We start from the raw sequence: 55,187 nt of genomic DNA on the forward strand, positions 1-55,187 counted from the left end.
GCCACCAGCCGGGAGCCCCTGGGCCTCACCGGCGAGGCGGTGTGGCCGGTGAGGCCGCTCGCCCTGCCGCCGCCGGACGCCGACGCCGAGCAGGCCCTTTCGTACGCGGCCGTCCGGCTGCTGGGCGACCGTGCGGCGGCGGCCCGTTCCGGCTTCACGGTCACCGACGGGACGGCCCCGGCCGTGATCCGGATCTGCCGGGCGCTGGACGGGATGCCGCTGGCCATCGAGCTGGCGGCGGCCCGGCTGCGCACGATGGGCCCGGAGCAGCTGGCCGCCCGGCTGGACGACCGGTTCCGGCTGCTGACCGGCGGCGCGCGCACGGCACCGCGCCAGCACCAGACCCTGCGGGCGGTCGTCGACTGGAGCTGGGAGCTGCTGACGGACGCGGAGCGCGCGCTGCTGCGGCGGCTCGCCGCCTTCCCCGGCGGCGCCACGGTGGAGGCCGCCGAGGGGGTGTGCGCGGGCGGGCCCGTGGCGGAGTACGAGGTCCTGGACCTCATCACCTCCCTCGCCGACAAGCCCCTGCTGGTGACGGCGGACGACGGGCGCTACCGGATGCTGGAGACGATCCGGGCATACGCGCTGGAGCGGCTGGAGGAGGCCGGCGAGCGGGAGGCGGTGCGCCGGGCGCACGCCGCGTACTTCACGGAGCTGGCGCGGACGGCGGACCCGTACCTGCGGCGGGCCGAGCAGCTGCGGTGGCGCGCGCGGCTCGCCGAGGAGCACGACAACCTGGGGGCGGCCCTGCGCGGGGCCATCGCCGCCGGTGACGCCGGGGCGGCCGTACGGCTGGTGGCGGCGGCCGGATGGTACTGGTGGCTCGGCGGCCGGAAGGCAGAGGGCGCCGAACTGGCCCTGCAGGCCCTGGCGTTGCCGCACCCGGACGGGGAGCAGGGCGAGGCGGAGCGCGCCCTGGCCTGCGCGCTGGCCGTGCTGTTCACGACGGCCGGCCTCGGCGACGACCTGCAGTCGGCGCAGCTGCTGCGCGAGGGGCTGCTGCTCGCCGAGCGCTCGGGGAGCCGGCATCCGGTGGTCCGCTTCCTGGACCCGCTGGGGCGGCTGCTGCGCGGCAACGGCGACGGCGACTCCCCGCAGCCGGACGCCTGGGCGGGACTGCTGACGGACGAGGACCCCTGGGTAGGGGCGCACGCCCGGCTGGGCGGAGCCAGGACCCTGCTCGGGGCGGGCGGCCCGCCGGAGGAGGCGGAGGCCGCGATCGAGGAGGCACTGGCCGGGTTCCGCGGGCTCGGGGAACGCTGGGGGATCTCCTTCGCGCTGACCGTGCTCGCCGATCTCGTCGGCCGGCGCGGGGACTTCGGGGCGGCGCTCGGCCACTACGAGGAGGCCGTCGCGGTGATCGGCGAGATCGGGGTCGTCGAGGACCGGCTGCACGCGCGGATCAGACAGGCCCACCTGCACTGGCTGGCCGGGGACCCGGGGGCCAGTGCGGCGGCCATGGCGGAGGCGGAGCGGGACGCCGGGGCCGCGGGCTGGCCGGAGGCGCTGGCCACCGTGGCGCACGGCCGGGCGGACCTGCTGCGGTGGCGGGGCGAGCCGGCGCGGGCCCGGGAGGATCTGGAGCGGGCCCGCGAGCTGGTCCGGGACGTCTCCGTCCACCCTGTCTTCCACGCGGTGCTGTACGACACCCTCGGCTATCTGGAGGCCGCGCGCGGCGCGTGGGAGGCGGCCCGGGCCCACCGGGCCGAGGCGCTGGAACTGGCGGTGGCCTGCCTGCACGCCCCGACGGTGGCCCAGGTGCTGGTGGGCGTCGCGCACCACGCGGTGGAACTGGACCGGGCCCCGGAGGCGGCGCGGCTGCTGGGCGCGGCCCTGGCTGTGCGCGGCGGGCCGGACCACGCGCGCCCCGACGCGGCGCGCGTGGAGAGCGCGGCGCGCGCCGCGCTCGGCGGGAAGTACGAGGAGTACTTCGCCGAGGCGGCGCGTACTGGTGGCGCCGGCGAGGCCATGGAGGCCGTACGGAAGCTGGCGCGGCTCACGCTGGACGGCTGAACGCCGGACACCCCCTAGCCCTGCTTGAGGTCCTTCAGGGCGGTGTTCAGCTCCAGGACGTTGACGCGGGGCTCGCCCATGAAGCCGAGCGTGCGGCCCTGGGTGTGCTCGTCGACGAGCCTGCGCACCTCGGCGACCGGCAGGCCGTTGAGCGAGGCGACGCGGTGGACCTGGAGGTCGGCGTAGGCCGGGGAGATGTGCGGGTCGAGGCCGGAACCGGAGGAGGTGACGGAGTCCGCCGGGATCCGCGCGGCCTCCGGGGTGTAGCCGGGGACGGTGTTCTCCTCCAGCACCTTCGTCTTGGCCTCCTCGACCGCCTTGACCAGGTCGGGGTTGTCGGCGGCCTTGTTGGAGGCGCCCGAGAGCAGCAGCTTGTACTGGGTGTTGACGCTGTTCTCGCCGAGCCCGGCCGAGGGACGGGGCTGGAACCAGTGGAGGTCTCCCCCGTAGCTCTGCCCGATGAGGGCGGAGCCGACGACCCGGCCGCTCTTGTCCTTGATCTCGGAACCGTTGGCCTTGTCGCCGAAGGCGGCCTGGGCGATGCCGGTGACGGCCAGGGGGTAGAGGACGCCGCACAGGACGGTCAGCACGAGCAGGGCGCGCAGACCGGCGCCGAGGAGGCGGGCGGTGTTCGTGACGGAGTTGTTCATGGCGGGGTCACCCAATGCCGGGGATGAGGGAGATGAGCAGGTCGATGAGCTTGATGCCGATGAACGGGGCGATCAGGCCGCCGAGTCCGTAGAGGGCGAGGTTGCGCCGGAGCATCTTGTCGGCGCTGGTGGGCCGGTACCGGACGCCCTTGAGGGCGAGCGGCACCAGGGCGATGATCACGAGTGCGTTGAAGATGACGGCCGACAGGATCGCGGACTGCGGGGAGTGCAGGCCCATGATGTTGAGCTTGTCGAGACCCGGGTAGACCACGGCGAACATGGCCGGGATGATCGCGAAGTACTTGGCGACGTCGTTGGCGATGGAGAAGGTCGTCAGGGCGCCGCGCGTGATCAGCAGCTGCTTGCCGATCTCGACGATCTCGATGAGCTTGGTGGGGTTGGAGTCCAGGTCCACCATGTTCCCGGCCTCCTTGGCGGCCGAGGTGCCGGTGTTCATCGCCACGCCCACGTCCGCCTGCGCGAGCGCCGGGGCGTCGTTTGTACCGTCGCCGGTCATCGCGACGAGCTTGCCGCCCGCCTGCTCCCGCTTGATGAGGGCCATCTTGTCCTCGGGGGTGGCCTCCGCGAGGAAGTCGTCCACGCCCGCCTCTTCTGCGATGGCCCGGGCGGTGAGCGGGTTGTCACCCGTGATCATGACCGTCTTGATGCCCATGCGGCGCAGCTCGTCGAAGCGTTCGCGCATGCCCTCCTTGACGACGTCCTTGAGGTGGATGACACCGAGGACCCGGGCACCCTTCTCGTCCTCGACGGCGACGAGCAGCGGGGTGCCGCCGGCGGCGGAGATGGCGTCGGTGAGCAGCTGGGCGTCGGCGGCGACCCGCCCGCCCCGCTCCTCGACCCAGGCGACCACGGAACCGGCGGCCCCCTTGCGGACCTTGCGGCCGTCCACGTCCACGCCCGACATACGGGTCTGCGCGGTGAAGGCGATCCACTCGGCGTGCGCCAGCTCGCCCTGGTGGCGCTCGCGCAGGCCGTACGAGTCCTTCGCGAGGACCACGACGGAGCGGCCTTCGGGGGTCTCGTCGGCGAGCGAGGACAGCTGGGCGGCGTCGGCGAGTTCGGCCGCCGTCGTGCCCTTGACCGGGACGAACTCGGAGGCCTGGCGGTTGCCGAGGGTGATGGTGCCGGTCTTGTCGAGCAGCAGCGTCGACACGTCGCCGGCGGCCTCGACCGCGCGCCCGGACATGGCCAGCACGTTGCGCTGGACCAGGCGGTCCATGCCCGCGATGCCGATCGCGGAGAGCAGCGCGCCGATGGTGGTCGGGATCAGGCAGACCAGCAGCGCGGCCAGGACGATCATCGACTGCTTGGCGTGCGCGTAGATCGCGAACGGCTGGAGGGTGACGACGGCGAGCAGGAAGACGATGGTCAGCGAGGCCAGCAGGATGTTGAGGGCGATCTCGTTGGGGGTCTTCTGCCGCGCGGCGCCCTCGACCAGGTTGATCATGCGGTCGATGAAGGTCTCGCCGGGCTTCGTCGTGATCTTGATGACGATCCGGTCCGAGAGGACCTTGGTGCCGCCGGTGACGGCGGATCGGTCGCCGCCCGACTCCCGGATGACCGGGGCGGATTCACCGGTGATGGCGGACTCGTCGACGGACGCGACGCCTTCGACGACGTCACCGTCGCCGGGGATGATGTCGCCGGCCTCGCAGACGACCAGGTCGCCGATACGGAGCTCCGTGCCGGGCACCCGCTCCTCCGCCGGGCCGTTCAGCCGCCGGGCGACGGTGTCGGTCTTGGCCTTGCGCAGGGTGTCGGCCTGGGCCTTGCCGCGGCCCTCGGCCACGGCCTCCGCGAGGTTCGCGAAGATCGTGGTCAGCCACAGCCAGGCGGTGATCGCCCAGCCGAACCAGTCCGTCGGGTCGGCCATCGCCAGCAGGGTGGTCAGTACGGAACCGACCTCCACCACGAACATCACCGGGGACTTGACCATCACCCGGGGGTCGAGCTTGCGGACCGCGTCCGGGAAGGACCTGACCAGCTGCTTCGGGTCGAAGAGTCCGCCGCCGACCCGGCCCTGGCCGGGCTCCTCGTGGCCGGTCGGAGCGTCCTGGTGGGGCGCACGGGTGGGGGTGATGGTGCTCATGAGGCGAGCCCTTCGGCAAGCGGACCCAGCGCGAGGGCCGGGAAGTAGGTGAGACCGGTGACGATGATGATCGTGCCGACGAGCAGGCCGGTGAACAGCGGCTTCTCGGTGCGCAGGGTTCCCGCCGTGACGGGCACCGGCTGCTGCCCGGCCAGCGAGCCCGCCAGGGCGAGGACGAAGACCATGGGCAGGAAGCGGCCGAGGAGCATCGCCAGGCCGGTGGTCGTGTTGAACCACTGGGTGTCGGCGTTCAGGCCCGCGAAGGCGGAGCCGTTGTTGTTGCCGGCGGAGGTGTAGGCGTAGAGGACCTCCGAGAAGCCGTGCGCGCCGCCGTTCGCCATCGAGTGGACGGGGGTCGGCAGGGCCATCGCCACGGCCGTGAAGCCGAGGACCACCGCCGGGGTGATGAGGATGTAGCAGGCGGCGAGCTTGATCTCGCGGGTGCCGATCTTCTTGCCCAGGTACTCGGGGGTGCGGCCGACCATCAGGCCCGCGATGAACACCGCGATGATCGCCATGATCAGCATGCCGTAGAGGCCGGAGCCGACACCGCCGGGCGCGATCTCGCCCAGCTGCATGCCCAGCAGCTGGATACCGCCGCCCAGGCCCGTGTACGAGGAGTGGAAGGAGTTCACCGAGCCGGTCGAGGTCAGCGTCGTCGCGACCGAGAAGATCGCGGAGGCGCCGATGCCGAAGCGGGTCTCCTTGCCCTCCATCGCACCGCCCGCGGCCTGGAGCGCCGGGCCGTGGTGCGCGAACTCGGTCCACATCATCAGCGCGGTGAAGCCGAGCCAGATGGTGGCCATCGTCGCGAGGATCGCGTAGCCCTGCCTGACCGAGCCGGTCATCCGGCCGAAGGTGCGGGTCAGGGCGAAGGGGATCAGCAGGATCAGGAAGATCTCGAAGAGGTTCGAGAAGGGCGTCGGGTTCTCGAAGGGGTGCGCGGAGTTGGCGTTGAAGTAACCGCCACCGTTCGTGCCGAGCTCCTTGATGACCTCCTGCGAGGCCACCGCGCCGCCGTTCCACTGCTGGGTCCCGCCCGTGCTGTGCCCATTCAAAAACTGACCGACCTCGTGGATGCCGGAGAAGTTCTGGATGACCCCGCAGGCCACCAGGACCACCGCGCCGACCACCGCGAGGGGGATCAGGACGCGGAAGGTGCCGCGCACCAAGTCGGCCCAGAAGTTGCCGAGTTCGCCCGTACGGGCGCGCGCGAAGCCCCGTACGAGGGCCACCGCGACGGCCATGCCGACCGCCGCCGAGAGGAAGTTCTGCACGGCCAGGCCGCCGGTCTGCACGACGTGGCCCATGGCCTGTTCACCGGCGTACGACTGCCAGTTGGTGTTCGCCACGAACGACGCGGCGGTGTTGAAGGCCTGGTCCGGCTTGATCGAGGCGAAGCCGAGCGAGCCGGGCAGACTGCCCTGCAGGCGCAGGAGCAGGTAGAGGAAGAGGACGCTCACGGTCGAGAAGGCCAGGACCGAGCGCAGGTAGGCGGGCCAGCGCATCTCGGCGTCGGGGTTGGCGCCGATCGCCTTGTAGATCCACTTCTCGGGCTCGTAGTGCTTCTCCGAGGAGTAGACGCGGGCCATGTACTCGCCCAGCGGGCGGTAGGCGAGGGCCAGCGCGGCGACGAGCGCGAGCAGCTGGAGCACCCCGGCAAGAACGGGACTCATCGGGGCTCAGAACCTCTCCGGGTACACGAGGGCCAGGACGAGATAGCCCAGGAGGGAGACGGCGACCAGCAGACCGACGATGTTCTCGGCGTTCACAGCTTGGTCACCCCCTTGGCGACGAAGGCCACCAGCGCGAAGACCGCGATCGTGGTGACGACGAAGGCCAGATCGGCCATCGTGAGCTCCCGGAGGTGCGAGGGACGTGTTTCGGACACCTCCGAGTGGAACGCCCTTTTTCCCCGTCCACAGCCTCCCTTGACGACCCCCATACGCCCGGGATCCCGCCCTTGACGCATCCCTAACGCGGCAGCCCGTCGAGGAATCGCTGGGGTACGCACGGCTTCGTCCGGGTATATCCCCTGGGACAGCGCGACGACGCATCCCGGGCCGCGCCCCTGCCCCCCGGGGTGGCACCGTCGGAGGAGCGCAGGCCATGCACCGCACAGAGCTCACAGACGTCGCGACCCATGAGGCCAGGACCCTGTCCGTGTCCCTGTTCCGGAGGCTGGCCGAGCTGGAGGAGGGCAGCGCGGAGTACTCCTACGTCCGCAACACCCTCGTCGAGCTCAACCTCAGCCTGGTGAAGTACGCCGCCCGCCGCTTCCGTGGCCGCAGCGAGCCGATGGAGGACATCGTCCAGGTCGGCACGATCGGCCTGATCAAGGCCATCAACCGCTTCGATCCGGAGCGCGGGGTGGAATTCACCTCGTTCGCGATCCCGACGATCACCGGCGAGATCAAGCGGTTCTTCCGGGACACCAGCTGGGCCGTCAAGGTCCCGCGGCGGCTCCAGGAGCTGCGGATCGACACGGCGAAGGCGCACGACGTCCTGGAGCAGGAACTCGGCCGGGAGCCCACGGACGACGAGCTCTCCTTGCACCTGGAGGTCACGCCCGAGGAGCTGTCGGAGGGGCGGAAGGCGGCGTGCGCGTACTCCGCGCGCTCCCTGGACGCGCCGGCGCAGGAGGACGGCGGCGACCGGGAGACCTATGCCGAGCGGCCCTCGCTCGGCGAGGAGGAAGAGGCGTACGACCGCATCGAGTGCCTGGAGTCGCTCAAGCCGATGCTGGACGGGCTGAGCGAGCGGGAGCGGACGCTGCTCTCGCTGCGGTTCGGGCAGGAGCTGACACAGACCGAGATCGGCGACCGGCTGGGCCTGTCCCAGATGCACGTGTCCCGCCTGCTGAGCCGCACGCTGGCGCGGCTGCGCACCGGTCTGCTCACCGACGAGGCGGACGGCTCGGGGGACCCTGCGGAGCCGGCGGCCCGGGCGGGCCAGGCGGGCCAGGCGGGCCAGGCGGAGCCGACGGCGGCTGCGGATGCCGGGCCGGCACCTCCAGCCAGACCGTCTTGCCGGGCAGGCCGTCCCCGGAAGGCGTCGACCCCCAGCTCCGCGCGAGCCGTTCCAGCACGATCAGCCCGTGCCCTCCCGGCAGCGCGCGGTCGCCGGGCCCCCGTCGGCGCGGGTGCTCCGGACTCCCGTCGCTGACCTCGACGCGCAGCCGCTCGGGGGTGTGCCGCAGAACCAGTTCGCGGGGGCCGCCCGCGTGCAGGCAGGCGTTGGTCACCACCTCGGAGACCAGCAGCAGTACGTCGTCCACGGCCTCGGGCCACCCGGCCCGGCCCGCCCACTGCCAGTCCGCGAGTGCCCGCCGGGTGAAGTCCCGGCACCGGCCCACGACCCCGGTCGTGGCACCGCCGAGGACCAGCCGCCGCGTCTGCTCGGTCACAGGGCCTCCCGCCTCCTCCCGCCGAAGAGGCCCATCCTAGGGCGCCGACCGCCACTCAACCCTTTCTGAAGTTTCACATCTCGGAAATCAGTTTCCACCATGCGATAATTTAAGATCCAATCCGCTCGACAGCACCCCAGGACCCCAGGAGGAGAGCAATGGCCGAGAGCCGCGTCGCCCTGATCACCGGTTCCTCTTCCGGAATCGGTGCCGCCATCGCCCGCAGACTGAGCGCCGAGGGCATCCGCGTCGTGATCAACTCGGCCCGCAGCGAAAGCGCGGGGAGGGCGCTGGCCGCCGACCTGCCGGGAGCGGTGTACGTCCAGGGGGACGTCGCCGACGCGGCGGACGCGCGACGGATCGTGCGGAGCGCCGTCGACGTCCACGGCCGGCTGGACATCCTGGTGAACAACGCGGGCGTCACCCGCTTCATCCCGCTGGACGACCTGGAGGCCGCCGACGCCGAGGCCTGGCGCGAGATCCTCGACGTCAACGTCGTCGGCGCCTGGCAGATGATCACCGCCGCCGCGCCCCACCTGCGGAAGTCCGGCGAGGCCTCGATCGTCAACATCTCCTCGGTCTCCGCCACCCGCGCGCTGGGCAGCTCCATCCCGTACGCCGTCAGCAAGGCCGCGCTCAACCACATGACCCGCCTGCTCGCCTCCCAGCTCGGCCCGGCCGTCCGCGTCAACGCCGTGGCGCCCGGGCTCATCGACACCCCGTGGTACGAGGACGCCGAGCAGGTCTGGGAGAGCTCCCGTGACTGGATCACCGAGAACACCCCGCTGCGCCGCGTCGGCACCCCCGAGGACGTCGCCGAGGCCACCCTTTACCTGGTCAACGCCGCGTACACGACCGGCGACGTCCTGACCGTCGACGGCGGGCGCCACATCGTCTGAGTCCGGCATGCGGGATGCGCCCCGAAGGCACCCCCGGATCCACATCCCGGACAACTACCCTCGACGCATGAATGCAGAGTCCGACGCCCTCGCCGCGGCAAAAAGCGCCGTGAAAGAAGCCGACCGGAAGCACGTCTTCCACTCCTGGTCGGCGCAGGAGCTCATCGACCCGCTCGCCGTGGCCGGGGCCGAGGGCTCGTACTTCTGGGACTACGAGGGCAACCGCTACCTCGACTTCTCCAGCGCGCTCGTCTACACCAACATCGGCTACCAGCACCCCAAGGTCGCCGCGGCCATCGCCGAGCAGGCCGTCAAGCTGTGTACGGTCGCGCCCGGCTTCGCCGTGGACGCCCGCTCCGAGGCGGCCCGGCTGATCGCCGAGCGCACCCCCGGCGACCTGGACAAGATCTTCTTCACCAACGCCGGGGCCGAGGCCGTCGAGAACGCCGTACGGATGGCCCGGCTGCACACCGGCCGGCCCAAGGTGCTGTCCGCGTACCGCTCCTACCACGGCGCCACCTCCACCGCGATCAACCTGACCGGTGACGCCCGCCGCTTCGGCAACGACTCGGCGACCGCCGGCGTCGTGCACTTCTGGGGGCCCTTCGCCTACCGCTCGCCCTTCTACGCGGCGACGCCGGCCGAGGAGTGCGAGCGCGCCCTGCGCCACCTCGAGGACACCATCGTCTTCGAGGGCCCGCAGTCCATCGCCGCGATCATCCTGGAGACCGTCGGCGGCGCCCCGGGCGTGCTCGTGCACCCGGACGGCTACCTCGCCGGCGTGCGCGCGCTCTGCGACCGCTACGGCATCGTCTTCATCCTCGACGAGGTCATGGTCGGCTTCGGGCGCACCGGCACCTGGTTCGCCTCCGAGAACTGGGACGTCACCCCCGACCTGCTCTGCTTCGCCAAGGGCGTGACCAGCGGATACGTGCCGCTCGGCGGGGTCGCCATCTCCGCCGCCATCGCCGAGACCTTCGCCCGCCGCCCCTACCCGGGCGGGCTGACGTACTCCGGGCACGTGCTGGCCTGCGCGGCCGCCGTCGCCACGATCAGCGTCATGGAGGAGGAGGGCATCGTCGAGCAGTCCGCCCGCACCGGCGCCGAGCTGCTGGGCCCCGGGCTGCGCGCGCTCGCCGAGCGGCACCCCTCGATCGGGGAGGTCCGGGGTCTGGGCACCTTCTGGGCCCTGGAACTCGTACGGGACCGCGAGACGCGCGAGCCGCTGGTTCCGTACAACGCCGCCGGGGCGGACAACGCGCCGATGGCCGCCTTCGGCGCCGCCTGCAAGAAGGGCGGGCTGTGGCCGCTGCTCGCCGGGAACCGCATCCACGTCGCGCCCCCCTGCAACATCGCGGCCGACGACGTCGCCAAGGGGCTGGAGATCCTCGACGAGGCCCTCTCGGTGGCGGACGCGCACATGGCCTGACCTGTGCAGATGGAGGGTCGCCCAAGCCGTGGGTGCCTGTCTTGGATGTTCCGCGCCATTACGAACACCACGTGAACATGCTGAAATCCGACAGAGCACCTACGGACCGGGATGCACGTCAGTCCCGGGGCGGTCCTCCGTGACCGAACGGCGGGGAGCGGGCCGACCGCTGGACGCCGGGCGTACGGGATCCAGCCAGTCGGACTCCGTGTACCCGAAGGAAGACAGCCATGAGCAAGCACGTCCTGGCGCAGAACCAGTACGGCAAGGCCGAGAACCGGATCGTCAAGGTCACCCGCAAGGGCAACGACGGTTCGTGGCACGAGATCCGCGACCTCAACGTCTCGGTCGCTCTCCGCGGTGAGTTCCGCGACGTCCACCTCACCGGCGACAACACCAACTGCCTGCCGACCGACACCACCAAGAACACGGTGTACGCCTTCGGCAAGGAGCACGGCATCGCCTCCCCCGAGGCCTTCGGCATCCTGCTCGCCAAGCACTTCGTCTCCTCGCAGCAGCCGATCCGCGAAGCGCAGATCCGCATCGAGGAGTACGCCTGGGAGCGCATCCCGGTCCCGACGCGCAAGGAGCAGCACTCCTTCGTCCGCAAGGGCCAGGAGGTGCGCACCGCGCAGATCACCTACAGCGAGACGACCGGCCTCCAGGTCATCTCGGGTCTGAAGGACCTGACCGTGATGAACTCGACGAACTCCGAGTTCCACGGCTACATCAAGGACAAGTACACGACCCTCCAGGAGGCGTACGACCGCATCCTGGCGACCAAGGTCACCGCGCGCTGGGCGCACTCGGCGCTGGCCGCCGACGACGCCGACTACGACTGGGACCAGTCGTACAAGAAGGTCCGCAAGAACATGCTGGAGGCCTTCGCGGAGACGTACTCGTACTCCCTCCAGCAGACCCTGAACCAGATGGCCGAGCGGGTGCTCGACAACTGCCCCAAGGTCAACGAGGTACGCCTCAACCTCCCCAACAAGCACCACTTCCTCGTCGACCTGGAGCCCTTCGGCCTCAAGAACGACAACGAGGTCTACTTCGCGGCGGACCGCATGTACGGCCTGATCGAGGGCACCATCCACCGTGACGGCGTGCAGCCGGTGATCGCGACCTCCGACTGGATCGTCGCGTAACACCCCGCCGCCGCAACCCGGTTCGGCCCGGACCGCGTCGCGGGGTCCGGGCCGTTCTGCTGCTTACTCCCGCTGCCCCACGAGCAGGTTCCAACGGCCCGAGCGCCCGGTGAGGGTGGTGACCGACTCCGGCCTGACGTCGAGGCGCCAGAAGGCCGCCGCGGGCAGTTCCAGCGCGTGCACCACGGCCGCCCGTACGACGGCCTGCTCGACCTCGGCCCGGTGGGTGGCCGCCGCCAGCCCGTCCAGTTCCGCCCCGACGCGGGCGATCAGCGCCTCCACCGACTCCCCGCCGGGCGGCGCGTAGCGCGGATCCGTCAACCAGGCGTGCACGGCGGCCGGATCGGCCCCGGCGACCTCGTCCAGGGTCCGGCCCGCCCACTCCCCCGCGTCCAGGCCGCGGAAGCCCTCGTATCCCGGGCACGGCTCCCCGTGGCCGAAGCGGGCGGCGCGGTTTTCCGCGTCCAACGGGAGTCTCACGAGTCGGACTCGTACCGAGGAGGTCTTCATAAGGGGAGCGTAAGCGCGGTACGGTCTCGGACGACATAACTACATGACGACGGTACGACGGAAGCATCGGTGAGAATCCGGCACGGTCGCGCCACTGTGAACCCTCCCGGAAGGGGGAGGCAAGTCAGACCCGCCACCGTCGTCGCGAGCACCACTGACCGGGACGCGTGTTCCCTCTGGAGGTTCCTGCCATGGCCCACTCCGCCGTGCCCGCTTCGGCCCCTGCCGTCGCACCGATTTCGCTCTCCGCGCTCGCCCCCTGGGCGGCCTTCGTCGCCGTCCTCATGCTCGTCCTGCTGTACTTCGTCGGCATCGAACAGGGTGCCACCGCGGTCTTCCAGGGCGAGAACGTCCACGAGTGGCTGCACGACGGCCGCCACCTCCTCGGCTTCCCCTGCCACTGAGCCCGTACCTGTCTCGGCAAGGGATCCACAACGTGAACACTCTCTCCCCACGCGTCCTGCTGGTGCGGGGCATGCTCGCCGGCCTGCTGGCCGGCGTGGCCGCCTTCCTCGTCGCGTACCTCCTCGGTGAGTCCAAGGTGGACGCGGCGATCGCCATCGAGGAGGCCGGCCACATCGCGGCCGGCCACGACCACGGCGCAGAGGACGCCCCGGTCAGCCGGGCCCTCCAGGCCACGGCCGGCCTCGGCACGGGCGTCCTGCTGTACGGGGTCGCGCTCGGCGGCATCGCCGCGCTCGTCTTCTGCTTCGCCCTGGGCCGCATCGGCCGCTTCGGCCCGCGGGCCACGGCCGCGCTGGTCACCGGGGGTCTGTTCGTCACCGTCACGCTGGTGCCGTTCTTCAAGTACCCCGCCAATCCGCCGGCCGTCGGAGACCCCGACACGGCCGCCCGGCGGACCGCCCTCTACCTCCTGATGATCGCTCTGAGCGCGCTGCTCGCGGCGGGCGCGCTGATCCTGGGCCGCAGGCTGGCCCCGAAGCTCGGCAACTGGAACGCGTCGATCGCCGGCGGTGCGTTCTTCGTCCTGGCCGTCGGGATCGCGTACGCGGTCCTGCCCGGCATCAACGAGGTCCCGGAGGACTTCCCGGCCGCGCTGATCTGGTCGTTCCGCCTCGCGTCCCTGGCCATCCAGGCCGCGCTGTGGACGACTTTCGGCCTCGCCTTCGGTCATCTAGCCGAACGCGCCCTTGTGCCGGCCGCCGCGCCCAAGGAGGCTGTTCAGCCGACCAGTTGATGAAGAGGGGGCCGGTGGTACATGCCCACGGCGATACGGGAATGGCGCGGCTGGACGGGCGCGGCCCCGTTCTGGCTGAGCTCGTTCCTGCTGCTCCTGGCCCCCTTCACCGCGATCACGCTGTTCGGCCAGATCGGCGTGATCGCGGCCTTCGCCGCCCTCGGCGGCCTGGCCCGGCACCTCTGGTCCGGCGACTACGGCCACCCGGCCGTCCACCTCGCCGCCGCCCTGATGGGCGCGACGGCGGCGGCCCTGATCGCGGTGTGACGCCGGCGACCGACCTCCGCATCTCACCCGTTCGGGCGTAGCCGTCCCCACCCCCGGTCCGTGCCGGGCGGACCGCTGTCAGCTGCGAAGACGGCCGGATTATGTGACGACACGCCCGTGACGCTTCGTCAGTCCTGCGTGTTTCACGGAGTGCGGGCGGGCAGAGGAGGTGTCCACTGCTCACATGACCCGGCCGCACGAGCCGGACAGGAGGGAATCCCATGCCTCGCGCCTCGGGGGAAGCGCCCAGCGGTGTCTGGGGGAAGGTGGCCGCCGTCGTGACGGTGGTTCTGCTGGCCACCGGCATCGGTGCGCTGCTCCGTACCGAGGGGGCCAAGCCCGTGGCCTCGGCCACGGACGACGCGCTGCCCTCGCGGGCACTGGGGCTGTCCGACCACCGCCGTCTCGTGCGGCAGCTGGAGGAGTCCGGCGAGCACCGCCCCGGGCAGGGCGCCCGCTCGCCCAGGACGGCCGCCGGTCCGCTGCGCGGGGTCACGCAGCCGCTCCGGGCCGCGCCGCCGTTGCGGTTGCGCATCCCGAGCCTGGGCATCGACGTACCGCTGGCGGCCGGCGGCCACGAGGAGGCCTCCTGGGACGCGGGCAGTCCGGCGCCGGGCACGGCCGGCACCGCCGTGATCAGCGGATCAGGGCTGCAGCTGGCCGGGCTCCAGCGGGGCCGGACCATCGAGGTCCCGCGCGCGGACAGCCGTACCGCCGTGTTCACCGTCATCCGGATCTCACCCGGCGAGGCCACGGGCCGCGAGGACCGGGCCGGGCGGGCCCAACTGCGGCTGATCGGCGGCGAAACCGCCGTGCTCGCCCGGCTGACGGGACAGCGGCGCGGTCGCTGAGCCGTCAGTCCTGGGGGGTGTCTTCGTCCCCCGGTCGGGGGCTTCTCGTGGTCCGTGCGGGAGTCGCCCGGCGAAGCGGGGCACACCCCTCGCATGAGCGGGAGGCATCGCGCACGGACGGCACTGACCAGGGCCCTGACGGTGGCCTGCGTCGTGCTGCTCTGCGTGTTCGGTGCCGGTCCGGCGGCCGCGACGGCCGCCGAGTCCCGGCCCTCCTCCACCGCGCCCGCCGAACCGACCGAGGGGCAGAACGACCCCGGCCCCGCCGATCCCGAGGTACGGGCCGCCGTACGGACGGTCCTGCGCGGGGTACTGCCGGGCACGCGGCGGACACCGCTCCCGGTGTTTCACGTGAAACAGGCGGCCCCGGTGGAGCGCACGCCCCCGTGGGAGACGGCCGAACCGCCGCTGTCCCTGCGGACGGTGCGGAGTGTGGTCCTGCGCTGCTGAGAAGGCCGAGCAGCGCAGACCCCCCACACCCCCCTCGATCACCGTGAGGTTCCGCCATGCCCATCGACCCGTACGCCGCCCTGAACGCCATGCTCCGCGCCGAGGCCGCCCGCTTCACCCCGCCGGTCCGCCAGGCCGATCCGGCGGAGGCCGCCGAGTCCGAGAGCGAGCCACAGAAGACCGCGAGCCAGACCGCGAGCCCGGCTCCCGCGGACTCGGCCGCGTAACCGGAGCGCTCCGGACGTGAAAGGCACCGGTTCCCGCGCCCCTCGGCAACGGAGAGTGGTCATGTGAGGTTCGACCACGGGGCTCGGGAACCGGCGCCACCGCCAGTCTCCGCCGGGCGGCCACCCGGCCGCCTCAGGCAGAGGTACCGACTCGGCCCGGCCGAAAGTACGGCCGGGCCGGGGCGAAGGTCCGGGCTCGGGGGCGCCGCCTCAGTCCTCGCGGGTGTAGTAGCGGTAGAACGCCACCCCGCCGACGCCGAGAGCCACGAAGAAGCCGATCACGGTCGCCTTGAGCACGGACGAGTTGGTGAGGCTGTGCAGGTAGCCGACGGCGACGCCGGCGAAGACGCCGTAGGCCGTGGCGTGCAGCTCCCGCTTCATCCGCGGGCCGATGCGGGCCAGGGCGAACATGCAGGCGGCGAACAGCGCGCCGCACAGGATCCCGTAGAAGACGTTCCCGGCGTCGACGGGGCCCATCTGGCGCTTGATGAAGGCGGCCCAGACCCCGTAGACGAGTCCCATCAGCAGGGGCCTGGTGTAGGCGCTCCTGCTCAGGTGGGTCATGTCCGCCATCTGCCGGTGCTGCCGCCGCGGGGCGGTGGGTGCCGCATGTGCCATGACGGGCTCCTCTCTCCCATCATCCAGGGCACACCCGCCACCTCCGGGCGGCAAGTGGATCACCCGCGTACGGCAACCGCGTCAATCTCGAAGAGCATGTCGGGCAGGGCGAGGGCGGCCACGCCGATCAGGGTCTGCGCGGGCAGCTCGGTGCCCCAGGTGGCGTGCAGCTGCTTGAGGAGGACCTCCAGCTTCCGCCGGTCGTGGCCGACGATGTACGTGCCGATCCGGACGACGTCGGAGGGCCCGAGGCCGACGGCCGCGAGCGCGGTGCGGAGGTTGGCGAAGGCCTGCTCGACCTGCTCGGCGAAGTCCTCGGAGACGACGTGGCCGCTCTCGTCGGAGCCGTACTGGCCGGCTATGAAGACCTGCTCCCCGGGGGCGGAGACGATGTGGCTGTAGCCGTAGTCGGTCGGCGTGTGGAGTCCTGCCGGATTGATGATGCTGCGCGTCATGCCGAGCTCCCTGGTTCCGTGTCCGTACGTGGGGTCTAGCGGGTGGCGAGCCAGGCGCGGAGCCGTTCCGGGGCCTCGGGGGCCTGCCGTTCGGCCTGCTGCCGGATCTCGTCGAGGTTCTGTTCCGCGAGGGCCCTGCGCCAGGCCAGTTCGGCCCGGCCCATGGCGTGCGCGATGGCGCACTCGGGACCCCCGGTGGTCTTCGGCCCTGCGCCCGGGCCCTGTTGCCGGATCTCCGCGCACCGGAAGGCCTCCTCGGGCCCCTCGACGGCGGCGACCACGTCCATGAGCGAGATGTCGGTGAGCGGGCGGGCCAGCCGGAAGCCGCCGCGCGGGCCCGGGGTGGAGGTGACGATGCCCTCCCGGGCCAAGGCCTGGAGCTGCTTGTTGAGGTAGGCCGGGGGCAGTTCGTGCCACGCGGCCAGCCGGGCCGCCGACACGGCCCGCTCCGGTCCGATCCAGGCCAGGTTGACGCAGCTGTGCAGCGCCCACTCGACGCCCTCGCTCATCTTCATAACCTGGATATTAAATGTCCAGAATCAGGAAGGCAAGGCCGACACACCACCCGTCACCCTCCCCCGCCACCCGCCCGCACCAACACCGCTGGCGCGGGGCCCCGCCCCGGCATTCCCTGGTGACGTGCGCACCATCCTGTCGGCGGTACTCATCGCGCTCGTGGCCCTGCTGGTGCCCGCGAGCGCCGTCGCGTACTGGGCCGACCGCGAGCTGGGCGACGCCGACCGCTACACCGCCGCCATGTCCCCCCTCGCCAGCAACCCGGCCGTCCAGGGCGTCGTCGTCACCCAGGTCGGCCGCGCCCTCTCCGACCAGATCGACGCCGGTCCCTTCCAGATCGGGGTGGACGCCCTGCTCGACGAGGCCCTGCACTCCTTCGCCGGCACCCCCGCCTACCGCACCGCCTGGGACGCGGCCAACCGCGCCGCCCACGCCGCCTTCCTCGACGCGCTCACCACCGGCCACGGCGACGCCCTCACCATCGACCTCGCCCCCGTCATCGACCAGGTCAAGGGGGAACTCGTGGCCGACGGCGTGCCCTTCGCCGATCGCATCCCGGTGACCCACTTCTCCGTCAAGGTCATGGAGTACGACAACCTCGGCGCGCTCCGGGAGGGGTTCCGCATGCTCCAGGTCGCCGGTATCTGGCTCCCCGTACTGACCGTGCTCCTGGCTGCGGCGGCCATCGCGGTCGCCGTCCACCGGCGGCGCGCCGTCATGGCCACGGGGCTGGGACTCGCGATCGGGGCCGGACTGCTGTGGATCGCCGTGGACGTGTGCCGCCGGCTCGCCCTCGACGATCTGCCCGCCGACATCGACCGGCGGGCCGCCGGGGCCGTCTACGACGCCCTCACCTCGTTCCTGCGCACCACCGCCTGGGTGGTGCTGGCCATCGGGCTCGCCGCCGCGCTCGGCGCCTGGCTGATGGGCCGACTGCGCCGCACCCCATAAGCTCGGAAGGTACCAACGCACGCAGAACGACGCAGAAGAGCCCAGAAGAACCGATTCGCAAACGGCGGCACGGAAGCGGAATGAGCACCGAACAGATACCGTCCGGGCGAACCAGGCACCATCCACTGGCGCCACCCGCCTGGCTGCTCCAGGGACTGCGGCCGAGCACCGCGCCGATCCCCTGGGCCGCCGCGATGCGCGCGGCGGTGGCACTGGCCGCGCCCCTCGCCATCGGATTCGCCCTGGACGAGCCGGAGTACGGCGCGCTCTTCTCCATGGGCACCCTCTCCGGGGTCATCGGCGACACCGCCGACGCCTACCGGATGCGGATCCTGAACATCGCCGTCCCCCAGCTCTTCGGCGCCGTCGGTGTCGCGCTGGGCACCCTCGTCTTCGGGCACGGCTGGCTCGCCGTCGGCGCCCTCACCCTCATCGCCCTCGTCTCCGGGATGATCTCCTCCATCGGCACGGTCGCCTCCGCGTCCGGGCTGGTGTTCCTCCTCAACGCCGTGGTCGGCGCCGGACTCCCGCTGCCCCGCCCCTGGTGGACGGCCCCCCTGCTGCTGACCGCGGGCGGGCTGTTCGTACTCGTCCTCACCCTGCTCGGCTGGCCGCTGCGCGGCCGCCGGCCCGAGCGCGCCGCCGTCGCCGCCACCTACCGGGCCCTGGCCGACGCCCTGGAGGCCGCCGGGCGACCCGCGGCCACCGCCGGCTACGAGGAGCGCCGGCTCCAGGTCACCCAGGCCCTGAACCACGCCTACGACCTCGTGCTCGGCCGCCGGGCCCGGGTGCACGGCCGCAGCCCCTCCCTGGTGCGGATGCTGGCCCAGCTCAACGTGGTGATCCCGCTCGTGGAGGCCGCGCCCGCCGCGCACCTTCGCGGCCGGCCGCTGGCACCGGAGATCCCGGCGGCCGTACGGGACCTGGCGGTCGCCGTCGAGGAGGGCCGCACCGGCACCCCCGTCCTGGACCTGCCCGCACCGCAGACCCCGGCCGAGCGGGCCGTCGACTCGGCCCTGCGGCACGCGGCGACCATCGTGCACCTCGCCGAACCCGACCCGTACAACGTCGACGACCGGCTCGGCCGGCCCGCCGCCCTGCGGGTCCGCGCCCGGCGCGCGGTGCGGGACATGATGATGTCCGGGGCCTCCTGGCGGTACGGGCTGCGCCTCGCCCTGTGCATCGGCCTGGCCCAGTCCCTCGTCTCCCTCATCGAGGTCGAACGGTCCTACTGGGTCGCGCTGACCGTCACCTTCGTCCTCAAGCCGGACTTCGGCTCGGTGTTCTCCCGGGCCGTACTGCGCGCGCTCGGCACCGCGGCCGGGCTGGTCATCGCCGCCGCGGTGCTGTCCGAGGTCCCGCGCGGCTGGTGGGACGTACCGGTGATGATGGTCCTGGCGGCCCTGATCCCCGCCTTCTCCGCCAAGGGTTACGCCTTCCAGACCGCGGCGATCACCCCGGTCATCCTGCTCCTCTCGGACCTGCTCAACCACCAGGGCTTCGACCTGATCCGCCCCCGGCTGCTGGACAGCCTCATCGGCTGCGCGATCACCCTGGTCGCGGGCTACCTGCTGTGGCCCGAGAGCTGGCACACACGGATCGGGGACCGGCTCGCGGACACCGTGGACGACGCCGCCCGGTACGTGGAGCGGGCTTTCGCCCCGGTCGCGGACGAAGCCGCGCTGCGGGCCGCCCGCCAGTCCCGTCTCCAGGCCCGGCGCCGCATCTATCGCGACCTCTCGGGGGTCCGCAGCGAGTTCCAACGGGCGCTGACCGAACCCCCGCCGACCGGCACCCGCGCCGCCGCGTGGTGGCCGCTGGTGGTCGCCGTCGAGCGGATCGTGGACGCGACCACCGCCGCCCGCGTCCGCGTCAACCACGGCGCGCCCCCGCCCTCTCCTGCGGAGGTCGCCGCCCTCACGGCCCAGCTCCACACCCTCGCGACGGCGGTCCGCACCAACACCACCCCCGCCGGCGCCCCGGTGCCTCCCTCCTCCCCGACCTCGGAGGTCCTCTCCCCCCTCCACCAGGAGGTAGCAGCAGCCCAAGCCTTGACCCACCCAGCCTGACCGTATGCCGCTGCCCGGAGCCGGTCCCCTACCCGCCCGGTTCCCCGGACTCCGCCAGGACCCGTCAAAGACCCGGGGCTCCGCCCCGTACCCCGCGCCTCAATCGCCGGCGAGGCTGCATTTGCCCGGCCAGGGCTGAAATGTGCCTGGTGGCGTGAGGGTCGGAACGCTACGGCCGGGGTCGGGGACGGGGTGGGGTGTCGGCCGGGACTAAAACGAGATGAATTCGGCGCGTTGTGCCGTCCGGCAGAGCAGACGCGGAAAGGGCGCCGAACATCGAAGCCCGTCCCGGACGACACCCCCCCCCCGGCCCCGACCCCCACGAAGCCCCCGCCATGGCCCGGCCCCCGCGAAGCCCCCGCCAAGGGACCGGCCAAGCCCCGGCCAGGAGACGGGCCCCGACCCCCACGAAGCCCCCGCCGGGACGCCCGCGAGCCCCGCCAAGGGAACGGCCGTCCCCCGGATGGCCCCGCCCTCGCGCCCCCGCGGCGCCGGCGGGAGAGCATCGGGGCATGCGCATGCGCAGCCCCCGGCCCCTCGCCGGAACCGCCCTCGCCGTCATGCTCGCGGCAGCGCCCGGCTGCGCCGACGTCCAAGGCCTCCGCAGCCAAGGCGACCTCGGCACCGTCCACGCCCCCCAGACCCTGTGGAAGGACATCCGCCCCGCCCCGCCCGACCCCGGCCAGAAACCCGGCACGGCCACCGTCGTCCCGGGCCTCCCCAAGGTCGCCAACCTCAGCATGCGCGGCGTCCGCGCCGTCGACGTCGTCCGCGCCGACGTCACCGCCGCCCTCGCCCAGGACGCCGGCACCGGCCGCCTCGTCGACCCCCGCGCCCTCCAGCGGCTCGCGCTCTGCACACAGGCTGTGGACGGCGGCCCCGACTGCCCGGTGCGCCCCGGCGTCCTGCACGACCTGACCGGCAACGGCCGCGAGGAGCTGATCACCGCCCTCGACATCGACGGCCGCCTCAGCGAGCTGCGCGTCTACACCGTCCAGGACGACGGATCCATCGCCCGGGTCCTGTCCCGCCGCGGGGTCCTGGAGGGCGTGGAGGTGGCCGCCGAGCACCTCGCGGTCCGCGAGCCCACGTCCAACCCCAAGTACGTCGCCGTCTCCGACTACGTCTGGGACCCGCAGGCCAGGATCATGGCCCTCTCCCAACTCACCCTGGACGAGTGCCCCGCCCTCTCGGACGCCTCCGCGACCGCGCACGGACCACGATGCGCGCGCTGAGCAGCCTGCGCTGGAAGATCGCCCTGACCACCACGACGGTGTGCTGTGCGGTCGCCGCCGCCCTGGGGATCCTCGTGCACAACGTGGTCTCCCGGCAGATCGTCGGAGAGGTCCGCAGCAAGGTGACCACCGAACTCGACCACGCCCTCGGCCACTACGAGTACGGCACCGCGCACGGCGACGTGAACATCGCGATCGACCCGCCCGACCTCCCCCGCCCCCTGCGCGACCTGGTCGCCCGCGGCGACACCGGCAGCATGGTCGGCGAGCACGACGACGAGCCCGTCATGTGGGCCGCCGCCCCCGCCGACAGGACGGCCCTCGCGGTCTGGGTCCCGTACGAGAACACCCGCGACCGGCTCCGGGACATCGACACCGCGATCCTCGCCTCCTCGGCGCTCGCGGCCGGAGTGGTGGCGCTGGCGGGCCTGTTCCTCGCCAACCGGATCAGCCGGCGGCTCGCGACCACGGCCGCCGTGGCCCGCCGGATCAGCGCCGGGGACCTGGACGCCCGGGTGGACTTCCCGGCGGACGGGGACACCGACGACACACGGCCCGCCCGTTCCCGGGACGAGGTACGGGACGTGGCGCACGCACTGGACTCGATGGCCCGGTCGCTCCAGGACCGGCTGGAGGCCGAGAAGCGCTTCACCGCGGATGTCGCACACGAGCTGCGCACACCGCTCACGGGCTCGCTGGCCGCGGCCGCGCTGCTGCCGGAGGGCCGCCCCAAGGAGATGATCAAAGACCGACTCAATGCCCTGCACCTGCTGACCGAGGACCTGCTGGAGATCTCCCGGCTGGACTCGGGCGTCGAACGGGCCGACCTGGCGCCGGTGGAGCTCGGCCGGGCCGTGCGGCGGGCGGTCGCCGGGACCGGGCTGGCCGCCGAGGTCACGGTGGTCCGGGACACGACGGTGCTCACCGACCGGCGCCGGCTGGACCGGATCCTGGCCAACCTGCTGGCCAACGCGCACAAGCACGGGCGGCCGCCCGTCGAGGTGACCGTGGAGGGCCCGGTGGTCGTGGTCCGCGACCACGGACCCGGCTATCCGCCCGAGCTGATCGAGCACGGCCCGCAGCGGTTCCGCACCGGCGATCCGGGCCGCGGGCGCGGCCACGGTCTGGGGCTGACGATCGTGGCCGGCCAGGCGGCGGTGCTGGAGGTCGCGCTGGGCTTGGCCAACGCCCCCGACGGGGGCACGGTCACCACTCTCCGGCTCCCCGTCGGCAGGCTCCCGGAGGGGAATTGACCGCATCCGACGGATAGGACGCCCGAGGGGCATGTTTCACGTGAAACATGCCCCTCGGGTCGGCTTCGGCTCGGCTTCGGGTCAACTGGTCCGGTCAGACACCGATGTTGCGGCCGTCCTTGCGCCAGACGGACACGACCGCCGGGCGGACGATCTTGCCGGGGCCGTCGGGCCACACCGACTGCGGCTTCTCGACGGACGCGCCGTCGATCTCGCCCGGGTGCTGGACGGCGACCAGGACGCGCTTGTCCTGGATCAGCGGGCCGCAGGTCTCGGCACCGCGCGGCACGGTCAGGAACTGCTTCAGCTCACCACGGCGCTCACCGGCGGTCGCGACACCGAACAGGCCGTCGTGGGAGCCGAGCTGGTTGCCGTCCGTGGAGATCCACAGGTTGCCGTGCGAGTCGAAGGCCACGTTGTCCGGGCAGGAGATCGGGCTGACCTTGTCCTTCGGGAAGCCCGCGAAGTAGGTCGACGGGTCGTTCGGGTCACCGGCGACGAGGAAGAGCCGCCAGGCGAAGCCGTCACCGGCCGGGTCGTCGAAGTTCTCGGCGAGCTCCAGGATCTGGCCGTGCTTGTTCAGGTTGCGCGGGTTGGCCTCGTCCGCTCCGGCCTTGCCGGCTTTGCCGCGGTCGGTGTTGTTGGTCAGCGCGATGTAGACGCGGCCGGTGCGCGGGGAGGGCTCGATGTCCTCGGGACGGTCCATCTTGGTGGCGCCCACCTTGTCGGCGGCCTGGCGCGTGAAGACGTACACCTCCTCGGCGGTCATCCCCTCGACGTGCGAGACGTTGCCGGACGGCGAGGCGGTGGCCAGCTTGATCCACACGCCGGAGCCGTCGAACTGGCCGTCGGAGGGGAGCTTGCCGGAGCCGTCGATCTCGGCGGCCGGGGAGTCACCGGTGAGCTTGGCGACGTAGAGGGTGCCCTCGTCGAGCAGCGTGAGGTTGTGCTCCTTCGCCGCGCGCGAGTTGCCCTTCTTCATCTGCTTCGAGGAGACGAACTTGTAGAAGTAGTCGAAACGCTCGTCGTCGCCCATGTAGACGACGGGGCGGCCGTCCTCGGTCATGCGCGGCTGGGCGCCCTCGTGCTTGAAGCGGCCGAGCGCGGTGCGCTTGCGCGGGGTGGAGTTCGGGTCGTACGGGTCGAGCTCGACGACCCAGCCGAAGCGGTTGACCTCGTTGGGCTCCTGCGTGACGTCGAAGCGCTTGTCGAACCGCTCCCACTTGCGCTCGGTCTCGCCGGTGGTCACGCCGTAGCGCTTCAGGCGGGCGGCCTGGACCGGGTCGGTGACCTTGCCGGCGTTGGCGAAGTACTGGTTGATGTTCTCCTCGCCGTGGAGGGTGGTGCCCCACGGGGTGGTGCCGCCGGAGCAGTTGTTGAGCGTGCCGAGGACCTTGGTGCCGGTCGCGTCGGCCGAGGTCTTCAGCAGGGCGCTGCCCGCGGCCGGGCCGGTCAGCTTGAACTCGCTGGTGGCGGTGAGGCGGCGGTTGAGCTGGTGGCGGGTGACGGCGGTCAGCTTGCCGCTGCGGTGGTCCTCCTGGACCACGACGACACCGAGGCCGTGCGCGGCCCAGGCGATCTCGACCTGCTCGCGGGTCGGGTTGGCCGGGTCGTAGCCCTTGAACATCAGGACCTCGTCCGTGTACTCGTGGTTGGCCACGAGCAGCTGCTGGCGCTCGTAGTCGCCGCCGAGCGGGAGGAGGCTCAGGAAGTCGTTGTTGTAGCCGAACTGACCGGCCTGCGCGGCGGCGGTCTGCTTGTCGGAGTTGAAGGCCGGGGCACCCTTGAGGATCGGGTCGCCCCAGCGGATGACCACGTTCTGGTCGTGGCCCTCGGGGATCGTGACCCTGTCGTCGGTGTTCGGCGCGACGGGCTTGAAGCGCAGACCGCGGGCGGCCTCGCCGCTCTTGCCCGCACCGGCGGCCTCGGCCTCGCCGGCGGGGGTGGCGTTCGCGGTCTGGCCGGGGCCGCTGAGGGCGACGGCGGTACCGGCGGCGGTGGCGACCGTCACGACGGCGGCGGTACGCAGCATCGCGCGGCGGGAGTAGGCGCGGGCTATGACATCGCCCGCGTACTCGTTGTCGCTGGTGTTCGGCACCTCGTGGAAGCAGGCGTCGCCACAGCGGTAGCGGCAGGTGAGAGCGGAACGGCCGCTCCCATGCGGGTTGCCGATGAGCGGCAGGAGCTTGCGCACGAGTTTCCTCCGAGTAGCTGCATGAGCGCCGACAACGTGTCGGAATCGATCCAGCGCGACGGTAGGGGCGGGTTGCGCCGAAGCGGCGGCGGAAGGATGAACGCACGATGAACCCGGCACGTCGGGGCGGCAGTTCGGGGGGCGCCACGGCTGTGCCGGTGGGCCGGACGCCACGAAAGGCGCCCCTGCCGAAGTTCCAGCCGGGCGGCCGATAACCTTACGTGTCCACTCTGGGCAGGGATCATCCGCGCAGCACGGACAAATGACGCACGCACTCATGCGAAAGGCCTGGCCCATGGGTATTCGGAGCTTGTTGCGCAAGGTGTTCGGACGGGGTGCGGAACCCGTTCCGGAGACGACGGACGCCCCTTCTGCGGCCCTCCCGAGCCAGACGGAACGGACCCCGCTGGACGCGGCGGCCGAGCTGGTGGCGGCGTCCTTCGACAACCCCACCGTTCCGCCGCAGTCCGCCCCGCGGGACCGCGAACCCGGCACCGTCCTCACGGCCCCGGCCCCCGACCCGGCCCCGGCCCAGTCCCCGGACCCCACGGTGCCGGAAGCCCGCCGCCCCGTTCCGGCGACCCCCGCCCCGGACACCACCCCTCCCGCGGCGGACGCCGAGCCGGTACCGGTGGCCCCCGAGGCGGAGCCGGAGCTCGCGCCGGAGGCGCAGGTCGAGGCCGTCGAGGCCGAGGTCGCCGCCCCGGCGGCGGAGGCGCCGGCCGAGCCGGCGGCCGCCGAAGCGGAGCCCGACACCGCACCGGAGGCACAGGAAGAGGCCGAGCCCCTGACCCCCGTAGCGGCCGAAGCCCAGGACACCCCCGAGGCGGAGGCCCCGGCCGAACCCGTGGCCGCAGCCGCGGAAGCCCCCGCGCCGGAGACGCAGGAAGAAGCCGAGGCCGAGGCGGAGGTCGTGGCCGCGGAGGTCGAGGCCGAGGCGGAGGTCGCCGTCGAGCCCGTGCCCGTGCCAGTCGCGGTCGAGGCCGAAGCCGAGGCCGAGCCCGCCGAGGCGGAGCCGGTGGCCGCCGAGCCGGAGGCCGAGGCCGGGCCCGCGCACGCGCTGGCAGGCGTGAAGCGACGCGCGCCAGGTCTGGCCGGGGCGTACAAGGCCGCCGGGCAGGTGCTGCGCGGCAAGGGCAAGGCCGGCGCGCGCGCCAAGGTGTACCTCGTACTGGACCGGTCCGGTTCGATGCGCGGGTTCTACAAGGACGGCAGTGCCCAGCACCTCGCCGACCACGCCCTCGCCCTCGCCGCGCACCTCGACGAGGAGGCGACCGTGCACACGGTCTTCTTCTCCACCGAGCTGGACGGCACCGCCGAGCTGACCCTGGACGACCACGAGGGCTGGGTCGAGGCCCGCCACGCCGAGCTCGGCCGCATGGGGCGCACCAGCTACCACGTGGCCGTCGAGGCCGTCGTCGAGCGCTACCAGAAGGACGGCGGCGAGGGCCCGGCCCTGGTCGTCTTCCAGACGGACGGCGCCCCCGACAACCGCCAGCCGGCCCGCCAGGCCATCGCCGACGCGGCCACCGCCGCCCCCGGCATCCACTGGCAGTTCGTCGCCTTCGGCGACCACGACTCCAAGGCCTTCGACTTCCTGCGCAAGCTGGACGCCGAGAACGCCGGGTTCTTCCACGCCGGCCCCGCCCCCGCGGAGCTGACCTCGGCCGCCCTCCTCAAGGGCATCCTCGAGCGGTTCTGACCGTACGTACGGAGGAAGGGCCCGGGATCCTCGATCCCGGGCCCTTCCTCACGACCGGCTACCCAGCGGCAGCGTTACCGCGCGGCGTCCGGGTGGACGGCCTCGGCGATCGGCTTCGCGTCCGCCGGCTTCGTCTCCACCGGCTTGCGCAGCGCGATGTTCAGCTCCCGCAGGCGGGTCTCCTCCAGCACCGTCGGCGCGCCCATCATCAGGTCCTGCGCGTTGCCGTTCAGCGGGAAGGCGATCGTCTCGCGGATGTTCGGCTCGTCGGCGAGCAGCATGACCATGCGGTCGACGCCCGGGGCGATGCCACCGTGCGGCGGGGCGCCGAGGCGGAACGCGCGCAGCATGCCCGCGAACTCCCGCTCGACGGTCTCGGCCTCGTAGCCCGCGATCTCGAAGGCCTTCAGCATGACCTCGGGCTCGTGGTTGCGGATGGCACCCGACGACAGCTCGATGCCGTTGCAGACGATGTCGTACTGCCACGCCAGGATGTCGAGCGGGTCCTTCTCCTCCAGGTCCTTCATGCCGCCCTGGGGCATGGAGAAGGGGTTGTGGGAGAAGTCGATCTTGCCGGTCTCCTCGTCCTTCTCGTACATCGGGAAGTCGACGATCCAGCAGAAGCGGAAGACGTTCTCCTCGAACTGGCCGGCGCGCTTGGCGGCCTCGACCCGGACCGGGCCCATGATCTTGGAGACCTCGTCGAACTCGCCCGCGCCGAAGAACACGGCGTGGCCGGGGACCAGGCCCAGGCGCTCGGTGAGGACCTTGACGTTCTCCTCGGTGAGGAACTTGGCGATCGGGCCGGTCAGCGAACCGTCCTCGCCGACGCGGACCCAGGCCAGGCCCTTGGCGCCCAGCGAGATCGCGTACTCGCCGAGGCCGTCGAAGAACTTGCGCGGCTGCGCGGCGGTGTCCGGGACGGCCAGGGCACGCACGTGCTTGCCGGCGAACGCCTTGAACTCCGAGCCCTCGAAGACGTCGGTGATGTCGACGAGCTCCAGCTTGGCGCGCAGGTCGGGCTTGTCGTTGCCGTACTTCAGCATCGACTCGCGGAACGGGATCCGCGGGAAGGGGGAGGTGACCGGGCGGCCGTTGCCGAACTCGGTGAAGAGCTCGGTCATCAGGCGCTCGATGGGCTGGAAGACGTCCTCCTGCTCGACGAAGGACATCTCCACGTCGAGCTGGTAGAACTCGCCCGGCGAGCGGTCGGCGCGGGCGTCCTCGTCGCGGAAGCAGGGCGCGATCTGGAAGTACCGGTCGAAGCCGGAGATCATGAGCAGCTGCTTGAACTGCTGCGGGGCCTGCGGCAGGGCGTAGAACTTGCCCGGGTTCAGGCGGGACGGGACGACGAAGTCACGGGCGCCCTCGGGAGAGGTCGCGGTGAGGATCGGGGTCGCCATCTCGTTGAAGCCGAGGGCCACCATCTTCGAGCGGATCGAGGCGATCACGGCCGAGCGCAGCATGATGTTGCGGTGCATGCGCTCGCGGCGCAGGTCGAGGAAGCGGTACTCCAGGCGCCGCTCCTCGTTCACACCGTCGTCGGTGTTGATGGTGAAGGGCAGCGGGGCGGCCGCGCCGAGCACCTCGACCTCGGCGGCCTCGATCTCGATCTCGCCGGTGGGCAGCTCGGGGTTGATGTTCTCGGCGCCGCGCGAGACGACCTTGCCGTCGACCCGGACCACGGTCTCCTTGGAGAGCTTGTCCAGGGCCTCGGCGGCGGGGGTGCCGGGGCGGGCGACCAGCTGCGTGATGCCGTAGTGGTCGCGCAGATCGATGAAGAGGATGCCGCCCAGGTCTCGACGATTGTGCAGCCAGCCGCTCAGCCGGACGTCGGTGCCGACGTCAGAGGCGCGGAGCTCGCCGCAGGTGTGGGACCTGTACCGATGCATCAGTCATCCAGTTCTTCGCGATACCAGGGTGGATTCAACCCTTGCAAGGTTACCGTCCGAGCGGGACAGGTCGCGGGCGCGCCCGGTGGGGCCGCCGAACAGGCACGTCGGTCGGATGACCTGTAAAGATGACCGGGTGCGCACCGAGGACGTCCTGGCCGCCATCGCGACGGGCCTGTGGCGATGGGACAACGCCTCCGGGACGGTCACCCTCGACAGCGAGGCCGCCCGGCTCCTCGGGCTGCCCGCGGAGCCCGTGGAGCTCCCGGAGGTCGCCGTACGGTCGCGGTTCCACCCGGTCGACTGGAACGAGATCAACGGCATCGTCAACCTGGCCGTCGCCGAGGGCACGCTCGCCGAGGCCCGGCTGCGGATCATGGACGAGGACGGGCGCGTCCTGCGGACCGTGCGCAGCCGCTCGAAGCCGCTGGAGAACCGGGCCCCCGACGGCCGCCTCGACTACGAGCTGATCGGCACCATCCAGGAGATCGCCGAGCCGCAGCCCGGCACCACGGCCGCGCACACCCCGATCACCGGCGACTGGCGGCGCTCCCGCGAGGCCTTCCTGCTGGACGCGGGGCGGGCGCTCGCCGAGGCCCGCTCGACGGCGGAGGTGCTGCGGGTCGCGGCCTCGCTGTCCATGCCCGGCTTCAGCCCCGACGGACTGGCCGTCTTCGGGGTGGCCGGGGAGCGGCTGTCGATCATCGGGCACCACGGGCACGACGCCGGGGACGAGAGCCCCTTCGCGGACATGCGGGTGGAGACGGACTACCCGGCCGCGGAGGTCGTCCGTACCGGCCGGGCGATCTACCTCCCCAGCCCCGAGGACTACAAACGCCGCTTTCCGGCCACCTGGCCGCTCGCCCAGCGCTTCGGGCGGATCTCCTGGGCCTTCCTGCCGCTGATCGTCGCCGGACGGACCATGGGGGCCTGGATGGCCGCCTTCAAGCACCCGGTGTCCTTCTCCCCCGACGAGCGGTCGGTCCTGACCACCGTGGCCCGGATGCTGGCCCAGGCGCTCCAGCGCGCCGGGGTGGCCGAAAGCGAGCGGGAACTCAGCACCGGCCTCCAGCGGTCGATGATGCCGCAGCTCGGCCCGGAGATCCCCGGCATGCGGATCGCGGCGCGGTACGTCCCGACCGGCGGCGGGCTCCAGGTCGGCGGCGACTGGTACGACATGATCCCGCTGCCGTCGGGACGGTTCGCCCTGGTCATCGGCGACGTACAGGGCCACGACGTGCGCGCGGCGGGGCTGATGGGCCAGCTGCGGATCGCGGTACGGGCGTACGCCTCGGAGGGGCACCGCCCCGACGCCGTGCTCTCGCGCGCCTCCCGCTTCCTGGCCGGCATCACCGATTCGTACGAGGACTCGGACGATCCGGGCCCGCGGTTCGCCACCTGCCTGTATGTGGAGTGCGACCCCCGGACGGGCATGCTGGAGGTGGCCCGCGCCGGCCACCCCGACCCCGCGATCCGGATGACGGACGGCACGGTCCTGATGCGGCCCACCGCGGGCGGGCTCCCCCTCGGGATCGTCCCCGACACCGACTACCCGACCACCCGGTTCACCCTGGAGCCCGGCGAGACGATGATGCTGTGCACCGACGGGCTCATCGAGACCGGCGGGCACGACCTGGACACCGGCTGGGCGCGGCTGCGCGCGATCCTGGAGTCCGATCCGGAGGAGTCCGGGGCGGGCCCGGAGCCGGGGCACCTCGAACGGCTGGCCGACCTGCTGGTCCAGGCCGTGCACGGGCCGTCCTCGCACCACACCACAGGCCCGCTGGCCGACCGCCGCGAGGACGACATAGCCGTGGTGCTGCTGTGCCGCGAGGGCGAGGGCTGCGGCTGCGGCACCCCGCTGCTGCACCCGGCCCGGCCGGCCCGCCGCACGATGCTGACCGTGGCCCAGGCCGAGCCCGAGCGGATCGCGGGCGCGCGCCGGCAGATCCGGGAGCTGCTGCACGACTGGGCCGACGGGGAGCAGGTCGACTCGGCGGTGCTGATGGTCTCCGAGATGGTCACGAACGTACTGATGCACACCGACGGCGACGCGCTGCTCGTGGCGGAGGCCGTGGGCGAGCTGGGCGCGCGGCGGCTGCGCATCGAGGTCGCGGACGCGAGCGACGAGCTCCCGCACAGGCGGCACCCGGGCGAGATGGCCTCCAGCGGCCGCGGGGTGCTGCTGATGGAGATGCTGGCCGACACGTGGGGCGTGGACCCGCAGGGCGAGGGCAAGTCCATCTGGTTCGAGCTCTACGAACGGTCCAAGTCACCCGACGCGTAGGCCTCGGGCAGCCGGCAGCCGCATTCAGCCCCGCCAGCGTTTGAGGCAAGGGGCTCCCCACACCCGCGACGGCCCGGCCGGGCGGTCCGCGAGCGATGGCAGCGTGCCCGGTCCGGCACGCGATACGGCGTCAAGCCGCCGGGCAGCCCGCGTGGTTGGATGGCCGCGTGCCGAACTCCCTCCTCCCCGAGCCCGTGCGCAGGCTGGCCGCCTGGTGCGTCGTCTTCCTGCTGGTCACCGGGGTCGTCGCGGTGCTGATCTGGCTGTGCGTCACCTTCAAGACCGCCGTCACGCCCGTCCTGCTCGCCCTGCTCGGGACGGCCCTCCTCGGGCCGATGCACCGGCGCCTGATCCGCATGAAGGTGAACCGCTCCCTCGCCGCCGCCCTCACCTGCCTCGCCGTCGTGGCGGTGGTCGGCGGGGCGTCGTACGTCGTCGTCGCCGCGCTCATCGACACCGGCGACCAGATCGTCGCCTCCCTCAAGCGGGCCGGTCAGGACCTCGCCGAGCACTTCGGGGCCGCCGGCACCTCCCTGGAGGACCTCGCCGCCAACGCCAAGGAGCTGCTGACCAAGTTCGGCGGTACGGCCGCCTCCGGCGTCATCACCGGCCTCAGCGTCGTCGGCGAGATGATCGCCACCGCGATCCTCGCGCTCCTGCTGATCTTCTTCTTCCTGCGGGACTCCGACCACGCCGCCGGCACCCTGCGCTCGCTCGCGCCGCGCGCCACCGGGGACGCCCTGGAGGCCATGGCCCGCCGCGCGTTCGAGGCCGTCGAGGGGTTCATGCGCGGAACCACCTTCATCGCCGCCATCGACGCCGCCTGCATCACCATCGGCCTGCTGGTGCTGCGCGTGCCGGGCGCGGTCGGGCTCGGCGCGCTCGTCTTCGTCGGCGCCTACATCCCGTACCTCGGCGCCTTCATCTCCGGCGCCGTCGCCGTCCTCGTCGCCTTCGCCGACCGCGGCTGGGCCATCGGCCTGTGGGCGCTGGGCGTGGTGCTCGCCGTACAGGTGCTGGAGGGGCACGTGCTCCAGCCCATGATCCAGAGCCGGACCGTGCAGATGCACCCGGCCGTGGTCATGCTGGCCATCACCGCCGGGGCCGGGGTCGCCGGGATCCTCGGGATGCTGCTGGCGGTTCCGCTGACCGCGGCGGCCTTCGGCATCGTGTCGGAGCTGCGGACCCGCTACGCCGCCCAGGCGGGGCCCGGGCCCGTGGGCCCCGCCTAGTAGTGCGCTGTGCTCTAGTCCTCGTCCGCCTCGCCCGTGCCCCGGTGGCCCAGCCCGGTCCGCGCGGTGGTCGGGATGGTGCCGAGCCGGCCCGCCTGGAAGTCGTCGAAGGCCTGCTGGAGCTCGTGCCTGCTGTTCATGACGAACGGCCCGTAGTGCGCCATCGGCTCCCGGATCGGACGGCCGCCGAGGAGCACGACCTCCAGGTCGGGGGTGTGGGAGTCCTGGGACTCGTCCGCCCGCAGCGTGAGCGAGCCGCCCTCGCCGAAGACGGCCGTCTGCCCGGTGTGGATGGGCCGGCGGTCCTCGCCGACCGTGCCGCGGCCGGCCAGTACGTACGCCAGGGCGTTGAAGTCCTCGCGCCACGGCAGGGTGACCTGCGCGCCCGGGGTGACGGTCGCGTGGATCATCGTGATCGGGGTGTGGGTGATGCCCGGGCCGTGGTGCCCGTCGAGCTCACCGGCGATCACGCGGAGCAGGGAGCCGCCGTCCGGGGTGGACAGCAGCTGGACCTGGCCGCCGCCGATGTCCTGGTAGCGCGGGGGCATCATCTTGTCGGACGCCGGGAGGTTCACCCACAGCTGGAGGCCGTGGAAGAGCCCGCCGCTGACGACGAGCGCCTCCGGCGGGGCCTCGATGTGCAGGAGGCCCGAACCGGCGGTCATCCACTGGGTGTCGCCGCCGTTGATGACTCCGCCGCCGCCGTTGCTGTCCTGGTGGACGAAGGTTCCGTCGATCAGGTACGTGACGGTCTCGAAGCCGCGGTGGGGGTGCCAGGGGGTGCCCTTCGGCTCGCCCGGCGCGTACTCCACCTCGCCCATCTGGTCCATCATGATGAACGGGTCGAGGTACTGGTAGTTGATCCCCGCGAACGCGCGGCGCACCGGGAACCCCTCGCCCTCGAACCCACCGGGAGCGGTGGTGACGGCCAGCACCTTGCGCGGCACGGCCGCCTGCGGCTCCGCCACGCGGGGGAGCGCCAACGGGTTCTCAACAGTCACTGCGGGCATGGTCAGGACCTCCTTCTGCTCCGAGTTTAGTTGAAACTCGAACTTTCTGCCACACCCCGCAGAACAGTGCGCGGCCCCACGTCATTCCCCCTATCAACCCCGGGCCGGGATCAACCGTCCTCATACCGGGGAAGACCGCACCGACTACAAGGGGACACCGCATGACCAGCAGTTTCGGCAGGTTCCTGAAGCCTCTGGGCGCTTCGGCGGCGCTCGTCGCCCTCGGCTGGGCGGCCTGGCGGTGGGCGGCGACCGGATGCCGATGACGCCGATGCCGGGCTCGCCGTGGCCGTACCTGGCCACCTGGGGCGCCCTCTGCCTGGCCGGCTGCCTGCTCATGCGGTGGGCCACGGCGCGCGGGGGCGCCGAGGGCACCGACTACGTCGTCGGGGTACTCGCCTTCGCCGGCGTCCGGCTCTCCCTCGCCCACCGGCCGGAGCTACCGCTGCTGTGGACGTACGCCGCGGCCGTACTGGCGGCCGGGGTGGTGGCCGCCCTCCTGTGGCGGCGCTCGCGCGCACCCCGCCACACCTGAGACGCCGAAGGGCCCGCCCCCGCCGCGGACTGCGGCGGGGACGGGCCCCTGGCTTTACGGGCTGCGGACTACCGGCCGGCCGACCTCGAAGGCCATGCCGGTCGCCGGTCGGCTAGCCGTACATGCGGCGCATCGCGAAGTCGACCATCTGCTCGACCGCCTTCGCGTCGAAGACCATCCGGTGGTCGCCCTCCATGTCGAGGACGAAGCCGTACCCGGTCGGCAGCAGGTCGATCACCTCGGCGCCGGTGATCACGAAGTACTTGGACTCCTTGCCGGCGTACCGGCGCAGCTCCTTGAGCGTGGTGAACATGGGGATGACCGGCTGCTGCGTGTTGTGCAGCGCCAGGAACCCCGGGGTGTCGCCGCGCGGGCAGTAGACCTTCGAGGTGGCGAAGATCTGCTGGAAGTCCTCTGCGGAGAGGGACCCCGTGGTGAAGGCCCGCACCGCGTCGGCGAGCGACGGCGGGGACGGCTCCGGGTACAGCGGCGGCGCCTGCTGCGCGTAGCCCTGCGGGGGCTGCTGCGCGTACTGCTGCTGGGCGCCCGGGTTCTGGTCGTAGCCGTACATGGGGCGAAGCCTACCGACCGGCCCCTGCCCCCAGGACACGGATTTCCCGCCACGCTTGACGCTGGTCACAGTCGCCGGGAGGGGTTGCGTCTTATTACTGGTGGGTAGCATCATGGTGTTACCGATTGGTATGTACGAGGAACCTGTCTCCCCGAGCCTTAACGGAGCCGTCGCCATGGGGCACTACAAGTCGAATCTCCGCGACATCGAGTTCAACCTCTTCGAGGTGCTCGGCCGCGACAAGCTGTACGGCACCGGCCCGTTCGGCGAGATGGACACCGAGACCGCCAAGAGCATCCTGTCCGAGCTGACCCGCCTCGCCGAGAACGAGCTGGCCGCCTCCTTCGAGGACGCCGACCGCAACCCGCCGGTCTTCGACCCGGCCACCAACACCGCGCCGGTCCCGGCCTCCTTCAAGAAGAGCTACGAAGCCTTCATGGAGTCGGAGTACTGGCGCCTGGGCCTGCCCGAGGAGATCGGCGGCACCACCTCGCCCCGCTCCCTCATCTGGGCCTACGCGGAGCTGCTGCTCGGCTCGAACCCGGCCATCTGGATGTACTCCTCCGGCCCGGCGTTCGCCGGCATCCTCTTCGAAGAGGGCAACGAGGCGCAGAAGAAGGTCGCGCGGATAGCCGTCGAGAAGCGCTGGGGCTCCACCATGGTCCTCACCGAGCCGGACGCCGGCTCGGACGTCGGCGCCGGCCGCACCAAGGCGATCCAGCAGGAGGACGGCTCCTGGCACATCGAGGGCGTGAAGCGCTTCATCACCTCCGGCGAGCACGACATGGAGGAGAACATCCTCCACTACGTCCTCGCCCGCCCCGAGGGCCACGGCCCGGGCACCAAGGGCCTGTCCCTCTTCCTCGTCCCGAAGTTCCACTTCGACTGGGAGACCGGCGAGCTGGGCGAGCGCAACGGCGTCTACGCCACGAACGTCGAGCACAAGATGGGCCTCAAGGCCTCCAACACGTGCGAGATGACCTTCGGCGACCAGCACCCCGCCAAGGGCTGGCTGATCGGCGACAAGCACGACGGCATCCGCCAGATGTTCATGATCATCGAGTTCGCCCGGATGATGGTCGGCACGAAGGCCATCGCCACCCTCTCCACCGGCTACCTGAACGCGCTGGAGTACGCCAAGGAGCGCGTGCAGGGCCCGGACCTGGCCGACTTCATGGACAAGACCGCGCCCAAGGTCACCATCACGCACCACCCCGACGTGCGCCGCTCGCTCATGACGCAGAAGGCGTACGCCGAGGGCATGCGCGCCCTCGTCCTCTACACCGCCTCGATCCAGGACGCGATCCAGGTCAAGCAGGCCGCAGGCGAGGACGCCTCCGCCGAGATCGGCCTGAACGACCTGCTCCTGCCGATCGTGAAGGGCTACGGCTCGGAGAAGTCGTACGAGCAGCTCGCCCAGTCCCTGCAGACCTTCGGCGGCTCCGGCTACCTGCAGGAGTACCCGATCGAGCAGTACATCCGCGACGCCAAGATCGACACCCTCTACGAGGGCACCACGGCGATCCAGGGCCAGGACTTCTTCTTCCGGAAGATCGTCCGTGACCAGGGTGCCTCGCTGAACGTCCTCTCCGAGACGATCAAGAAGTTCCTGGCCGAGGCCGACGGCGGCGAGGACCTCGCCCCGGCGCGCGACGCGCTCGCCAAGGCCGCCGTCGACCTGGAGGCCATCGTCGGCCAGATGATCGTCGACCTCACCGCCACCGGCGAGGACGTCAAGAACATCTACAAGGTCGGCCAGAACACCACCCGCCTGCTGATGGCCTCGGGCGACGTGGTCGTCGGATACCTGCTGCTCAAGGGCGCGGCCGTGGCCGCCGAGAAGCTCGCGACCGCCTCCGCCAAGGACGTGCCGTTCTACACCGGCAAGATCGCCGCCGCGAAGTTCTTCGCCTCGCAGGTCCTGCCGGGCGTCTCGGTCCAGCGCGCGCTGGCCGAGGGCGTCGACAACTCCCTCATGGAGCTCGACGAGGCCGCCTTCTAGGCCCCACATTGCGTACGCGGTGTACGAACCGGTGGCCGGGCCCTCCGCGCGGGGGCCCGGCCACCGGCGCGTGCGCGGGGCCCTGTCCCTCGGCCCCCTGTCCTGCGGCTTTCCCCCGATGTCGGTGGTTCATGGGACGCTCGTACGCATGAGTCCACAGGATCAGCACGGCAGCAGGGGGTACTCCGTCCCCACCGGGCGCCCGTACGCCCTCAAGGAGCTGCAGGCGAGCCTGGGCAGCCTCGGTGACCACCTGCGCGAGCTGTACGACGGCGCCCACCCCGCCGAGTACGACAGCATCGCCGACGCGCTGTACGTGGCCTTCCAGACGGCCGCCGGACTGGCCCCCGCCAAGAGCTACACCGGCTGCCCCGAACACCCCAACGGCGCCCTCGACCCCGAGGCCCCCGAAGGCTGGGGCCGCTGCCTCATCTGCAACGACCGGCGACGCCTCGGACAGCGCCGGCACGGCGGCCCGGCCGCCGCCCCCGCCGGCGAGCAGCGCCGCCTCGGCTACCCGGTACCGGACGGCCCGTACACGCTCCAGCTGCTGCACACGTACCTGCGCACCGTCGAGGACCAGCGGTTCCACCTGGGCCTGTCCTCGCCCGCGGAGGACTTCGTCCGTATCGCCGACGACCTGCACCGCGCCTTCATCGTCGCCCGCGAACTGTCCCGGCCCCGCAACGCCTCCGGCTGCTCCGAGCACCCCGGAGCCCCCATCGACCCCGACGCGCCCCCCGGCGAGGCCTGTATCTTCTGCGCCGGACGCAAGAGACGCGCGCAGCGCTCCGCGCAGACCCCGGAGATGCTCCCGCGCATCCGCCGGGGTGAGCGCAGGCAGCTGCACCGCCGATTCGAGCGCCCGCCGGGCTGAGAATCGACGGGACCGCCGAACACAGGCGCGGGACCAGTCCTCTCGGCTATCCGCCGCAGTCCGGCCATGGCGAACACGACCGTCGTTAAGGTGAACCACATGAGCTCTCCCGCCCGCTTCGACCGCGGCCACACCGACGATCTGATGACCTTCCTGACGGCCAGTCCGTCGCCGTACCACGCCGTGGCCAACGCGGCCGAGCGGCTGGAAAAGGCAGGCTTCAGGCAGTTGTCGGAAACGGACGCCTGGGACGCGAGCACCGGTGGCAAGTTCGTGCTCCGCGGCGGCGCGCTCATCGCCTGGTACGTCCCGGAGGGCGCGGCGCCGCACACCCCCTTCCGGATCGTCGGCGCGCACACCGACTCCCCGAACCTGCGGGTCAAGCCGCTGCCGGACACCGGCTCGCAGGGCTGGCGGCAGATCGCCGTCGAGATCTACGGCGGGACCCTGCTCAACACCTGGCTCGACCGCGACCTCGGCCTGGCCGGGCGGCTGACCCTGCGCGACGGCACCGAGCGCCTGGTGAACGTGGACCGCGCGCTGATGCGCGTACCCCAACTCGCCGTGCACCTGGACCGGTCGGTGAACACCGACGGCCTCAAGCTCGACAAGCAGCGGCACATGCAGCCGATCTGGGGCCTGGGCGAGGTCCAGGAGGGCGACCTGATCGCCTTCCTGGAAGAGGAAGAGGGCCTGCCGCAGGGCTCGGTGGCCGGCTGGGACCTGATGGTCCACTCGATCGAGCCGCCCGCCTACCTCGGCCGAGACCGCGAGCTGCTGGCCGGCCCGCGCATGGACAACCTGCTGTCGGTGCACGCGGGCGTCGCGGCGCTGGCCGCCGTCTCCACGGCCGGCAAGCTCGACCACATCCCGGTCCTCGCGGCCTTCGACCACGAGGAGAACGGCTCCCAGTCGGACACCGGCGCGGACGGCCCGCTGCTGGGGAACGTGCTGGAACGTTCAGTCTTCTCGCGCGGCGGCTCCTACGAGGACCGCGCGCGGGCCTTCGCCGGCACCATCTGCCTCTCCTCGGACACAGGCCACGCCGTGCACCCCAACTACGCGGAACGGCACGACCCCTCGCACCACCCGCGCGCCAACGGCGGCCCGATCCTGAAGGTCAACGTCAACCAGCGCTACGCGACGGACGGCAGCGGCCGCGCGGTGTTCGCGACCGCCTGCGAACGGGCCGGCGTGCCGTGGCAGACCTTCGTCTCCAACAACTCGATGCCGTGCGGCACGACGATCGGCCCGATCACGGCCGCCCGCCACGGCATCCAGACCGTGGACATCGGCGTCGCGATCCTCTCGATGCACAGCGCCCGCGAACTGTGCGGCGCGGACGACCCGTACCTCCTGGCCAACGCCCTGGTGGCCTTCCTGGAGGGCTGAGCCCCCAGGAAGGCCGTACGGACCCGTCCTGCGGGCGGTACGGGTTACCCCTCGTCGTCCATCCCGGCGAGGACGAGGGGCAGCCGGGAGGCGCCGTCGGCCGAGACCCGGACGGGCACGCCCCAGTCCTGCTGGTGGACGTGGCAGGCCGGGTATTCGTTGTCGGGGTCGTCGTCGCAGGACGCCGCCATCGCGGAGACGTGCAGCACGCCCTCGGTGACGCCGTCCGCGAGGACCAGTTCCCGGAAGAGATCGGTCCCGGAGCCCTCCCCGGCCGCCAGCAGCCCGGGCGGGGTCGAGGAGACCAGCAGGCGCGTCGACGGCCCGTAGCGGGTGTCGAGCTTCTGCCCGGTCGGGGCCTGGAACACGATGTCGAGGCGGAGCGCGCCGGGAGCCACCTCGGTCGCCGCCCGCTGCGTGCGGTGGGCCACGGACTCGACCCGTACGGCCTCCTCCGGGAGCCGCAGCCGGGTCAGCCGGTGACGGGCCGACTCGACGACCACGATGTCCGCGTCGACCAGGACGGCGTCGCTGGGCTCGCGCAGATCGGTGGCGAGCGTCGTCACCTGCCCGGTCGCCGGATCGAACCGCCGCAGCGCGTGGTTGTACGTGTCGCACACCGCGACCGAGCCGTCCGGCAGGGCGGTGACCCCGAGCGGGTGCTGGAGCAGGGCCTGGCCCGCCTCCCCGTCCCGGTGCCCGAAGTCGAACAGCCCGGTGCCGACGGCCGTGTGCACGATCCCGTCCGTGTCGATCCAGCGCAGCGCCGAGGTCTCCGAGTCCGCGATCCACAGCCGGTCCCCGGCGGCGGCGAGCCCCGACGGCTGCGCGAACCACGCCTCGGCGGCGGGCCCGTCGTGCAGCCCCTCGTTGGTCGTACCGGCGGCGACCTCGACGGTGCCGCTCTCGGGGTCGTACGTCCACAGCTGGTGGACACCGGCCATCGCGATCCACACCTTGCCCTGCCACCAGGCCACGTCCCACGGCGACGACAGGTCCACCTCCAGGGCGGGCCCGGAGGTGGGCGAGCCCTGCCACCACTGCCGCCCGGTCCCGGCGACGTGCTCGATCACGCCGGTGGCGGGGTCGTAGGTACGCAGCGAGTGGTTGACGGTGTCGGCGACGACCACCTTCCCGTCGGGCAGCAGCGCGAGCCCCTGCGGCTCGCGGAAGTCGCCCTCCCCGATCCGCCGTACGACGCTCTCCCCGTCGGCGGCCAGCTCCACGAGCTGGTGCCGCGTCGAGTCCGACACCAGGAGGTTCCCGGAGGCCAGCCGGAGCGCCTTCCCGGGGAACCGCAGATCGGTCGCCACCGCCTCGGGCGCCACGTACGGCCCGTCACCGCGCCGCAGGGTCCCCTTGGCCTCGTGCTCGGCCTCCAGCTCCTCGACGAGCCGCGCGATGGCGTGCGCGTGCCCCTCACCGGCGTGCTGGGCGACGATGTACCCCTCGGGGTCGATCACGACGAGCGTGGGCCAGGCCCGTACGGCGTACTGCTTCCAGGTCGCGAGCTCGGGGTCGTCCAGCACGGGGTGGTGCACCTCGTACCGCTCGACGGCATCCACCACGGCGGCGTGGTCGGCCTCGTGCACGAACTTGGGCGAGTGCACGCCGATGATCACGACGGTGTTCCGGTGCTTCTCCTCCAGCTCGCGCAGCTCGTCGAGCACGTGCAGGCAGTTGATGCAGCAGAAGGTCCAGAAATCGAGGATCGTAATGCGTCCTCGCAGGTCGGCGAGGCTGAGCTCTTTCCCACCGGTGTTCAGCCAGCCGCCCTTGCCGATCAGCTCGGGGGCACGGACACGGGCACGGCGGCGGGGCTCGGGAGCGGGGGTGGGCTCCGGGGCGGCATCGTTCATGCTTCAAGCTTGCCATCCGCGCATGAACGCCCGGTCACGCCCGTGCGACGAGGGGCGGGGGTCAGCCGCGGGAGTAGGAGCCGATGCCGACCAGGCAGTAGACGTACTGGTTGATGACGGAGCCGTTGAGCGTGTAGCGGTGGGAGAAGGCGTACTCGGTCTTGGGGTAGTCGTCGCAGCGGTTCATGTCGGAGGTCATCGGGATGCTCGCGATCACCCGGTAGTGGGCGTCGGAGGCCGAGCAGGAGACCTCCTCCACGTTGTCGACGCGCTGGGCCGTCTCCGAGTCGGGGAGGGTTCCGTTGAGGCAGGTGCCCTTGTCGTACGGGCTGGGCGCCGCCGGGGCCGCTTCCGTGGTCGCGGGCGCGGCGGGGGTGGAGCGGTACGAGGGGCTGGAGGGCGGGCTGTAGGAGGAGCTGTAGGAGGGGTACGGGGAAGGCGAAGAGGCGCTGGCCGACGGGGTGGACGTCGAGGAGGCGGAGTTCTTGTGGTCGGTGTCGTCCCCGGAGTTGACCATCACCAGGCCGACGATCACGGCCACGATGAGGCCGACCCCCAGCAGGCATCCGGCGGCGCCCTTCCTGGCCGGCTGTCCGGGCTGCGGCGGGCCCGCGGCCCCGGCGGGCGGCCAGCCCGGGACCTGGGACTGCGCCTGGGTCGGGGTCTGGCTGAAGTACGGGCTCGGGGCCGGAGCCGGGGCGGCGGGGCGGGTCGCGCCGGCCACCCGGATCCGGGCCAGCACCTCCTGGCCGCCGACCCGCGCCCGGACCAGTTCGCCGTCCCGCGTCCCGGACGGAATCCGCAGGCGGGCGGGCCCGGTGGGGAGGGTTACGGTCAGGATCACGCCGTAGGCGGCCTGTTCGGGAGTGATCGTTAAGTCGAGTTCCTGCGACGACACCGGATGCTCCTCGGGGCGTAGGGGGCGCAGGCCGCCGGACGGACCTCCCAAAAGTGTGCCCAAGGCATCCGGGCTGACGCAGGCATTCCGCCGAGATCAGGCCAACTCCCGGGCCGCACTCCCTAGTCGAAGAGGGCGCTCAGGCGCGGGAGGCGGGCAGCGGTCTCCTGCGTGTCGTCGAAGTCGAAGTCCCAGGCGGGGTCCAGGGGCGGGTAGTCGATCGTGAAGGAGTCCTCCGGGAGCTCCCGGCCCGTGGCGGACTCGTAGGCGGTCCAGGCGATCGAGAGGGCCTCCTCGTCCGCCAGCTCCAGGCCCTCCGCCGCGGCCTCGCGGACCGCGGGGTGGTCCGCCAGGGAGTCCGCGTCGGCCAGGGCCGCCTCGAAGGCCGCCCGCCCCTGGGTGAGGAGCCAGCCGCGGAAGTAGTCGAACCCGTCGTCCGAGCAGCCGCCGTTGATGACGTGGGCCGCGGCCCAGAGCGGGGCGCGGTAGGACTCCGACAGCAGGTCCCACAGCACCTGCTGGGCCCCGGTTATCTCCGTCTCCGGGCGCCCGGCGAGCAGCTCCGCCGCGCGCTCCGCCACCCGGTCGTCCGCCACGTCCGCGCGGGCCGTCTCGATCAGCTTCCAGAAGGTCTGCTTGTCCATGACGGGAGCCTCGCACCCGGGTCTGACATCAGGACAGGAAGCTGTGGAGGGAGCGCGTGAGCGCGGTGACGAAGGCGTCCTGGGTCTCGGCCGGGAGGAGGTCGAGGGAGAGGTACGGGTTCAGGTCCTCCAGCTCGACGAGGAGCAGCTCGCCGGAGGGCGCCCGGCAGGCGTCCACCCGCTGGATGCCGTGGCCGAGGGTGTTCCACTCGATGAACGCGCGGGCGAAGGCCAGGTCCGCCGCGGTCGGGGCGTAGGGCCGCAGCTCCCAGCGGCGGGCCGGGTCCGGGGCGTAGAGCGCGTACTGGAAGGCGTCGTCGACGAAGTAGAAGGAGACCTCGTACGCGAAGTCGACGCGCGGTTGGATGAGGACCTCCCCGGCCGGGCCCGTCGGGGTCGCGGTGAAGGTGAGGCCGATGGAGTCCGCGCCCTGCTTGGGCTTGACCGCGTACGAGGGGACCTGCGGCAGCTCCGCGAGCCGGGCCGGGTCGTCGACGGTCGGGATGACCGGGTAGCCGGCGGCCGTCAGGTCGAGGAGGTACTGCTTGCCCGCCATGTCGCCGCGCCCGGTGAGCGGGTTGTAGACCCGGGTCCCGGCGGCGAGCGCCGCCGCGCGGAAGGAGTCGTACGCCTCCTGGTAGTGCAGGACCGGCCCGCTGTTGCGGACGACGACGGCGTCGAAGCCGCTGCCCAGGAGGGCCTGCGCGTCCCGCGGATGGCACAGGGCCAGCGCGAAGTGCTCCCGCAGGCGGGAGGTGAGGAATATGTCCTCGTCGCAGTAGCGGCGGCCGCGCGCCGGGTACGCCAGGTCGGTCACGAAGAGCAGAGGCATGCCGCAAACCTATCGCGGGCACGGATCAGCGCATGAAATACCTCGTACGGGACAAACTGCTGGCCATCGGGGACGACTACTGGATCGAGGACGAGGACGGCCGGCACGCCTTCCTCGTCGACGGGAAGGCGCTGCGGATCCGGGACACCCTGGAACTGAAGGATCCGGACGGGCGGATCCTGATCACCCTGCGGGAGAAGCTGTTCGGCTTCCGCGACGCGATGACGCTGGAGCGCGACGAGCGGCGGCTCGCGGTGATCCGCCGGAAGCGGCTCTCCCTTCTGCGCAACCACTACCGGGTCACCCTGGTCGAGGGCACCGAACTGGACGTCAGCGGGCGGATCCTGGACCGGGAGTTCAAGGTCGAGTACGAGGGCGAGCTGCTCGCGCTGATCTCGCGCCGGTGGTACCGGATCCGCGAGACGTACGCGGTGGACGTGATCCGGGAGGACGCGGACGCGGCGCTGCTGATCGCGGTCGCGGTGTGCGTGATCCGGATGGCCGAGAAGGAGCGCGAGGCGGTCTGACGCCGAAGGGGCCGAGAGACCCGGGGCTCCGCCCCGCACCCCGCTCCTCACACCCCGGCGGGGCCGGATTTCGGCCCCGTCATCGGGTCGGGGGGCGCAGGCCCAGCATGCGGTCCTTGAGGGCCGGGAACTGCTCGCGGGTGTCGGCGACCTTCGCCGGGTCGAGGTCGACCGTCAGGACGGCCTCGCCGGGGCCCGCCTCCGCGAGGACCTCGCCCCAGGGGTCCACCACCAGGCTGTGTCCCGCCTGCTCGACGCCCGCGTGGGTGCCGGCCAGCCCGCAGGCGAGGACGTACGACTGGTCCTCCACGGCGCGTGCCCGGCTGAGCAGGGTCCAGTGCGCGCGGCGGCGCGCGGGCCAGCCGGCCGCGACGACCATCGTGGTGGCCCCGGCGTCGACGAGCCCGCGGAACAGCTCGGGGAAGCGCAGGTCGTAGCAGGTGGCGATGCCGAGGGTCTGCTCCGGCAGCTCCACGGTGGTGAGGGTGTCGCCGGGCGTCATCAGGACGGCCTCGCCCTGGTCGAAGCCGAAGCGGTGGATCTTGCGGTAGGTGGCGGCCAGCTCGCCCGCCGGGGAGAGGACGAGGGTGGTGTTGTAGAGCGAGCCGTCGCCCGCGCGCTCCACGATCGAGCCGGCGTGCAGCCAGGCGCCGGCGTCGCGCGCGGCCTTGGACATGGCCTCGTAGGTCGGGCCGTCGAGCGGTTCCGCCTCCGTCTCGAACTGTTCGTAGGCGAAGGCCCCGACCGTCCACAGTTCGGGCAGGACGACGAGGTCGGAGCCGGCCTGGTCCCGTACGAGATCGGCCGCGCGGGCCCGCCGGGAAGACACCGACTCGCCCTCGTTCACTGCGATTTGGATCAGCGAGGCGCGCACATTACCACCGTCCTGGCGTTCAAGCCGTCAACTCGGGCCTACGATCGTCACACGAAAGCACTGCCGGGGTGCTCACCGGCAGCGTAGTTTTGGAATCCGAGTCTCCGATGTCCAGAGCTTCCAGAGCTTCCAGAGCTTCCAGAACGCGCCACTGAACAGCACGCGAGGGGTCCCGTTGACCGTCCATCCCAGCCTCCAGCACTATGCCGACGCGTGGACCCATTCCATCGAGGCGATATCCGAGCTGGTCCTCCCGTTGCCGGAGGGCGAGTGGAACCGGGCGACGCCGTGCCCGGGATGGTCGGTCCGTGACGTCGTGTCACACATCATCGGCATCGAATGCGAGCAGCTCGGGGACCCGCGGCCGATCCACACCGTGGCGCGGGACCTGCGGCACGTGGTGGACGAGTTCAGCCGGTACATGGAGGTGCAGGTCGACGTACGGCGGCACCACACCGCGCCGGAGATGACCTCGGAGCTGGAGTACACGATCATCCGGCGCTCGCGGCAGCTGCGGGACGAGAAGCGGGATCCGGCCACGATCGTGCGGGGGCCGCTGGGCGACCAGGTGACGCTGGAGCACGCGTTGCGGCTGCGGGCGTTCGACGTGTGGATCCACGAGCAGGACCTGCGGGCGGCGCTGCGGGTGCCGGGGAACTGGGATTCGCCCGGGGCGTACGTGGCGCGGGACATCCTCCTCGCCGGGCTGCCGAAGGTGGTCGCGAAGCGGGCGGCCGCGCCGGCGAACTCGGCGGTGGTCATCGACGTGCACGGGCCACTGGAGTTCATGCGGACGGTACGGGTGGACGCGGAGGGTCAGGGGACGCTGGACAAGGCGCCGTCGCTGGGGCCGGCGGTTTCGCTGACGCTGGACTGGGAGACGTACGTGCGGCTCGCCGCCGGGCGGGTCCGACCGGCCGCGGTCGCCGACCGGGTGAAGGTCGAGGGCGACGCCGAACTGGCGGACGCGATCCTGACCAACTTCGCGGTCACCCCGTAACCCCGGCTCCCCTGAAAACGCCGGCGGGGTTGGGATTGCCCTGCGGGCAATCCAGCCGCACTGGGCGGGCGGCATCAGCCAAATCCAGCCTCGCCGGCGTTTGAGGCGCCGCCGGAGGCAAAACCAGCCCCGCCGGCGTTTGAGGCGCTGGGGTCCGGGGGCGGAGCCCCCGGCAGTGGCGCCGCGGCCGCGGGGCCGGCCGGGCCCGGGCGGAGCCCGGCGGTGTGGCGGTAGGCCGTCGGGGTCAGGCCGTACGCCTCGCGGAAGGCTCGGCTGAACGCGGCGGCGTTGGGCAGGCACCAGCGGGCGGCGATGTCGTGGACGGGCCGGCCCGCCAGTTCCGGGCGGGTCAGGTCGGTGCGGCAGCGGTCCAGGCGCCGGCGGCGGACCGTGGCGGAGACGGACTCCGGCCGGTCGCGGAAGAGTGCGTGCAGGCCGCGTACGGAGATGCCGTGCGCGGCGGCGATCAGCCCGGGGTCGAGCGCCGGATCCCCGAGGTTGTCCTCGATGAAGGCGTCGATCCGCTCGCGCAGCACCCGGGCACGGGTCTCGGCGGGGAGCTCCCGATACGCGTCGAGCCGCTGCGCGAGGCAGGCGGCGGCCAGTTCGACCGTGGCCCCGCCCAGTCCGCGCAGTTCCCGCGGCTCGCATTCGGCGCCGTGCGCGCCGAGCGAGGAGATGTACCGCGCCAGCACGGCCCCCATGCCGCTGTCCCCGGGGATGCGCCGGCCGAGCAGCCGGTCGACCCTGCCGGACGGCAGCGGCAGGGCGTCCTTCGGCAGGTGGAGGATGAGCGAGCCGCTCGGGCCGTCCCCGCCGTGGGCGACGGTCTCCTGGGGGCGGGAGGTGTCCCAGAGGATCAGGTCCCCGACCCCGAACTCCTCGTCACCGCCGCACTGGGACATCCACCAACGGCCCCCGGTGATCAGCGCCAGCTGGTACTGCTCCGGGTCCCCGCGCCGGATCAGGGCGGGCGTGCGCCGCGACCGCAGGGGCGAGTGCGTGAAGGACGACACCTGCGTGACGCCGAGGTCCAGCATCGAGACCTCCGCCTCGAAGTCGGCGGACAGCTCGCTCCGGATGGCCGTCGGTATCAGCGCGGAGGCGACGATGTCGTGGAACCACTCGAACCTCTCGGCCACCGGAAGGGTGGCGGCGGACACGCTGGTCCACATTGCTCCGGATCCCCCTCGTCCACGCGAACGCCCTACGGTGCCTCGCGCCCCGCGACCTCCGGCAGGGGACACGCGAGCGGGACGGATTGCGGTTCCGCGGCCTGCTGGGCCGGGATCGTGACCCGCGCGTGCGCCGCCTCGCGGGCCAGCGCCCGCGGCCGCAGCCGCAGGATCTGCGCGATGCCGAGTGCCTCCAGGACGAACACCGTCGAGAAGGCGATCCGGTAGTCGTCCCCGGTGGCGTCCAGCAGGATGCCCACCGCCAGCAGCGTGGTCATCGACGCGAGGAAGCCGCCCATGTTCGTGATCCCGGAGGCGGTGCCCTGGCGTTCGGCCGGGTTGGCCGGGCGGGCGAAGTCGAAGCCGATCATCGACGCCGGGCCGCAGCCGCCGAGGACCAGGCACAGGGTGACCAGCAGCCACATCGGCGCCCGGTCCCCCGGGTAGGCGAGGACGGAGCCCCAGAGCAGCGCGGTCACGCCCACGGTGCCCAGGGCCAGCGGGATCCGCGAGGACTGGCGGCGGCCGATGATCTGGCCGTAGACCAGCCCGAGTGCCATGTTCGAGGCGACCACCAGGGTCAGCAGCCCGCCCGCGGTGCTCCGGGACAGCCCCTGGGCCTCGACGAGGAACGGCATCCCCCACAGCAGCAGGAACACCATCGCCGGGAACTGGGTGGTGAAGTGCACCCACAGGCCGAGCCGGGTGCCGGGCTCGGCCCAGGACTCCCGGATCTGGCGGCGCACGAAGCCCCCGCCCCCGCCCCCGCCGCTCCGCACGACCGGCGCCGGCTCGTGCCCCTCCGGGTTGTCCCGCAGGAAGAGCACCAGCGGAACCAGCACGATCAGCCCCGCCGCCGCGCTGCCCGCGAAGGCCGGCACCCAGCCGAGCTCGTGCAGGACGGGCGCCAGGACGAGCGTGGAGACGAGGTTGCCGGCCATCCCGACGAGCCCGGCCAGCTGGGCCATCAGCGGTCCGCGCCGCGCCGGGAACCAGCGGGTGCCGAGCCGCAGCACCGAGATGAAGGTCATCGCGTCACCGCAGCCCAGCAGGGCGCGCGCCGCGAGGGCCATCCCGTACGAGGGCGAGAGCGCGAAGCCGAGCTGCCCGACGGTGAAGAGCACGGCGCCGAGCGTCAGCACCTTCTTCGTGCCGAGCCGGTCCACCATCAGGCCGACGGGTACCTGCATGCCCGCGTAGACCAGCAGCTGGAGCAGGGAGAAGGTGGCGAGGGCCGAGGCGTTGACGTGGAAGCGGTCGGCGGCGTCGAGTCCGGCCACGCCGAGGCTGGTACGGAAGATCACCGCGACGAAGTAGACGGCGACGCCGATGGACCAGATGCCGAGTGCCTTGCGGCCGCCGGGCGGATCGAGGGCTCTCACCGGGCGTCACCGCGCATCAGGCTGCCGACCCTGCCCAGGTGCGCCCGTACGCTCGCGGCCGCCCGTTCCGCGTCGCCCGCCCGCAGGGCGGTCAGGATCTCGTGGTGTTCGACGAGGTTCTGCGCGACCCGGTCGGGGTGGGCGTGCATGACGGCGACGCCCATCCGCAGCTGCCGGTCGCGCAGCTGGTCGTACAGGCGCGACAGGATCTGGTTGCCGGCGTGCCGGACGATCTCGGCGTGGAAGCACCGGTCCTCGACGGCGAAGGCCGCCAGGTCGCCGCTGTCCGCGTGCCGCTCCTGCGCGCGCAGCAGCTCCTCCAGCCGTCCGAGCAGCGCGGCCGGCGCCGGGACGGCCTGCCGCACGGTGAACTCCTCGACCAGCAGCCGGGTTTCGACGACGTCGGCGATCTCCTGCGCCGACACGGGCAGGACCAGCGCGCCCTTCTTGGGGTAGAGCCGGAGCAGCCCCTCCGTCTCCAGGCGCAGCAGGGCCTCGCGGACCGGCGTGCGGGAGACGCCCACCGCCTCGGCGACCTCGCCCTCGGTAAGGAGGGTGCCGCCCTCGTACCGGCGGTCGAGGACGCCCTGCTTGATGTGCCGGTACACGCGGTCGGCGGCGGGCGCGGGGGGAGATGCGGGGGCTGGCATGCGCACAGCATAGATACATGTCAGATACACCGGTGTCCCGTCTCAGCATCCGGGCAGTGGGCCCTCAGCTCGTGGTGACGGTGACGTCGAGCACGAACTCGTCGTACGGGGCCTCCTGCGGGTAGGGCGGCCGGACCTGCGCGAAGCGGATCCGGGCGCGGCCGCCCGGTGCGCGGCCGCGGACGACGTAGGTGCGGTCGACGGTCGCGCCCGGCAGCGGCGGCTCGGGCGTCGGCGGCGGCAGCTCGGCAACCGCCACCGCGTCCTCGTCGCCCGTGACCTGCCAGGTCCACACGTAGCCGCGCGCCCCGCGCCCGGTGAGCCGCAGCTCGTACGGTTCACCGGGGCCCAGGACCACGCTCCGTACCTCCACGGCACTCCTCTCGGGCCTCAGGCGGGGCCGATCACCGCCCCCTCGTGCCAGCCCGCGCCGTCGCGCCAGTAGTGCTGGAGCAGGCGGTCGGTGCGCAGGACGACGACTTCCAGGTTGAACCCGAAGCTGCCCTGGAGCATCCCGGTGACGGCCAGGACGTCGTGCCCGAAGACGGCGCTGCGGCTCCAGGCCGCGCCGCCCGCGTTGCCCCGCCACCAGTGCTCGACGCGGCCGCCCGCCACCGCGACGCACAGCTCGTAGTTCCCGGCGGTGTCCTCGTCCACGGCCCCGTACTGGCCCTCGATCAGGCAGGGCGCGGAGATGGCCCCCGTACCGCTGCCGAAGACCTCGCCGGGGCGCCAGGCGAAGCCGTTCGCGTCGTCGCGCCACCACAGCTGCATCCGGCCGTCGGTACGGGCGGCGACGAGGTCGAGGTGGCGGCCGCGGGTCTGGACGAGGGCGGGGCCGTAGTGGGCGATGCCGGAGGCGAAGCGGCCGCCGTCGTTCCAGGTCCAGGGGGCCCCGTTGATCCGCCACCAGTGGTTCAGGCGGCCGTCGGTGGTCTGCACGACCACCTCGAAGTTGCCCGGCTTGCCGTAGTCGCTCTGGATGAACGCCGGGGTCGAGCCGACGACCGCGTCGCCCGCCCCGAAGGCGCCGCCGTCCCGCCAGACGCCGGCGGACTGCTCGTAGTACCAGTGGCGCAGCCGGCCGCCGGTGGTCACGTGCAGGGACTCCATGTTCCGGTTGTAGGTGGTCCCGGTGAAGGCGGGCTGGCCGGAGGCGTCGTTCGCGAAGCTGCCGGCGCGGGCCCAGGCGAAGGGGGCGTCGCCCTCGCGCCACCAGTGCTGGAGGCGGCCGGCTCCCGTGGTCGCGAGCAGCTCGAAGTTGCGGTGGGCGCGGCCGTTGCCGCTCTCGTAGACGTTCCCGGTGTGCAGGCGGCGCTTGCTCCACGGGTCGATGTTGGTGCCGCGCAGGCCGCACTTGGCCCAGTAGTCGATGTTGACCTCGCCGTAGGCGATCCGGCCGTAGCCACCGACGTGGTAGCCCGTCCCCCAGGAGTTCTTGAACAGCCAGCAGCCGGCCGCGTCGTCGTAGCCGACGATCAACACGCAGTGCCCGCCCGCCAGATGGTCGCTGGTGCGGTGGTAGACCCCGGACCCCAGGCCGAAGAAGTCGTCGTAGACGTCGAAGCAGGCGGTCAGCGGGCCGACGGTGTCCAGCCAGACCTTCTGCTGCTCGACGTCGCCGAGGCGGACGTAGTCGGTGATGCGGACGGTCCGGCCCGAACGGTCCCAGCTGGGCGTGTACTCGGCGCGCCAGGCGTCGCGGCGGGAGGCCGGCAGGCCGGCGGGCGGGGTGCTGTACGGCCAGCAGTCCGGGTCGGCGAGCCCGCCGTTGGTCTTGATCCAGTCCAGGGCGGTCTCCGGGTTCGACCCCTGCCCGCAGGTGAAGCGGAGCCCGTCGTGCACGTCCCCCTCGGAGCGCTTCGCCCAGACGTCGTGCTCTATCCGGGCCATGGACTCCACCAGGCCGGCGGCGCCGAAGGCCCAGCAGGAACCGCACGGGTTCTGGTCCTTGACCTTGGTGATCCAGGGCCAGCCCCAGCGGCTGCGCCAGTCGACGGAGGTGGGGCGGGGCGCCCCGGTCGTGGGCGGGCCGGGCAGGAGGCCGTGCGCGGCCCTGCGCCTGGTCAGGTGCGGATTGGCGCTCTCGTGTCCGATGAGCGCCCGGAGGTCGACCTCTCGCACCGCCTCGGCGGGCGTCAGGTTGGCCCCGGGCTCCAGGCCGAGCGAGGGCCGTGGCACCGGTTCCTCGTCGGCCAGGTGCTCGATGACCGACCACCGCGCCCCCTGCGCCACGAGCTGCGCCCGCAGCTCCCCCACCGTCTGGACAGACTCCTCCGGCATCGCGGCCCCCCAGCTGCAACCGTACGGATCCCAGCGCCCGAACCCGGGGAGCGTCTCCCCGCCGCCGACCCCAGTCAAGGGGCGCCGCGCGGTCGCGCGGGCGCACGGGGGGGCTCGTACGGTGCGGGGATGGACGAAGCGCGTACGGACCGTGCGGAACGGCAGTTGGCGATGATCGGGGAGGTCTGCGGACTGGGGGCGGAGGTGGGGGTGGAGCTCTGGCTGCCCGCCCCGCCTGGCTCCCGCACACGGCGGACTGGCTGACGAGCCACCTCGCGGGGCCCGCTAGTACAGCGACGGCCGCGCAGCCACCTGCTCAGGGGTGACGTCCTCGACGGTCAGGTTCCCGGTCCAGAGCTGATCCCGGTTGCAGTACCCGCCCAGCCCCGCCCGCTTGCCGCCGCCAAGCTTCCACGTTCCCCGCGGAAGCTTGACGATCACATCGCTCCCACAGATGAACGCCCGATTGGCCTGCGCCATGATCCACCGCGCATGCTCGGCGTCACCCTCGGAGAGACGGCACATACCGCGCGCCATCTGCCACAACCGCCCCCACTCGACCCCGGGAGTCATCGGCCCGACCACCGCGACTTCCCCCAGCATCCGCTGATCAAGCGAATGGGTCGCGTACCCGAAGACAACCCCGAACATCGCGAAGACGGTGACCCTCCCGCACCCGGACTCCATCGGCCGGCGGCCGGCTCAGCAACAACCGCCGTCACCGCAGCACGCGGGCTGATTACAGTCGGCCGAGGTACCCCACAGCGCTTCGTCCACCTCGAACCCGGCGGCCTTGATCCGATCCGCGACGGACGCCATGAGCGGCCGCGTCCGGACCTTGGAGTTGGGCGCGTGGTGCACGAAGTATCCGAACTGTTCTTCACACCACGTCGCGTACTCCTGGGTGTGGAGCATGAACGTGTGCCAGCCCGGGTCAACGATCTCCGACGGGGCCATATCAAAGGCCCGCGCGTCCCCCATGACCTTGAGGAAGGCCAGGGCCTGATCCATCACCCGCCGCGCCACAACCGGCTCCTGCCCGTACTCATCCGCGCAGAACGCGCACAGTTTCGCGAACAGCTCGGGACTCACAAGGTCCCGCCCATGCCGCAGGCCGACGGCGTTTTCCAGCATTGTCGTCACAGCGATTTCCCTTTCTCTCGACGGATGGAGGCCCTACCGGGACACTCGTTGTGCCGGTAGACAATGACACCCGAAGCGGACGCGCGGTCGCCGGCTCCTCTGAGGACGAGCTCCAAGGGCTTGATGGTCCGCTTGCAGGCAGAGCACTCGTGCCCGGGCGCGTAGGTCAGGTACTCCCATGCGTCCCGGTCGAACGTCGGAGCCTGTGCCTTCTTCGCCCTCGCCATGTAGTGCCCCTTCACGTCACCTTCGCTGCGTCGGCAGCCATAGTGACCAGCGGAGAAGGGAGTTCCTAGCCCGTTTCCTGTTCCGTCAAGAATCCGTCTCGGATACTCTCGACAAGGCGTTGCATTCCGTCGCCGGACAGAGCCCCCTGCTCGAATCTATCGAACTTTCGGACGTACATCTCGACGTCTCTCGGATCGGTGACCACTATCTCGGCGTGAACCGTCTCAACCGTAACCATCCGATCGTCACGAATGACGAAAGCATGATTACCAATGTCTGTCTGCTGCGCGGACAACGGAACGATCCGGATGTCCACATGAGGCAGTCGAGACATCGACACGATGCGATCGAGCTGAGCGGCCATCATCTGAGGAGGGACGATCCGCCAACGGAGTACGGGCTCCGTGATGACGAAGCGGAACTTCTTCGAGCTGTCGAACAGGACGGTCTGACGCTCGAGCCTCCCGCTGATCGTGCGGGTGAGTGCGTCCTCGCTCAGCTCGTGGCGCTGGAGGATGGTCCGGATGTACTCGGGCGTCTGGAGCAGGCCGGGGACCAGGGCCGGCTGGAACAGCCTGAGCATGGCCATCTGGGCTTCGAGGGCCTTCGCGGCCTGCTGACCCTTGTGAACGCCGGCTCGCTTGAGGAGCCGCCACGCGGTGGCCTCTGTAGTCGCTGCGCGGGCCGCTTCGGTGTACTCGGCCTTGATGGCGTTGGACACCCCGAGGGCCGAGAGGATGCGTTCTACGTCCGTGGCACTGGGCAGAAGGTTGGCGTTCTCAATCTTGGAAAGCTTGGACGGAGACATGAGGGCGCTACGGGCAACCGCTTTGGCCTCCTTCCCGGATGCCTCCCGCAGTGCCCGCAACGCGGCCCCAAGCTGTCCTTTGTTCACTCGCCGTGTTTCGCCCACCAGTCGGAGAACGGCTCCGCGTGAGCGAGTGCTGTTTCCCGATAGCCGACGAACTTTTCCGTCTCTGTCACGGGAAGCACCTGCGCGCCTTGAAAGGCTCCGTGGTCGTCGTAGCCCATGACGGCCGTGTCCCTGGAGTCGAAGAGCCAGAAGTCGGGCACACCTTCGAGCGGGTTGGGAACGTCGGTCACGTCGAGGATGAAGAACTCCTCCCCGCCGGTCATGTTCGTCCGATAGCCCCAGCCCAGCTCGAAACGGAGATACTCGGTGAGGGGCCGGGTGAGGACGTGCACGCGGTACACGCGCTTACCCTGGTGTGTGAGTCCCCGGATCTCCTCGACCCACTCAGTGTTATAGCCCTCCGGCTGCTGCAGGCCGGCCTGGAAAGCGCGGTAGGCGTCAACGTTTCCAGAGCGGCTGTAGTCGTCCAGGGTCTCCAGCCTGAACGCCTCCTGCTGAAACCCCTCGAAGAGTTCGGCGAGGCTAGATGAGGCCATTGGCAATGGCCTTCTTGATCAGCTCGGCAGGGATCTCTACGAGGGTTTCATGAGCGGGAATCTTGAGCCCGTGGTTGGTTAGCGTCTCTCCCTGCACCAGGAACGTACCCCGGTCGGTCGCGTAGATCGTCGCACAGTCCGTGAGGTCACAGGTGCTGATCAGTTTGGTCACCTTCATAACTTCCGGTTCCCCTCTCCAACATGGCTGAGTGCGCCGTTCGATGCTCCCGAGCCAGTGACCACAGGGTCAAGGGATCACGGTTGAGAGAACGGGAAACCGCGAGAGTAGGCCGGGAACCAGTCGAGGTCCCGTCTGGAGCGGGGGTCGCTCTGCCGGGGATGGAAGTCAGACGGCGAGGGCCCGCCTTACCTGGGCGAGGGAGGGGTTCGTCAGGATCGACTCCGTGCCCTGGGGAGTGGTGATCCGCAGCGTGGGGACGGTCTCGCTGCCGGCGTTGTGGCTGCGGACGAAGGCCGCCGCGTCCGGGTCCGCCAAGATGTTGACCTTCCGGAACGGGATCCGGGCCAGCCGCAGCTGTGTGCGGAGCTTGATGCAGAACGGGCAGCCGGGTCGCCAGTACATGACCACCTCGTTCACCGGCGCACCCCGATGAACGCCGTCCACGCGGTGTCGGTGACCCGGATGACCGGCCCGGCCGTCTGCTTGCTGTCCCGGACCGCGACCGTGCCCGCCACGTTCGTCGCCACTTCCACACACTCCGAGTTGGCCTGGTTGTCGCTGTAGCTGGACTTCACGAACTCGAACTCGCGCATGGACTTACATACCTTTGCTGATGGCTTCGATCAGGAGCAGGGAGTCGTGCGGCGCAAGACTCAGGCGTGACAACCGGTTGAATTCACCGCTGTAAGCCTCGCTGGCCTCCGGTCCCTCTGCCCACAGGGTAGAACCGATGGCCTCCGCGTAACCGACGTCCAGCGCCCCCGGATCGGCGAACGAGATGATGTTGAAGGAGCCTTTGACGCCGTGGTGCCTCCCGGGTCCGAAGGGCAACACCTGAACATGCACGTGCGGCAGTCTTGCCATCTGCACCAGATGGTCGAGCTGCCCGCGCATCACCACGCTGTCGCCGACCTGGTTGCGAAGCGCCGCCTCCCACAGCACCGCATGAAGCTCCATCGGCTCGTCGCCCCATAGCCGCGCTTGCCGCTTGGTCCGTGTGGTGACCAGCGTCTCGATCTCGTCCGGGTGCGACCAGTTGGAGGTGACACCCAGCGCCCGGATGTACTCAGGGGTCTGAAGCAGGCCGGGGATCAGCGCGTGTTGCCACGTACGGATGCGGGTGGCGACCTCCTCCATCGCGATGTACTCGCCCAGCCCTCCCAGGATGGGCGTCTGCTGCCACCAGCCCTTGGCCTTGCGGCGCTCACGATCCAGCTTGGCCAGGGACAGCAGCCCGTGCACGACCCCCTCGTCCGTCACTCCGTACAGCTTGCACAGGGCGACGACATCCGGATCACGGAACGGGACCCAGCCGCGCTCCATCTTGGCGATCTTGGCCGCCGTGGCGCTCAAGACCTGGGCCGCCTGGGGCTGGGTCAGGCCCGCCGCGTCGCGCAAGCGGAGCAGCTCACCGCCCAGCCGGCGCGCCAACACTGTGGATACCCGGTTGTCCGTGGGCACTTGGGCCACCTCCTCGTACCGGAGGCAGTCTTCCGCGCGCGGCCCACACCGCACAACTACCCCCTGGGGATAGATTTCCCGGGAAGAGCTTGCACCCTCGATGCACACGGTCCTACCGTCGGTGACGAACTGCTCACCGCGCAGCGTCAGTTGGCGGAAGTGCACCGGGCTGCCCACACGGCACCGGCATGCCACCGCCCGCACAGGAGGTGCACAGGCATGGACGAGCCGATTCGGTACGACGTGCGGAACTACCCGCCCCGGCAGGACTCGGTCCCCGCGGCCCGGCGGCGGGCCGCGTGGTTGGCGGTGGCGTGGGGGCAGCCGGGGTTGGCGGCGGATGCGGCCCTGCTGACCAGCGAGCTCACCACCAATGCCGTGCTGCACGGGTCCGTCGAGGATCGCTTCGTACGGGTCGAGCTGCGGCTCGACGGAGCAGTGCTCCGGATTGCGGTCACCGATCCGAAGGGAGAGCGGCGGCCCGAGCCGCGGATCGCCGCCGAGGATGAGCAGTACGGGCGGGGGCTCCAGATCGTGAGCGCCGTCTCGGAGCGGTGGGGGGCCTCGGGCCGGGTCGTCGGGAAGACCGTATGGGCCGAGTGCGCCTTGGAGGCGTCTGAATGTATCCCCGGCTCAGCCGGGAGGGATTTGGAGGATATCCCTGGGTCGAATGACTCACCTGGAGTCGAAA

Annotated in this window: 57 protein-coding genes and 1 pseudogene (1 of these 58 only partly in view); 25 read left to right on the forward strand and 33 right to left on the reverse strand. The window is 71.6% G+C overall.

The window, feature by feature from the left end; translation table 11 throughout:
- On the forward strand, window positions 1–2,013 hold the 3' portion of the coding sequence (locus tag ACGFYU_RS09770; RefSeq protein WP_393826730.1) for a BTAD domain-containing putative transcriptional regulator. The gene continues 1,209 nt to the left of window position 1, outside the view; only the last 2,013 of its 3,222 coding nucleotides appear in the window; its start codon lies beyond the left edge, outside the window; it ends in the stop codon at window positions 2,011–2,013.
- Between the two features lie 14 nt (window positions 2,014–2,027).
- Here the strand turns inward: ACGFYU_RS09770 and kdpC are convergent, their stop codons facing one another.
- Genes kdpC through ACGFYU_RS09795 form a run of 5 tightly spaced genes read right to left on the reverse strand, consistent with a single transcriptional unit; the run spans window position 2,028 to window position 6,664 of the window.
- On the reverse strand, window positions 2,028–2,663 hold the full coding sequence (gene kdpC / locus ACGFYU_RS09775) for a potassium-transporting ATPase subunit KdpC (protein ID WP_393826731.1): 636 nt from the start codon (window positions 2,661–2,663) through the stop codon (window positions 2,028–2,030).
- A gap of 7 nt (window positions 2,664–2,670) precedes the next feature.
- Window positions 2,671–4,773: a potassium-transporting ATPase subunit KdpB gene (gene kdpB, locus ACGFYU_RS09780; RefSeq protein ID WP_393826732.1), complete on the reverse strand. Its 2,103-nt coding sequence runs from the start codon at window positions 4,771–4,773 to the stop codon at window positions 2,671–2,673.
- Window positions 4,770–6,449, reverse strand: coding sequence for a potassium-transporting ATPase subunit KdpA (gene kdpA, locus ACGFYU_RS09785; protein ID WP_393826733.1), 1,680 nt, complete (start codon window positions 6,447–6,449; stop codon window positions 4,770–4,772). Before kdpA ends, kdpB begins: the two co-directional genes overlap by 4 nt.
- 6 nt (window positions 6,450–6,455) lie before the next feature.
- Window positions 6,456–6,545 carry a K(+)-transporting ATPase subunit F gene (gene kdpF, locus ACGFYU_RS09790; RefSeq protein ID WP_328619610.1) on the reverse strand — a complete coding sequence of 30 codons (90 nt, stop codon included), beginning with the start codon at window positions 6,543–6,545 and terminating at the stop codon, window positions 6,456–6,458.
- The gene (locus ACGFYU_RS09795) at window positions 6,542–6,664 is read right to left on the reverse strand and encodes a hypothetical protein (RefSeq protein ID WP_393826734.1); all 123 of its coding nucleotides are present in this window, start codon (window positions 6,662–6,664) and stop codon (window positions 6,542–6,544) included. The genes kdpF and ACGFYU_RS09795 overlap by 4 nt, the downstream gene beginning before the upstream one ends.
- A gap of 218 nt (window positions 6,665–6,882) precedes the next feature.
- Between ACGFYU_RS09795 and ACGFYU_RS09800 the strand changes: the two are divergent.
- A pseudogene (locus tag ACGFYU_RS09800) lies at window positions 6,883–7,680 on the forward strand (SigB/SigF/SigG family RNA polymerase sigma factor); the annotation flags it as partial.
- Here the strand turns inward: ACGFYU_RS09800 and ACGFYU_RS09805 are convergent.
- Window positions 7,670–8,179, reverse strand: coding sequence for an ATP-binding protein (locus tag ACGFYU_RS09805; RefSeq protein ID WP_393826735.1), 510 nt, complete (start codon window positions 8,177–8,179; stop codon window positions 7,670–7,672). The pseudogene ACGFYU_RS09800 and the gene ACGFYU_RS09805 sit on opposite strands and share 11 nt — an antisense overlap.
- Before the next feature lie 158 nt (window positions 8,180–8,337).
- Here ACGFYU_RS09805 and ACGFYU_RS09810 point away from each other — a divergent pair, with 158 nt between their 5' ends.
- From ACGFYU_RS09810 to pucL, 3 genes are all read left to right on the forward strand, one after another.
- Window positions 8,338–9,078, forward strand: coding sequence for an SDR family NAD(P)-dependent oxidoreductase (locus tag ACGFYU_RS09810; protein ID WP_393826736.1), 741 nt, complete (start codon window positions 8,338–8,340; stop codon window positions 9,076–9,078).
- Between the two features lie 67 nt (window positions 9,079–9,145).
- Complete coding sequence (locus ACGFYU_RS09815) at window positions 9,146–10,507, forward strand: aspartate aminotransferase family protein (protein ID WP_393826737.1); 1,362 nt, start codon at window positions 9,146–9,148, stop codon at window positions 10,505–10,507.
- A gap of 230 nt (window positions 10,508–10,737) precedes the next feature.
- Entirely contained in the window at window positions 10,738–11,655 is a 918-nt protein-coding gene (pucL, locus tag ACGFYU_RS09820) for a factor-independent urate hydroxylase (protein ID WP_393826738.1), read from the forward strand.
- A 63-nt stretch (window positions 11,656–11,718) separates the two neighbouring features.
- Here the strand turns inward: pucL and ACGFYU_RS09825 are convergent, their stop codons facing one another.
- Window positions 11,719–12,135, reverse strand: a complete 417-nt coding sequence (locus ACGFYU_RS09825) for a histidine phosphatase family protein (RefSeq protein ID WP_393826739.1) — start codon at window positions 12,133–12,135, stop codon at window positions 11,719–11,721.
- 221 nt (window positions 12,136–12,356) lie between these two features.
- Here ACGFYU_RS09825 and ACGFYU_RS09830 point away from each other — a divergent pair, with 221 nt between their 5' ends.
- From ACGFYU_RS09830 to ACGFYU_RS09855, 6 genes are all read left to right on the forward strand, one after another.
- Entirely contained in the window at window positions 12,357–12,569 is a 213-nt protein-coding gene (locus ACGFYU_RS09830; protein WP_215015957.1) for a CbtB-domain containing protein, read from the forward strand.
- A gap of 32 nt (window positions 12,570–12,601) precedes the next feature.
- Entirely contained in the window at window positions 12,602–13,363 is a 762-nt protein-coding gene (locus ACGFYU_RS09835; protein ID WP_393826740.1) for a CbtA family protein, read from the forward strand.
- A gap of 21 nt (window positions 13,364–13,384) precedes the next feature.
- The gene (locus ACGFYU_RS09840) at window positions 13,385–13,630 is read left to right on the forward strand and encodes a hypothetical protein (protein ID WP_393826741.1); all 246 of its coding nucleotides are present in this window, start codon (window positions 13,385–13,387) and stop codon (window positions 13,628–13,630) included.
- 221 nt (window positions 13,631–13,851) lie between these two features.
- Window positions 13,852–14,481: a hypothetical protein gene (locus ACGFYU_RS09845; protein WP_393826742.1), complete on the forward strand. Its 630-nt coding sequence runs from the start codon at window positions 13,852–13,854 to the stop codon at window positions 14,479–14,481.
- 93 nt (window positions 14,482–14,574) lie between these two features.
- Complete coding sequence (locus tag ACGFYU_RS09850; RefSeq protein ID WP_393826743.1) at window positions 14,575–14,931, forward strand: hypothetical protein; 357 nt, start codon at window positions 14,575–14,577, stop codon at window positions 14,929–14,931.
- Between the two features lie 56 nt (window positions 14,932–14,987).
- Entirely contained in the window at window positions 14,988–15,158 is a 171-nt protein-coding gene (locus ACGFYU_RS09855; RefSeq protein ID WP_393826744.1) for a hypothetical protein, read from the forward strand.
- A 210-nt stretch (window positions 15,159–15,368) separates the two neighbouring features.
- On the opposite strand, the gene ACGFYU_RS09860 is transcribed toward ACGFYU_RS09855, so the two are convergent.
- Genes ACGFYU_RS09860 through ACGFYU_RS09870 form a run of 3 tightly spaced genes read right to left on the reverse strand, consistent with a single transcriptional unit; the run spans window position 15,369 to window position 16,740 of the window.
- Window positions 15,369–15,776: a hypothetical protein gene (locus ACGFYU_RS09860; protein ID WP_393826745.1), complete on the reverse strand. Its 408-nt coding sequence runs from the start codon at window positions 15,774–15,776 to the stop codon at window positions 15,369–15,371.
- 59 nt (window positions 15,777–15,835) lie between these two features.
- A complete protein-coding gene (locus tag ACGFYU_RS09865) occupies window positions 15,836–16,231 on the reverse strand; it encodes a RidA family protein (protein WP_393826746.1) in 396 nt (131 codons plus the stop codon).
- A 35-nt stretch (window positions 16,232–16,266) separates the two neighbouring features.
- Window positions 16,267–16,740, reverse strand: a complete 474-nt coding sequence (locus tag ACGFYU_RS09870; RefSeq protein WP_393826788.1) for an RrF2 family transcriptional regulator — start codon at window positions 16,738–16,740, stop codon at window positions 16,267–16,269.
- Between the two features lie 130 nt (window positions 16,741–16,870).
- Between ACGFYU_RS09870 and ACGFYU_RS09875 the strand changes: the two genes are divergently transcribed.
- From ACGFYU_RS09875 to ACGFYU_RS09890, 4 genes are all read left to right on the forward strand, one after another.
- On the forward strand, window positions 16,871–17,698 hold the full coding sequence (locus ACGFYU_RS09875; protein ID WP_393826747.1) for a hypothetical protein: 828 nt from the start codon (window positions 16,871–16,873) through the stop codon (window positions 17,696–17,698).
- Window positions 17,699–17,778: 80 nt separating this feature from the next.
- Entirely contained in the window at window positions 17,779–19,767 is a 1,989-nt protein-coding gene (locus tag ACGFYU_RS09880; RefSeq protein WP_393826748.1) for an FUSC family protein, read from the forward strand.
- 512 nt (window positions 19,768–20,279) lie between these two features.
- The gene (locus ACGFYU_RS09885; protein ID WP_393826749.1) at window positions 20,280–21,002 is read left to right on the forward strand and encodes a hypothetical protein; all 723 of its coding nucleotides are present in this window, start codon (window positions 20,280–20,282) and stop codon (window positions 21,000–21,002) included.
- A complete protein-coding gene (locus ACGFYU_RS09890) occupies window positions 20,990–22,255 on the forward strand; it encodes a sensor histidine kinase (protein ID WP_393826789.1) in 1,266 nt (421 codons plus the stop codon). Before ACGFYU_RS09885 ends, ACGFYU_RS09890 begins: the two co-directional genes overlap by 13 nt.
- Window positions 22,256–22,349: 94 nt before the next feature.
- On the opposite strand, the gene ACGFYU_RS09895 is transcribed toward ACGFYU_RS09890, so the two are convergent.
- A complete protein-coding gene (locus ACGFYU_RS09895; protein ID WP_393826750.1) occupies window positions 22,350–24,449 on the reverse strand; it encodes a PhoX family protein in 2,100 nt (699 codons plus the stop codon).
- A 295-nt stretch (window positions 24,450–24,744) separates the two neighbouring features.
- On the opposite strand from ACGFYU_RS09895, the gene ACGFYU_RS09900 reads away from it, so the two are divergent.
- Window positions 24,745–26,151: a VWA domain-containing protein gene (locus ACGFYU_RS09900; RefSeq protein WP_393826751.1), complete on the forward strand. Its 1,407-nt coding sequence runs from the start codon at window positions 24,745–24,747 to the stop codon at window positions 26,149–26,151.
- 74 nt (window positions 26,152–26,225) lie between these two features.
- Here ACGFYU_RS09900 and aspS read toward each other — a convergent pair whose 3' ends face one another.
- A complete protein-coding gene (aspS, locus tag ACGFYU_RS09905; protein ID WP_393826752.1) occupies window positions 26,226–28,043 on the reverse strand; it encodes an aspartate--tRNA ligase in 1,818 nt (605 codons plus the stop codon).
- A gap of 136 nt (window positions 28,044–28,179) precedes the next feature.
- Here aspS and ACGFYU_RS09910 point away from each other — a divergent pair, with 136 nt between their 5' ends.
- Window positions 28,180–30,330: a SpoIIE family protein phosphatase gene (locus tag ACGFYU_RS09910; protein WP_393826790.1), complete on the forward strand. Its 2,151-nt coding sequence runs from the start codon at window positions 28,180–28,182 to the stop codon at window positions 30,328–30,330.
- A 167-nt stretch (window positions 30,331–30,497) separates the two neighbouring features.
- Window positions 30,498–31,562, forward strand: a complete 1,065-nt coding sequence (locus ACGFYU_RS09915) for an AI-2E family transporter (protein ID WP_393826753.1) — start codon at window positions 30,498–30,500, stop codon at window positions 31,560–31,562.
- 14 nt (window positions 31,563–31,576) lie between these two features.
- On the opposite strand, the gene ACGFYU_RS09920 is transcribed toward ACGFYU_RS09915, so the two are convergent.
- A complete protein-coding gene (locus tag ACGFYU_RS09920; protein WP_393826754.1) occupies window positions 31,577–32,572 on the reverse strand; it encodes a pirin family protein in 996 nt (331 codons plus the stop codon).
- Window positions 32,573–32,834: 262 nt separating this feature from the next.
- Here ACGFYU_RS09920 and ACGFYU_RS09925 point away from each other — a divergent pair, with 262 nt between their 5' ends.
- A complete protein-coding gene (locus ACGFYU_RS09925; protein ID WP_393826755.1) occupies window positions 32,835–33,107 on the forward strand; it encodes a hypothetical protein in 273 nt (90 codons plus the stop codon).
- Between the two features lie 112 nt (window positions 33,108–33,219).
- On the opposite strand, the gene ACGFYU_RS09930 is transcribed toward ACGFYU_RS09925, so the two are convergent.
- The gene (locus ACGFYU_RS09930) at window positions 33,220–33,678 is read right to left on the reverse strand and encodes an SseB family protein (protein ID WP_327263523.1); all 459 of its coding nucleotides are present in this window, start codon (window positions 33,676–33,678) and stop codon (window positions 33,220–33,222) included.
- A 175-nt stretch (window positions 33,679–33,853) separates the two neighbouring features.
- On the opposite strand from ACGFYU_RS09930, the gene ACGFYU_RS09935 reads away from it, so the two are divergent.
- The 3 genes from ACGFYU_RS09935 (at window position 33,854) to ACGFYU_RS09945 (ending at window position 37,949) form a co-directional block, all read left to right on the forward strand.
- Window positions 33,854–35,680, forward strand: a complete 1,827-nt coding sequence (locus tag ACGFYU_RS09935; RefSeq protein ID WP_393826791.1) for an acyl-CoA dehydrogenase — start codon at window positions 33,854–33,856, stop codon at window positions 35,678–35,680.
- Between the two features lie 148 nt (window positions 35,681–35,828).
- Window positions 35,829–36,557, forward strand: a complete 729-nt coding sequence (locus ACGFYU_RS09940) for a hypothetical protein (RefSeq protein WP_393826756.1) — start codon at window positions 35,829–35,831, stop codon at window positions 36,555–36,557.
- Window positions 36,558–36,656: 99 nt separating this feature from the next.
- Window positions 36,657–37,949 (forward strand): M18 family aminopeptidase, encoded by a 1,293-nt coding sequence (locus ACGFYU_RS09945; protein WP_393826757.1) that lies wholly within the window; start codon window positions 36,657–36,659, stop codon window positions 37,947–37,949.
- A 44-nt stretch (window positions 37,950–37,993) separates the two neighbouring features.
- On the opposite strand, the gene ACGFYU_RS09950 is transcribed toward ACGFYU_RS09945, so the two are convergent.
- From ACGFYU_RS09950 to ACGFYU_RS09965, 4 genes are all read right to left on the reverse strand, one after another.
- Window positions 37,994–39,808 carry an NHL domain-containing thioredoxin family protein gene (locus ACGFYU_RS09950; protein ID WP_393826758.1) on the reverse strand — a complete coding sequence of 605 codons (1,815 nt, stop codon included), beginning with the start codon at window positions 39,806–39,808 and terminating at the stop codon, window positions 37,994–37,996.
- Window positions 39,809–39,869: 61 nt separating this feature from the next.
- Window positions 39,870–40,706, reverse strand: a complete 837-nt coding sequence (locus tag ACGFYU_RS09955; protein ID WP_393826759.1) for a hypothetical protein — start codon at window positions 40,704–40,706, stop codon at window positions 39,870–39,872.
- A 122-nt stretch (window positions 40,707–40,828) separates the two neighbouring features.
- On the reverse strand, window positions 40,829–41,350 hold the full coding sequence (locus ACGFYU_RS09960; protein WP_393826760.1) for a DUF4240 domain-containing protein: 522 nt from the start codon (window positions 41,348–41,350) through the stop codon (window positions 40,829–40,831).
- Window positions 41,351–41,378: 28 nt separating this feature from the next.
- Window positions 41,379–42,182: a hypothetical protein gene (locus ACGFYU_RS09965; RefSeq protein ID WP_393826761.1), complete on the reverse strand. Its 804-nt coding sequence runs from the start codon at window positions 42,180–42,182 to the stop codon at window positions 41,379–41,381.
- A gap of 32 nt (window positions 42,183–42,214) precedes the next feature.
- Between ACGFYU_RS09965 and ACGFYU_RS09970 the strand changes: the two genes are divergently transcribed.
- Window positions 42,215–42,709 carry an LURP-one-related/scramblase family protein gene (locus ACGFYU_RS09970; RefSeq protein WP_393826762.1) on the forward strand — a complete coding sequence of 165 codons (495 nt, stop codon included), beginning with the start codon at window positions 42,215–42,217 and terminating at the stop codon, window positions 42,707–42,709.
- Window positions 42,710–42,788: 79 nt separating this feature from the next.
- Here ACGFYU_RS09970 and ACGFYU_RS09975 read toward each other — a convergent pair whose 3' ends face one another.
- Window positions 42,789–43,583: a carbon-nitrogen family hydrolase gene (locus ACGFYU_RS09975; protein WP_393826763.1), complete on the reverse strand. Its 795-nt coding sequence runs from the start codon at window positions 43,581–43,583 to the stop codon at window positions 42,789–42,791.
- A gap of 175 nt (window positions 43,584–43,758) precedes the next feature.
- Between ACGFYU_RS09975 and ACGFYU_RS09980 the strand changes: the two genes are divergently transcribed.
- Window positions 43,759–44,583 (forward strand): maleylpyruvate isomerase family mycothiol-dependent enzyme, encoded by an 825-nt coding sequence (locus tag ACGFYU_RS09980; protein WP_393826764.1) that lies wholly within the window; start codon window positions 43,759–43,761, stop codon window positions 44,581–44,583.
- A gap of 74 nt (window positions 44,584–44,657) precedes the next feature.
- Here ACGFYU_RS09980 and ACGFYU_RS09985 read toward each other — a convergent pair whose 3' ends face one another.
- The 14 genes from ACGFYU_RS09985 to ACGFYU_RS10050 all read right to left on the reverse strand — a co-directional run bounded on the left by ACGFYU_RS09985 (window position 44,658) and on the right by ACGFYU_RS10050 (window position 54,496).
- Window positions 44,658–45,758 carry a helix-turn-helix domain-containing protein gene (locus tag ACGFYU_RS09985; protein WP_393826765.1) on the reverse strand — a complete coding sequence of 367 codons (1,101 nt, stop codon included), beginning with the start codon at window positions 45,756–45,758 and terminating at the stop codon, window positions 44,658–44,660.
- Between the two features lie 32 nt (window positions 45,759–45,790).
- Entirely contained in the window at window positions 45,791–47,140 is a 1,350-nt protein-coding gene (locus ACGFYU_RS09990) for a nitrate/nitrite transporter (protein ID WP_393826766.1), read from the reverse strand.
- Window positions 47,137–47,790, reverse strand: a complete 654-nt coding sequence (locus ACGFYU_RS09995) for a GntR family transcriptional regulator (RefSeq protein WP_393826767.1) — start codon at window positions 47,788–47,790, stop codon at window positions 47,137–47,139. Before ACGFYU_RS09995 ends, ACGFYU_RS09990 begins: the two co-directional genes overlap by 4 nt.
- A gap of 64 nt (window positions 47,791–47,854) precedes the next feature.
- Window positions 47,855–48,163 carry a protease inhibitor I42 family protein gene (locus ACGFYU_RS10000; protein ID WP_393826768.1) on the reverse strand — a complete coding sequence of 103 codons (309 nt, stop codon included), beginning with the start codon at window positions 48,161–48,163 and terminating at the stop codon, window positions 47,855–47,857.
- Between the two features lie 17 nt (window positions 48,164–48,180).
- Window positions 48,181–50,073 carry a C1 family peptidase gene (locus ACGFYU_RS10005; protein ID WP_393826769.1) on the reverse strand — a complete coding sequence of 631 codons (1,893 nt, stop codon included), beginning with the start codon at window positions 50,071–50,073 and terminating at the stop codon, window positions 48,181–48,183.
- Window positions 50,074–50,358: 285 nt separating this feature from the next.
- Window positions 50,359–50,724, reverse strand: coding sequence for a hypothetical protein (locus tag ACGFYU_RS10010; protein ID WP_393826770.1), 366 nt, complete (start codon window positions 50,722–50,724; stop codon window positions 50,359–50,361).
- A 51-nt stretch (window positions 50,725–50,775) separates the two neighbouring features.
- Window positions 50,776–51,207 (reverse strand): glycine-rich domain-containing protein, encoded by a 432-nt coding sequence (locus ACGFYU_RS10015; RefSeq protein ID WP_393826792.1) that lies wholly within the window; start codon window positions 51,205–51,207, stop codon window positions 50,776–50,778.
- Window positions 51,208–51,212: 5 nt separating this feature from the next.
- A complete protein-coding gene (locus ACGFYU_RS10020) occupies window positions 51,213–51,443 on the reverse strand; it encodes a hypothetical protein (protein WP_393826771.1) in 231 nt (76 codons plus the stop codon).
- Window positions 51,444–51,508: 65 nt separating this feature from the next.
- Window positions 51,509–52,339: a helix-turn-helix domain-containing protein gene (locus ACGFYU_RS10025; RefSeq protein WP_393826772.1), complete on the reverse strand. Its 831-nt coding sequence runs from the start codon at window positions 52,337–52,339 to the stop codon at window positions 51,509–51,511.
- The gene (locus ACGFYU_RS10030; RefSeq protein WP_393826773.1) at window positions 52,336–52,860 is read right to left on the reverse strand and encodes a DUF6879 family protein; all 525 of its coding nucleotides are present in this window, start codon (window positions 52,858–52,860) and stop codon (window positions 52,336–52,338) included. Before ACGFYU_RS10030 ends, ACGFYU_RS10025 begins: the two co-directional genes overlap by 4 nt.
- Window positions 52,841–53,032, reverse strand: a complete 192-nt coding sequence (locus tag ACGFYU_RS10035; protein ID WP_393826774.1) for a hypothetical protein — start codon at window positions 53,030–53,032, stop codon at window positions 52,841–52,843. Before ACGFYU_RS10035 ends, ACGFYU_RS10030 begins: the two co-directional genes overlap by 20 nt.
- Window positions 53,033–53,200: 168 nt before the next feature.
- Window positions 53,201–53,437, reverse strand: a complete 237-nt coding sequence (locus ACGFYU_RS10040) for a glutaredoxin domain-containing protein (RefSeq protein WP_393826793.1) — start codon at window positions 53,435–53,437, stop codon at window positions 53,201–53,203.
- Between the two features lie 11 nt (window positions 53,438–53,448).
- The gene (locus ACGFYU_RS10045) at window positions 53,449–53,628 is read right to left on the reverse strand and encodes a DUF397 domain-containing protein (RefSeq protein ID WP_393826775.1); all 180 of its coding nucleotides are present in this window, start codon (window positions 53,626–53,628) and stop codon (window positions 53,449–53,451) included.
- Window positions 53,629–53,632: 4 nt separating this feature from the next.
- The gene (locus ACGFYU_RS10050; protein WP_393826776.1) at window positions 53,633–54,496 is read right to left on the reverse strand and encodes a helix-turn-helix domain-containing protein; all 864 of its coding nucleotides are present in this window, start codon (window positions 54,494–54,496) and stop codon (window positions 53,633–53,635) included.
- A gap of 219 nt (window positions 54,497–54,715) precedes the next feature.
- Between ACGFYU_RS10050 and ACGFYU_RS10055 the strand changes: the two genes are divergently transcribed.
- A partial coding sequence (locus ACGFYU_RS10055) for an ATP-binding protein (RefSeq protein ID WP_393826777.1) occupies window positions 54,716–55,187 on the forward strand: 472 nt, incomplete at its 3' end.

The organism is Streptomyces sp. NPDC048337 (genome assembly GCF_043201175.1).
Classification (GTDB): Bacteria; Actinomycetota; Actinomycetes; order Streptomycetales; family Streptomycetaceae; genus Streptomyces.

Coding starts and splice junctions, on each gene's coding strand:
- ACGFYU_RS09945 (WP_393826757.1), top strand. CDS start 36,657: ATGAGCTCTCCCGCCCGCTTCGACCGCGGCCACACCGACGATCTGATG.
- ACGFYU_RS09960 (WP_393826760.1), bottom strand. CDS start 41,350: ATGGACAAGCAGACCTTCTGGAAGCTGATCGAGACGGCCCGCGCGGAC.
- ACGFYU_RS09995 (WP_393826767.1), bottom strand. CDS start 47,790: ATGCCAGCCCCCGCATCTCCCCCCGCGCCCGCCGCCGACCGCGTGTAC.
- ACGFYU_RS09935 (WP_393826791.1), top strand. CDS start 33,854: ATGGGGCACTACAAGTCGAATCTCCGCGACATCGAGTTCAACCTCTTC.
- aspS (WP_393826752.1), bottom strand. CDS start 28,043: ATGCATCGGTACAGGTCCCACACCTGCGGCGAGCTCCGCGCCTCTGAC.
- ACGFYU_RS09810 (WP_393826736.1), top strand. CDS start 8,338: ATGGCCGAGAGCCGCGTCGCCCTGATCACCGGTTCCTCTTCCGGAATC.
- ACGFYU_RS09900 (WP_393826751.1), top strand. CDS start 24,745: ATGGGTATTCGGAGCTTGTTGCGCAAGGTGTTCGGACGGGGTGCGGAA.
- ACGFYU_RS09970 (WP_393826762.1), top strand. CDS start 42,215: ATGAAATACCTCGTACGGGACAAACTGCTGGCCATCGGGGACGACTAC.
- ACGFYU_RS09890 (WP_393826789.1), top strand. CDS start 20,990: ATGCGCGCGCTGAGCAGCCTGCGCTGGAAGATCGCCCTGACCACCACG.
- ACGFYU_RS09870 (WP_393826788.1), bottom strand. CDS start 16,740: ATGAGCGAGGGCGTCGAGTGGGCGCTGCACAGCTGCGTCAACCTGGCC.
- ACGFYU_RS09830 (WP_215015957.1), top strand. CDS start 12,357: ATGGCCCACTCCGCCGTGCCCGCTTCGGCCCCTGCCGTCGCACCGATT.
- ACGFYU_RS10035 (WP_393826774.1), bottom strand. CDS start 53,032: ATGAAGGTGACCAAACTGATCAGCACCTGTGACCTCACGGACTGTGCG.
- ACGFYU_RS09950 (WP_393826758.1), bottom strand. CDS start 39,808: ATGAACGATGCCGCCCCGGAGCCCACCCCCGCTCCCGAGCCCCGCCGC.
- ACGFYU_RS09855 (WP_393826744.1), top strand. CDS start 14,988: ATGCCCATCGACCCGTACGCCGCCCTGAACGCCATGCTCCGCGCCGAG.
- ACGFYU_RS10005 (WP_393826769.1), bottom strand. CDS start 50,073: ATGCCGGAGGAGTCTGTCCAGACGGTGGGGGAGCTGCGGGCGCAGCTC.
- kdpB (WP_393826732.1), bottom strand. CDS start 4,773: ATGAGCACCATCACCCCCACCCGTGCGCCCCACCAGGACGCTCCGACC.
- ACGFYU_RS10015 (WP_393826792.1), bottom strand. CDS start 51,207: ATGCTGGAAAACGCCGTCGGCCTGCGGCATGGGCGGGACCTTGTGAGT.
- ACGFYU_RS09940 (WP_393826756.1), top strand. CDS start 35,829: ATGAGTCCACAGGATCAGCACGGCAGCAGGGGGTACTCCGTCCCCACC.
- ACGFYU_RS09985 (WP_393826765.1), bottom strand. CDS start 45,758: ATGTGGACCAGCGTGTCCGCCGCCACCCTTCCGGTGGCCGAGAGGTTC.
- ACGFYU_RS09865 (WP_393826746.1), bottom strand. CDS start 16,231: ATGACGCGCAGCATCATCAATCCGGCAGGACTCCACACGCCGACCGAC.
- ACGFYU_RS09840 (WP_393826741.1), top strand. CDS start 13,385: ATGCCCACGGCGATACGGGAATGGCGCGGCTGGACGGGCGCGGCCCCG.
- ACGFYU_RS09930 (WP_327263523.1), bottom strand. CDS start 33,678: ATGTACGGCTACGACCAGAACCCGGGCGCCCAGCAGCAGTACGCGCAG.
- ACGFYU_RS10040 (WP_393826793.1), bottom strand. CDS start 53,437: ATGTACTGGCGACCCGGCTGCCCGTTCTGCATCAAGCTCCGCACACAG.
- ACGFYU_RS09850 (WP_393826743.1), top strand. CDS start 14,575: ATGAGCGGGAGGCATCGCGCACGGACGGCACTGACCAGGGCCCTGACG.
- ACGFYU_RS09880 (WP_393826748.1), top strand. CDS start 17,779: ATGAGCACCGAACAGATACCGTCCGGGCGAACCAGGCACCATCCACTG.
- ACGFYU_RS09925 (WP_393826755.1), top strand. CDS start 32,835: ATGACGCCGATGCCGGGCTCGCCGTGGCCGTACCTGGCCACCTGGGGC.
- ACGFYU_RS10010 (WP_393826770.1), bottom strand. CDS start 50,724: ATGTTCGGGGTTGTCTTCGGGTACGCGACCCATTCGCTTGATCAGCGG.
- kdpA (WP_393826733.1), bottom strand. CDS start 6,449: ATGAGTCCCGTTCTTGCCGGGGTGCTCCAGCTGCTCGCGCTCGTCGCC.
- ACGFYU_RS09815 (WP_393826737.1), top strand. CDS start 9,146: ATGAATGCAGAGTCCGACGCCCTCGCCGCGGCAAAAAGCGCCGTGAAA.
- pucL (WP_393826738.1), top strand. CDS start 10,738: ATGAGCAAGCACGTCCTGGCGCAGAACCAGTACGGCAAGGCCGAGAAC.
- ACGFYU_RS10020 (WP_393826771.1), bottom strand. CDS start 51,443: ATGGCGAGGGCGAAGAAGGCACAGGCTCCGACGTTCGACCGGGACGCA.
- ACGFYU_RS09920 (WP_393826754.1), bottom strand. CDS start 32,572: ATGCCCGCAGTGACTGTTGAGAACCCGTTGGCGCTCCCCCGCGTGGCG.
- ACGFYU_RS09885 (WP_393826749.1), top strand. CDS start 20,280: ATGCGCATGCGCAGCCCCCGGCCCCTCGCCGGAACCGCCCTCGCCGTC.
- kdpC (WP_393826731.1), bottom strand. CDS start 2,663: ATGAACAACTCCGTCACGAACACCGCCCGCCTCCTCGGCGCCGGTCTG.
- ACGFYU_RS09965 (WP_393826761.1), bottom strand. CDS start 42,182: ATGCCTCTGCTCTTCGTGACCGACCTGGCGTACCCGGCGCGCGGCCGC.
- ACGFYU_RS09845 (WP_393826742.1), top strand. CDS start 13,852: ATGCCTCGCGCCTCGGGGGAAGCGCCCAGCGGTGTCTGGGGGAAGGTG.
- ACGFYU_RS10045 (WP_393826775.1), bottom strand. CDS start 53,628: ATGCGCGAGTTCGAGTTCGTGAAGTCCAGCTACAGCGACAACCAGGCC.
- ACGFYU_RS09860 (WP_393826745.1), bottom strand. CDS start 15,776: ATGGCACATGCGGCACCCACCGCCCCGCGGCGGCAGCACCGGCAGATG.